At 69.5% G+C, this 54,017-nt stretch carries 46 protein-coding genes and 12 pseudogenes (1 of these 58 only partly in view); 28 read left to right on the plus strand and 30 right to left on the minus strand.

Annotated elements, in window-relative coordinates:
* On the minus strand, positions 1 to 682 hold the 5' portion of the coding sequence (locus ACFWBB_RS09845; protein WP_385268988.1) for a VOC family protein. Its footprint begins 59 nt before the window's first position; 682 of the gene's 741 nt are visible here — the first part of the coding sequence; the start codon lies at positions 680 to 682; the stop codon falls past the left edge of the window.
* 427 nt (positions 683 to 1,109) lie between these two features.
* Positions 1,110 to 1,382: a hypothetical protein gene (locus ACFWBB_RS09850; protein ID WP_385268990.1), complete on the minus strand. Its 273-nt coding sequence runs from the start codon at positions 1,380 to 1,382 to the stop codon at positions 1,110 to 1,112.
* 244 nt (positions 1,383 to 1,626) lie between these two features.
* Here ACFWBB_RS09850 and ACFWBB_RS09855 point away from each other — a divergent pair, with 244 nt between their 5' ends.
* A complete protein-coding gene (locus ACFWBB_RS09855) occupies positions 1,627 to 2,253 on the plus strand; it encodes a class I SAM-dependent methyltransferase (protein ID WP_385268992.1) in 627 nt (208 codons plus the stop codon).
* Between the two features lie 369 nt (positions 2,254 to 2,622).
* On the opposite strand, the gene ACFWBB_RS09860 is transcribed toward ACFWBB_RS09855, so the two are convergent.
* Positions 2,623 to 2,991 (minus strand): STAS domain-containing protein, encoded by a 369-nt coding sequence (locus tag ACFWBB_RS09860; RefSeq protein WP_385268994.1) that lies wholly within the window; start codon positions 2,989 to 2,991, stop codon positions 2,623 to 2,625.
* The gene (locus ACFWBB_RS09865; RefSeq protein WP_385268996.1) at positions 2,988 to 4,460 is read right to left on the minus strand and encodes a PP2C family protein-serine/threonine phosphatase; all 1,473 of its coding nucleotides are present in this window, start codon (positions 4,458 to 4,460) and stop codon (positions 2,988 to 2,990) included. Before ACFWBB_RS09865 ends, ACFWBB_RS09860 begins: the two co-directional genes overlap by 4 nt.
* 428 nt (positions 4,461 to 4,888) lie before the next feature.
* On the opposite strand from ACFWBB_RS09865, the gene ACFWBB_RS09870 reads away from it, so the two are divergent.
* Positions 4,889 to 5,737, plus strand: a complete 849-nt coding sequence (locus ACFWBB_RS09870; protein WP_385268998.1) for an RNA polymerase sigma factor SigF — start codon at positions 4,889 to 4,891, stop codon at positions 5,735 to 5,737.
* Positions 5,738 to 5,819: 82 nt separating this feature from the next.
* On the opposite strand, the pseudogene ACFWBB_RS09875 reads toward ACFWBB_RS09870, so the two are convergent.
* Both ACFWBB_RS09875 and ACFWBB_RS09880 read right to left on the minus strand, forming a co-directional pair.
* Positions 5,820 to 6,188: pseudogene (locus ACFWBB_RS09875) on the minus strand (transposase); the annotation flags it as partial.
* A gap of 235 nt (positions 6,189 to 6,423) precedes the next feature.
* Positions 6,424 to 6,987: a TetR/AcrR family transcriptional regulator gene (locus ACFWBB_RS09880; RefSeq protein WP_385269000.1), complete on the minus strand. Its 564-nt coding sequence runs from the start codon at positions 6,985 to 6,987 to the stop codon at positions 6,424 to 6,426.
* 196 nt (positions 6,988 to 7,183) lie between these two features.
* Here ACFWBB_RS09880 and ACFWBB_RS09885 point away from each other — a divergent pair.
* Positions 7,184 to 7,858 (plus strand): annotated as a pseudogene (locus tag ACFWBB_RS09885) (SDR family oxidoreductase).
* 68 nt (positions 7,859 to 7,926) lie between these two features.
* Positions 7,927 to 8,991 carry an aldo/keto reductase gene (locus tag ACFWBB_RS09890; protein ID WP_385269002.1) on the plus strand — a complete coding sequence of 355 codons (1,065 nt, stop codon included), beginning with the start codon at positions 7,927 to 7,929 and terminating at the stop codon, positions 8,989 to 8,991.
* 72 nt (positions 8,992 to 9,063) lie between these two features.
* Here the strand turns inward: ACFWBB_RS09890 and ACFWBB_RS09895 are convergent.
* Positions 9,064 to 9,446, minus strand: a pseudogene (locus ACFWBB_RS09895) (hypothetical protein).
* 359 nt (positions 9,447 to 9,805) lie between these two features.
* Between ACFWBB_RS09895 and ACFWBB_RS09900 the strand changes: the two are divergent.
* Entirely contained in the window at positions 9,806 to 10,069 is a 264-nt protein-coding gene (locus ACFWBB_RS09900) for a transposase (RefSeq protein WP_385269004.1), read from the plus strand.
* 429 nt (positions 10,070 to 10,498) lie between these two features.
* On the opposite strand, the gene ACFWBB_RS09905 is transcribed toward ACFWBB_RS09900, so the two are convergent.
* The 3 genes and pseudogenes from ACFWBB_RS09905 to ACFWBB_RS09915 all read right to left on the minus strand — a co-directional run.
* On the minus strand, positions 10,499 to 10,858 hold the full coding sequence (locus ACFWBB_RS09905) for a hypothetical protein (protein WP_385269006.1): 360 nt from the start codon (positions 10,856 to 10,858) through the stop codon (positions 10,499 to 10,501).
* Positions 10,859 to 11,221: 363 nt separating this feature from the next.
* Positions 11,222 to 11,545 (minus strand): annotated as a pseudogene (locus ACFWBB_RS09910) (transposase); the annotation flags it as partial.
* A gap of 48 nt (positions 11,546 to 11,593) precedes the next feature.
* Positions 11,594 to 11,983, minus strand: a pseudogene (locus tag ACFWBB_RS09915) (transposase); the annotation flags it as partial.
* 10 nt (positions 11,984 to 11,993) lie between these two features.
* On the opposite strand from ACFWBB_RS09915, the pseudogene ACFWBB_RS09920 reads away from it, so the two are divergent.
* Positions 11,994 to 12,278, plus strand: a pseudogene (locus ACFWBB_RS09920) (IS982 family transposase); the annotation flags it as partial.
* A gap of 19 nt (positions 12,279 to 12,297) precedes the next feature.
* Here the strand turns inward: ACFWBB_RS09920 and ACFWBB_RS09925 are convergent.
* Entirely contained in the window at positions 12,298 to 13,698 is a 1,401-nt protein-coding gene (locus tag ACFWBB_RS09925; protein ID WP_385269008.1) for an MFS transporter, read from the minus strand.
* A 95-nt stretch (positions 13,699 to 13,793) separates the two neighbouring features.
* Here ACFWBB_RS09925 and ACFWBB_RS09930 point away from each other — a divergent pair, with 95 nt between their 5' ends.
* Entirely contained in the window at positions 13,794 to 14,372 is a 579-nt protein-coding gene (locus tag ACFWBB_RS09930; protein ID WP_385269010.1) for a helix-turn-helix domain-containing protein, read from the plus strand.
* 318 nt (positions 14,373 to 14,690) lie between these two features.
* Here the strand turns inward: ACFWBB_RS09930 and ACFWBB_RS09935 are convergent.
* Positions 14,691 to 15,700, minus strand: a pseudogene (locus tag ACFWBB_RS09935) (IS701 family transposase); the annotation flags it as partial.
* 444 nt (positions 15,701 to 16,144) lie between these two features.
* Here ACFWBB_RS09935 and ACFWBB_RS09940 point away from each other — a divergent pair.
* Complete coding sequence (locus tag ACFWBB_RS09940) at positions 16,145 to 16,510, plus strand: STAS domain-containing protein (protein WP_385269012.1); 366 nt, start codon at positions 16,145 to 16,147, stop codon at positions 16,508 to 16,510.
* A 339-nt stretch (positions 16,511 to 16,849) separates the two neighbouring features.
* On the opposite strand, the gene ACFWBB_RS09945 is transcribed toward ACFWBB_RS09940, so the two are convergent.
* Entirely contained in the window at positions 16,850 to 17,320 is a 471-nt protein-coding gene (locus ACFWBB_RS09945) for an ATP-binding protein (protein ID WP_385269014.1), read from the minus strand.
* Positions 17,321 to 17,977: 657 nt separating this feature from the next.
* Here ACFWBB_RS09945 and ACFWBB_RS09950 point away from each other — a divergent pair.
* From ACFWBB_RS09950 to ACFWBB_RS09965, 4 genes are all read left to right on the plus strand, one after another.
* A complete protein-coding gene (locus ACFWBB_RS09950; RefSeq protein ID WP_385269016.1) occupies positions 17,978 to 18,307 on the plus strand; it encodes an N-acetyltransferase in 330 nt (109 codons plus the stop codon).
* A gap of 361 nt (positions 18,308 to 18,668) precedes the next feature.
* On the plus strand, positions 18,669 to 19,076 hold the full coding sequence (locus ACFWBB_RS09955) for a gas vesicle structural protein GvpA (protein WP_385269018.1): 408 nt from the start codon (positions 18,669 to 18,671) through the stop codon (positions 19,074 to 19,076).
* A 534-nt stretch (positions 19,077 to 19,610) separates the two neighbouring features.
* A complete protein-coding gene (locus ACFWBB_RS09960) occupies positions 19,611 to 20,492 on the plus strand; it encodes a metalloregulator ArsR/SmtB family transcription factor (RefSeq protein ID WP_385269020.1) in 882 nt (293 codons plus the stop codon).
* The gene (locus tag ACFWBB_RS09965; protein ID WP_385269022.1) at positions 20,489 to 21,091 is read left to right on the plus strand and encodes a dihydrofolate reductase family protein; all 603 of its coding nucleotides are present in this window, start codon (positions 20,489 to 20,491) and stop codon (positions 21,089 to 21,091) included. Before ACFWBB_RS09960 ends, ACFWBB_RS09965 begins: the two co-directional genes overlap by 4 nt.
* 323 nt (positions 21,092 to 21,414) lie before the next feature.
* Here the strand turns inward: ACFWBB_RS09965 and ACFWBB_RS09970 are convergent, their stop codons facing one another.
* A complete protein-coding gene (locus tag ACFWBB_RS09970) occupies positions 21,415 to 21,843 on the minus strand; it encodes a signal peptidase I (RefSeq protein WP_385269024.1) in 429 nt (142 codons plus the stop codon).
* A 319-nt stretch (positions 21,844 to 22,162) separates the two neighbouring features.
* Here ACFWBB_RS09970 and ACFWBB_RS09975 point away from each other — a divergent pair, with 319 nt between their 5' ends.
* Positions 22,163 to 22,477, plus strand: a complete 315-nt coding sequence (locus ACFWBB_RS09975) for a hypothetical protein (RefSeq protein ID WP_385269026.1) — start codon at positions 22,163 to 22,165, stop codon at positions 22,475 to 22,477.
* A gap of 346 nt (positions 22,478 to 22,823) precedes the next feature.
* Here the strand turns inward: ACFWBB_RS09975 and ACFWBB_RS09980 are convergent, their stop codons facing one another.
* Both ACFWBB_RS09980 and ACFWBB_RS09985 read right to left on the minus strand, forming a co-directional pair.
* On the minus strand, positions 22,824 to 23,825 hold the full coding sequence (locus ACFWBB_RS09980) for a zinc-binding dehydrogenase (protein WP_385269028.1): 1,002 nt from the start codon (positions 23,823 to 23,825) through the stop codon (positions 22,824 to 22,826).
* Between the two features lie 217 nt (positions 23,826 to 24,042).
* Positions 24,043 to 24,201 carry a hypothetical protein gene (locus ACFWBB_RS09985; protein WP_385269030.1) on the minus strand — a complete coding sequence of 53 codons (159 nt, stop codon included), beginning with the start codon at positions 24,199 to 24,201 and terminating at the stop codon, positions 24,043 to 24,045.
* 111 nt (positions 24,202 to 24,312) lie between these two features.
* Between ACFWBB_RS09985 and ACFWBB_RS09990 the strand changes: the two genes are divergently transcribed.
* Genes ACFWBB_RS09990 through ACFWBB_RS10000 form a run of 3 tightly spaced genes read left to right on the plus strand, consistent with a single transcriptional unit; the run spans position 24,313 to position 25,620 of the window.
* Positions 24,313 to 24,759, plus strand: a complete 447-nt coding sequence (locus ACFWBB_RS09990) for an SRPBCC domain-containing protein (protein WP_385269076.1) — start codon at positions 24,313 to 24,315, stop codon at positions 24,757 to 24,759.
* On the plus strand, positions 24,756 to 25,124 hold the full coding sequence (locus ACFWBB_RS09995) for an ArsR/SmtB family transcription factor (RefSeq protein ID WP_385269032.1): 369 nt from the start codon (positions 24,756 to 24,758) through the stop codon (positions 25,122 to 25,124). Before ACFWBB_RS09990 ends, ACFWBB_RS09995 begins: the two co-directional genes overlap by 4 nt.
* A 13-nt stretch (positions 25,125 to 25,137) precedes the next feature.
* Positions 25,138 to 25,620 carry a hypothetical protein gene (locus ACFWBB_RS10000; protein ID WP_385269034.1) on the plus strand — a complete coding sequence of 161 codons (483 nt, stop codon included), beginning with the start codon at positions 25,138 to 25,140 and terminating at the stop codon, positions 25,618 to 25,620.
* Between the two features lie 284 nt (positions 25,621 to 25,904).
* Here ACFWBB_RS10000 and ACFWBB_RS10005 read toward each other — a convergent pair whose 3' ends face one another.
* From ACFWBB_RS10005 to ACFWBB_RS10015, 3 genes are all read right to left on the minus strand, one after another.
* On the minus strand, positions 25,905 to 26,177 hold the full coding sequence (locus tag ACFWBB_RS10005) for a DUF3253 domain-containing protein (RefSeq protein WP_385269036.1): 273 nt from the start codon (positions 26,175 to 26,177) through the stop codon (positions 25,905 to 25,907).
* Between the two features lie 256 nt (positions 26,178 to 26,433).
* Complete coding sequence (locus tag ACFWBB_RS10010; protein ID WP_385269038.1) at positions 26,434 to 30,261, minus strand: WD40 repeat domain-containing protein; 3,828 nt, start codon at positions 30,259 to 30,261, stop codon at positions 26,434 to 26,436.
* Between the two features lie 290 nt (positions 30,262 to 30,551).
* Positions 30,552 to 30,917, minus strand: a complete 366-nt coding sequence (locus ACFWBB_RS10015) for a hypothetical protein (protein ID WP_385269040.1) — start codon at positions 30,915 to 30,917, stop codon at positions 30,552 to 30,554.
* 308 nt (positions 30,918 to 31,225) lie between these two features.
* Between ACFWBB_RS10015 and ACFWBB_RS10020 the strand changes: the two genes are divergently transcribed.
* From ACFWBB_RS10020 to ACFWBB_RS10035, 4 genes are all read left to right on the plus strand, one after another.
* The gene (locus ACFWBB_RS10020) at positions 31,226 to 31,354 is read left to right on the plus strand and encodes a hypothetical protein (protein ID WP_385269042.1); all 129 of its coding nucleotides are present in this window, start codon (positions 31,226 to 31,228) and stop codon (positions 31,352 to 31,354) included.
* 112 nt (positions 31,355 to 31,466) lie between these two features.
* A complete protein-coding gene (locus ACFWBB_RS10025) occupies positions 31,467 to 33,221 on the plus strand; it encodes a diacylglycerol kinase family protein (RefSeq protein ID WP_385269044.1) in 1,755 nt (584 codons plus the stop codon).
* A 1-nt stretch (position 33,222) separates the two neighbouring features.
* Positions 33,223 to 34,176, plus strand: coding sequence for a YihY/virulence factor BrkB family protein (locus tag ACFWBB_RS10030; protein ID WP_385269046.1), 954 nt, complete (start codon positions 33,223 to 33,225; stop codon positions 34,174 to 34,176).
* Positions 34,177 to 34,947, plus strand: a complete 771-nt coding sequence (locus tag ACFWBB_RS10035) for a phosphatase PAP2 family protein (protein WP_385269048.1) — start codon at positions 34,177 to 34,179, stop codon at positions 34,945 to 34,947.
* Positions 34,948 to 35,263: 316 nt separating this feature from the next.
* Here the strand turns inward: ACFWBB_RS10035 and ACFWBB_RS10040 are convergent, their stop codons facing one another.
* Entirely contained in the window at positions 35,264 to 36,274 is a 1,011-nt protein-coding gene (locus tag ACFWBB_RS10040; protein WP_385269050.1) for an NADP-dependent oxidoreductase, read from the minus strand.
* Between the two features lie 112 nt (positions 36,275 to 36,386).
* On the opposite strand from ACFWBB_RS10040, the gene ACFWBB_RS10045 reads away from it, so the two are divergent.
* Positions 36,387 to 36,935, plus strand: a complete 549-nt coding sequence (locus tag ACFWBB_RS10045) for a TetR/AcrR family transcriptional regulator (protein ID WP_385269078.1) — start codon at positions 36,387 to 36,389, stop codon at positions 36,933 to 36,935.
* Positions 36,936 to 37,041: 106 nt separating this feature from the next.
* Positions 37,042 to 37,662, plus strand: coding sequence for a VOC family protein (locus ACFWBB_RS10050; RefSeq protein ID WP_385269052.1), 621 nt, complete (start codon positions 37,042 to 37,044; stop codon positions 37,660 to 37,662).
* 315 nt (positions 37,663 to 37,977) lie between these two features.
* Here ACFWBB_RS10050 and ACFWBB_RS10055 read toward each other — a convergent pair whose 3' ends face one another.
* Complete coding sequence (locus ACFWBB_RS10055) at positions 37,978 to 38,829, minus strand: RNA polymerase sigma factor SigF (RefSeq protein ID WP_385269054.1); 852 nt, start codon at positions 38,827 to 38,829, stop codon at positions 37,978 to 37,980.
* A gap of 757 nt (positions 38,830 to 39,586) precedes the next feature.
* On the opposite strand from ACFWBB_RS10055, the gene ACFWBB_RS10060 reads away from it, so the two are divergent.
* Positions 39,587 to 41,296: an MOSC domain-containing protein gene (locus ACFWBB_RS10060; protein ID WP_385269056.1), complete on the plus strand. Its 1,710-nt coding sequence runs from the start codon at positions 39,587 to 39,589 to the stop codon at positions 41,294 to 41,296.
* A gap of 31 nt (positions 41,297 to 41,327) precedes the next feature.
* On the opposite strand, the pseudogene ACFWBB_RS10065 reads toward ACFWBB_RS10060, so the two are convergent.
* The 4 genes and pseudogenes from ACFWBB_RS10065 to ACFWBB_RS10080 form a co-directional block, all read right to left on the minus strand.
* Positions 41,328 to 41,909, minus strand: a pseudogene (locus tag ACFWBB_RS10065) (MFS transporter); the annotation flags it as partial.
* A gap of 293 nt (positions 41,910 to 42,202) precedes the next feature.
* Positions 42,203 to 42,377, minus strand: a pseudogene (locus ACFWBB_RS10070) (IS5/IS1182 family transposase); the annotation flags it as partial.
* Between the two features lie 57 nt (positions 42,378 to 42,434).
* A complete protein-coding gene (locus ACFWBB_RS10075; RefSeq protein WP_385269080.1) occupies positions 42,435 to 43,409 on the minus strand; it encodes a DUF1152 domain-containing protein in 975 nt (324 codons plus the stop codon).
* Positions 43,410 to 43,608: 199 nt separating this feature from the next.
* Positions 43,609 to 44,430: an SDR family NAD(P)-dependent oxidoreductase gene (locus ACFWBB_RS10080; RefSeq protein WP_385269058.1), complete on the minus strand. Its 822-nt coding sequence runs from the start codon at positions 44,428 to 44,430 to the stop codon at positions 43,609 to 43,611.
* A gap of 94 nt (positions 44,431 to 44,524) precedes the next feature.
* Between ACFWBB_RS10080 and ACFWBB_RS10085 the strand changes: the two genes are divergently transcribed.
* Positions 44,525 to 44,944, plus strand: a complete 420-nt coding sequence (locus ACFWBB_RS10085; protein ID WP_385269060.1) for a MarR family winged helix-turn-helix transcriptional regulator — start codon at positions 44,525 to 44,527, stop codon at positions 44,942 to 44,944.
* A gap of 478 nt (positions 44,945 to 45,422) precedes the next feature.
* Here the strand turns inward: ACFWBB_RS10085 and ACFWBB_RS10090 are convergent.
* The 4 genes and pseudogenes from ACFWBB_RS10090 to ACFWBB_RS10105 form a co-directional block, all read right to left on the minus strand.
* Positions 45,423 to 45,758, minus strand: a pseudogene (locus ACFWBB_RS10090) (SDR family NAD(P)-dependent oxidoreductase); the annotation flags it as partial.
* A 420-nt stretch (positions 45,759 to 46,178) separates the two neighbouring features.
* Positions 46,179 to 46,706 (minus strand): hemerythrin domain-containing protein, encoded by a 528-nt coding sequence (locus tag ACFWBB_RS10095; RefSeq protein ID WP_385269062.1) that lies wholly within the window; start codon positions 46,704 to 46,706, stop codon positions 46,179 to 46,181.
* Between the two features lie 93 nt (positions 46,707 to 46,799).
* Positions 46,800 to 47,957: pseudogene (locus ACFWBB_RS10100) on the minus strand (ISAzo13 family transposase); the annotation flags it as partial.
* Between the two features lie 133 nt (positions 47,958 to 48,090).
* The gene (locus ACFWBB_RS10105) at positions 48,091 to 49,110 is read right to left on the minus strand and encodes an Lrp/AsnC family transcriptional regulator (protein WP_385269064.1); all 1,020 of its coding nucleotides are present in this window, start codon (positions 49,108 to 49,110) and stop codon (positions 48,091 to 48,093) included.
* A 183-nt stretch (positions 49,111 to 49,293) separates the two neighbouring features.
* Between ACFWBB_RS10105 and ACFWBB_RS10110 the strand changes: the two genes are divergently transcribed.
* The 3 genes from ACFWBB_RS10110 to ACFWBB_RS10120 all read left to right on the plus strand — a co-directional run bounded on the left by ACFWBB_RS10110 (position 49,294) and on the right by ACFWBB_RS10120 (position 52,668).
* Positions 49,294 to 51,021, plus strand: a complete 1,728-nt coding sequence (locus ACFWBB_RS10110) for an MFS transporter (RefSeq protein ID WP_385269066.1) — start codon at positions 49,294 to 49,296, stop codon at positions 51,019 to 51,021.
* A gap of 106 nt (positions 51,022 to 51,127) precedes the next feature.
* Positions 51,128 to 51,889 (plus strand): alpha/beta hydrolase, encoded by a 762-nt coding sequence (locus ACFWBB_RS10115; protein WP_385269068.1) that lies wholly within the window; start codon positions 51,128 to 51,130, stop codon positions 51,887 to 51,889.
* A gap of 299 nt (positions 51,890 to 52,188) precedes the next feature.
* The gene (locus ACFWBB_RS10120; RefSeq protein WP_385269070.1) at positions 52,189 to 52,668 is read left to right on the plus strand and encodes a nuclear transport factor 2 family protein; all 480 of its coding nucleotides are present in this window, start codon (positions 52,189 to 52,191) and stop codon (positions 52,666 to 52,668) included.
* A gap of 188 nt (positions 52,669 to 52,856) precedes the next feature.
* Here the strand turns inward: ACFWBB_RS10120 and ACFWBB_RS10125 are convergent, their stop codons facing one another.
* A complete protein-coding gene (locus ACFWBB_RS10125) occupies positions 52,857 to 53,297 on the minus strand; it encodes a hypothetical protein (RefSeq protein ID WP_385269072.1) in 441 nt (146 codons plus the stop codon).
* A 268-nt stretch (positions 53,298 to 53,565) separates the two neighbouring features.
* On the opposite strand from ACFWBB_RS10125, the pseudogene ACFWBB_RS10130 reads away from it, so the two are divergent.
* Positions 53,566 to 53,937 (plus strand): annotated as a pseudogene (locus tag ACFWBB_RS10130) (transposase family protein); the annotation flags it as partial.
* Positions 53,938 to 54,017: the final 80 nt, after the last annotated feature.

Consider the following 54,017-nt stretch of genomic DNA (forward strand, 5'->3'; position numbering starts at 1 on the left):
GGACGTCGCCCTGGCCGAGGTCGAGGTCGGTGGCGCCGAGGGCCCGCAGCCGGGCCACCTCCGCTGCCTTGTCGTCACCGGGGCTCGGCAGCAGGTCAAGATGGACGCGGTCTGGCACGGTCTTCGCGTCGGGCGTGCGGAGGAACTCGAGATACGGGCCGACACCCCTGGCGGAGCGCAACGACGCATGATCGTCAGTCACTTCATGCAGGGTCCAGTCCATCGCCTCGTCCCAGAACCGGGCCATGGCGCGCGGATCCGCGCAGTCGACCACCACCGCGGCGATCGGCCCGGTGTCCCGGTAGATCTCCCGAGGCTCCAGCACGCAGAACTCGTTGCCCTCCGGGTCGGCGAGGACCGTCCACGGCACGTTGCCCTGCCCCACGTGGGCCGGCGTCGCACCGAGAGCCTTCAGGCGTGCGACCAACTCCGCCTGATGGGCCGCGGAAGTGGTGGCGAGATCGAGGTGGACACGGTTCTTCGTTGTTGTCCTGGGTTCCGGGACGGGAACGACATCGACGCAGACAGCGACCGGGTCCGGCCAAACGAGGCCGCCGACGGGTCCGACGTAGGTGGTCACGCCGGGGCTGTAAGCACTCCAGCCGAGCGCCTCCGCCCAGAACCGGCCGACCGCCGAGGCATCAAGAGCTTTTATGTTCACCTGAACAGGTCGCAGCGCCATGCCGGTGATCCTATGCGCCCGCTCCGCAACGGCATCCGCACCGCCGCCAAACAAAGATCACCAAGCCCGCCAACAACGCCGACGGCAACGGCAACGGCATTACCTACTCCAACTGCCACGACTGACACCCCGCCAGCCCGTCCTGGCGTCCAGCGACAGGACACGACCCAATCCAAGAAGCGCACGTGGCCCGTCAGCCGTCCGTGACCAGGTCAGCACCGGCCAAGCAGCCGCCGGACCGGTCACCCCTGCCTCGATGGCCATCTCCGGAAGCCCGCCGATCACCGGCAACCGCATCCGCTGGGCAAGGAAAGCCGGCTCGGCCCACAACGCGGCCTCCACGGGCACGGCCACCGCACCGCTGCTCGGCTGCCACACCTCTCCGGTCTGCGGGCGGACCGGCACCAGCACCAGCACCAGCACCAGTTCAACAGCCGGCCTGCCAACTCCGGCCCCGCCCCGCCAGGTCCAGTCGCTTCGCGCCCTCCCCGGAGGGCAGCAGCGCGGCGAGCGCCCCGCCAAGGAGCTCGGCGACCGAACGCGCCAGGTCGGCCGGATCGCCCCCGACGGCTACCACCACATGGGCGAGGGCCGCACCCGCCGATATGTCCTGGTACTCCCTCAGCCCGTGCCACAGCGCACCGTCGGCGAGCAGCTCCTCCCCGTCCATGACCGGCCGTTCCGGTCTTCGTCCGGCCACCGAAGGATTCGTTGGAGGCCAGGGCGACACTGTTCTTCTCCTCGCGACCTGGAGCAGCAGCTCCACGCTGTCTGGCCTCGGGCACCCGAACCTGGGCTACACCCCCCGGGGGGCGGGGTGGGCGAGCAGGTGTCTGCGGCGTCGACGTGGTTAGGGTTGCGCTGCTCGCCTCGGCGGAGGCGGCGAGGAAGAAGAATGCGCGATGACACCGTCCTCGTCCTGTCTACCGGAAGGCACGCAGACCATGAGCAGCCAAGGCGACCGCTGGGCGGAACTGACAGGCGGACAAGCCGGAGAGGAGTACGCCCGGCGGTTTGCGCGGCTCGCTGAATCGGGTCACGACATCCACGGCGAGGCCTCTTTCTGCGATGCGCTGCTGACACGTGCCGCCCGGGTACTCGATGCCGGCTGCGGCACCGGGCGGATCGCGATCCGGCTCGCCGAGCTGGGGCACCTCTGCACGGGCGTGGACGTCGACCGCTCCATGCTCGCCGTCGCCCGCCGCGAAGCCCCCACGCAAGAATGGCTGCACGGTGACCTGGCACAGCTGGACAGCCTCGGTCTGGAACCCGGCTTCGACCTGGCGCTCGCCGCTGGAAACGTCATCCCCTTGCTGGCACCCGGTACCGAACCAGCTGTTGTGCGGCAGCTTGCCGCCGTACTGCGCCCGGGCGGACTGCTGATCACCGGCATGGGACTGGATGCCGAACACCTGCCACTGCCGGAACCGACAGTGACACTGAAGGAGTTCGACGACTGGTGCACGGCGGCCGGACTTACGCTGCGGCAGCGCTTCGCCACCTGGGCAGGCGACCCTTACCGTCCAGGCGGAGGCTACGCCGTGAGCGTGCATTCCCGTCCCACCGCCTGAGTGCCGAACCGCCGCCCGGACCACCGCTCAGGGCGTCGTCGTGCCGGGCGGCGTCAGCGGGCATCGGCGCCGTGGCCGCCAGCAGAGCCCTCTCGACGGCACCCGCGAAGACTCACGAACTCCTCGTCATGGACTGCGTAACGACCGGACCCACGACAACGTCACCGCCAGACAGACGTGGTGTGTCGTCTTCAAGAGGTCGGACGACGCCTACCGCCCGTCGGTGAGGGGCTGTGACGGAGCGGATGAGCGCGCGTCGCGACCAGTGGTCGGTCGCGGCGCGCGCTTCGCCATGCCCCCGCGCGCCTGGCTGTACGGCTGGGCTGTGCCAGGCAAGCCCGCTGATGCCACTCCTGCGAGCGAGGGTTTTCAGGCGGTGGTGCGATCGCCCTGGCGGGCGGCGAGCGCGGCCTCGCCGCTGGGGTAGGCGGGCAGGAAGGTGTCCATCCCGGTGACGCTGAGCAGCCGGCTCAGCCGGTCGGGGATGGCCGCCAGGGTCAGGGATCCGTCGGTGTCCTTGGCACAGCGCCAGATGCCGACGAGGGCTCCCAGCCCTGAGGAGTCGCAGAACGTGACCCCCGACAGGTCGGCGACCAGGTCTGCGTGTCCGGCCGCGATGAGTTCCAGGGCGCGGGCCCGCACGGCGGGTGCGGCGGCGATGTCGAATTCACCGGACAGTGCGATCACGGCCAGGGCGCCGTCGGTGTGCGGGACGTCGATGTGGAATGCGTCGGTCATGGGCGTCGGATCTCCTGCCCGACGGAGGCGTCGGCGGGTGCGGTCGGGGCGGCGGCGCTGTGAGCGGTGGTAGTGATGCCGGCGGGAGCGGCGTCCGCGGTGGGGACGGACAGGGCCAGCAGCGCCACGTCGTCGCGTTCGGTGTCGGGGAGTGTGTCCAGGAGGGCGACGGTGTCGTCGATCAGGGCGCCGGCCCTGACCGGTGCCGGTCGCTGGGCAAGGAAGTCGGTAAGGCCGGTATCGGCGAGCATGTGGCCATCGACGGTGCGGGCCTCGGTCAGCCCGTCGGTGTACAGCAGCAGTCCCTCGCCGGGTGCCAGGTGCAGGGTGAGTGAGGCGAAGGCGGCCTCGGCGAACGCGCCGACCAGCATGCCGCCCTTGGCGCGGGCCGCCTCGACCCGTACACCGCCGCCCTCGGCAGGGCTGAGGTGGTAGGCGGGCGGGTGACCGCCGGTGGCCAGCGTGACCGTGAAACCGCCGTCCCGGGCCGGATCGAGCAGGCCGAAGACGGCGGTGCAGAAGCGGGTGCCAACCGCCGCGTCGAGCAGCAGCGCGGTGTTCAGGGCTTTGAGCGCGGCCGTGGGGTCCGCGTCGACGAGGGCTGCGGCCCGCAGCGTGTAGCGGGTCAGTGAGGTGACCGAGGCGGCTTCGGCGCCCTTGCCGCACACATCGCCCAGGAAGAACGCCCACCGGCCTCCGGCGATTGGGAAGACGTCGTAGAAGTCGCCGCCCACTTCCTGCGGGGAGGCGGTCTTGTAGTGGCAGGCCAGCTCAAGCCCGGGTACCGCGGGCAGCGCGGGAGGCACCAGGGTGCGCTGCAGGGTGGAGGCGAACGCGGCGATGGCCGCCTTGTCCCGCTCCGCACGCTGCCGGGCCTCTTCCTCCGCCTGACGCTTCTCCTGCTCGGCGCGTATCACGTGCAACGCCGACAGTCGCAGTTCCAGCTGGTCACGCACCACCGCGGCCAGGTCCCCGAGGGTGGAGGCATCGGCCTCGCTGATCTCGCGAGGGCGGGTGTCAAGGACGTTGACCGTGCCCAGGCGGTGCCCGTCGGCGGTGATGATCGGAGCGGCGGCGTAGAACCGCACCCCCATCGGGCCGGCGACCAGCGGGTTGGAGCAGGCGACCGGGTCCAGCAAAGTATCGGGGATGACGGTGGTGTCATCACTCAGCACCGCCGAGGCGCACAGGCCCGGATCCCGGCCGATCTCGCTGACACCTTCAAGGCCGTGCGCGGCCTTGAACCAGATCCGGTCCTCATCCACGATCGTCACCGTCGCCACCGGCACCTCGAACAGCCGCGCGGCCAGCGCCGCGACTCGGTCGTAGGCGCCGTCCGGCGGAGTGTCGAGAATGTCGTAACGGCGTACCGCCGCCATCCGCGCCGCCTCGACCGACACGGCCAAGGGCTCGCTCGGTGCTGTCGCAGGCAGGATCGCTTGTTCCGGCATGTCCCTCGTCTCGCTCATCCCCCCAGGAAGGCACCGACCAAACAGCCAGCACCCCGGCACCCTACCGAACGCGGCCCGGCGCACCCGATCCGACGACGAGCTTCGTAGTGCGCACCGGCATCATGGACGGCCGCCGAAGCACCGACCGCAACTGGGCGCAGTGATCGGCAAAAGAGACCTGGTCGACCTGGCCGGGGGGCAACGTCCCGCCGCTCGGACCGGCAAGACGCCGTGCGACTCGGTGTGCGCAGGGTTGAGTTCGGTTGGATGGCGCGGCTCGGTTGGATCCGCTCGCCGCAGTCGATCGAGGTCCGCTTCGGCACCTCGCGGGCGCGGGGCCGTCGATATCACGGAAGGAGTAGGCATGAAGGTGAGGGGAAGGGGTAGGCGCGGCAGTGGCGAGTCGAGGTGGGCCGGTGTCGGCAAGGCCGACAGGGGAGGGACACATGGTTACGGATACGGCAGTGACGACGGCGGATGTGAAGTGCGTTGAACTGCCGGAGGTGACCGACCCGTCGAAGGTGGCTCCGAAGGACGCGCGTGAGCTCACCCGCCTGTTCTTCCAGCAACTCACGGTGCTGGAAGAGGGCACGCCGGAGCACCAGTACGCGCGCAACACGCTGATCGAGATGAACATCTCCCTGGTCCGCTACGCGGCCTCCCGTTTCCGCAGCCGGAACCCGGAGGAGATGGAGGACATCGTCCAGGTCGGCGTGATCGGTCTGATCAAGGCCATCGACCGTTTCGAGCTCTCCCGCGAGGTGGAGTTCACCTCCTTCTCGATCCCCTACATCGTGGGAGAGATCAAGCGGTTCTTCCGCGACACCACCTGGGCCGTGCACGTTCCGCGCCGCCTGCAGGAAGCCCGCGTCCAACTCGCGCGCGCCACCGAGGAACTGCACAGCCGCCTGGGCCGCACCCCGACCGTGGCGGAGCTGGCCCAGCTGATGAACCTGGAGGAAAGGGAAGTCATCGAGGCGCGGCTGGCCTCCAACGGCTATCGCTCCTCCTCCCTGGACGCCGCCATCAACAACAGCGAGGACGGCGAGTCGTCCCTGTCCGACTTCATCGGCAACGACGACGGCGCGCTGGAACTGGTGGAGGACTTCCACGCACTCGCCCCGATGATCGCCGACCTCGACGAGCGCGCGCGCAGGATCCTGCACTGGAGGTTCGTGGAGGAACTCACCCAGGCCCAGATCGGCGAACGGCTCGGCGTCTCCCAGATGCACGTCTCCCGGCTGCTGTCACGCACCCTGGCCCAGCTCCGCGAGGGCATGCTCACCACCCACTGACACCGCCACCTCGCAAAAGGCACCTCGGGACCGTGGTGAACCCGTACACCACGCCGTTTACGGCCCACGATCTTCTTGCCGGCGTCTTGACGCTCTGCGCGTCGATGACGCAAGCCGTGGGCTCGGCAGCGCGTCCTTCCTGCTCACGGACCATTCGGTGCAGGCGGACGCCGAGTTTCTCGATGGTGCCGTCGGCGGTCCGGGCGCTGAAGTAGCTGAACACGGTGGTGTGTGGCGGGAAGTCGTGCGGAAGGTAGCGCCACGGGGCCCCGGTCCGGTTGAGGAAGAGGATCGCGTCCATGACTTCCCGCAGGTCAGTGACCTTGCCGCCGAGGTTGAGCGAGGTCTTCTGCCGCTCGGCCCGCCAGGCCGTCAAGGTCGGCTCCATCAACGCCCAGCGGGCATCGGACAGGTCGCTCAGGTAGGGCTTGCGTTGCTTCGAAGAGGCCATGAGGATACTGGCGCACGAGGTGTCCAACCGGGCATATCGCTCGATCGGGCGAGGCAAAAGCGGCGTTCAATCCCATATTCGAACCGGACAGGAGCTCATGGTGGGAATCTACGCAAACCGCAAGGCCATGTCCGTCTCGACTAGCGCGACATACTGCTTGTTCTGCCTTTATACAACTAATCCCGGCGGGTGTTGAACCCTCCCAAACAGCCACAAAAATAATGCGGACGTCCTCTCAGCGGGGCCTGAGTCCGTCAACGACCACGTCCAGCATGCGGTTTAGTTGGGGGCGCTGCTCGGGTGCGCCGGCTACGGAAAGCAGACCGGCGAGGATGCCGCCTACGTCGATCGGGTCGATGTCGCTGCGCAGTTCTCCTGCTGTGGCGCCGGCCTTGAGCACCATCGCCAGGACCTGCTGGACCTCGTCACAGACCGGTCCGGTGCCGAAGCGGCCGGAAGCGCTCATGGCGACCAGGGCCTCGCAGATGCCGCGTCGTTCGCCGGCCCAGTCGGCGAATCGGAGCATCCACGCGTGGAGGGCCTGTGCGGGCGGCTCGGTAGCCAGCAGGGTGCGCGCGTCTTCGCGCAAGGGGCGGATCTGGTCCCGGTAGACCTCTTCGACCAGATCCTCCCGGGTGGGGAAGTGCCGGTACAGGGTGGCGTTCCCTACTCCCGCGCGCTTGGCGATCGCATCCAGCGAGATCGCGCGTCCGGATGCGAAGGCTTCGGCGGCCGCGGCGATCAGCTGCCAGCGGTTGCGCTGCGCGTCGGCGCGCAGGGTGCTGCGTGGAGGTGTCATGACGTTCGCGATCGTGAGTGTCGGATGAGGCTCGGGAGCGAATTGGGGATGTCCCCGGTTCAGTGTACGGTGAGACAAGCGGGGAGGTCCCCGTTTAAGGGTAGTCTCTTGCCCACTGCTTCAGCGACGAAAGGTCTGCCATGCCCACAGCGCTCATCACCGGGGGGACGACCGGGATCGGCAGCGACGGCCGGGCTTGCTGCACGCCCGCGGCTACCAGGTCGCGGTCACCGGACAGAATCCTGATCACCTCGCACGGGCACGGTCCGAGCTCCCCGACGACGTACTCGTCGTCCGATCCGATGCGCGCGTGCTCGCCGACACCGACGCTCTGATGTCAGCGGTGTCGGCGCGGTTCAGGTCATTGGACCTGCTCTTCCTCAACGCCGGAATATTCCGTCCGGCACCGGTAGCCGATGTGACGGAGGAATCGTTCGACGAGCACGCCGACCTCAATTTCAAGGGCCAGTACTTCACCCTCCAAAAGGCCCTTCCCCTCATGAACAACGGCAGCTCGATGGTCCTGACCGTGGGCATCGGATCCCGTCGCGGCAGCCCTGGCGCCACGGTGGGGGCGGCGACACGCGGCGCGCTGCTGGCGATGCTGCCCTCACTCGCGCTCGAACTGGCTCCGCGCAGAATTCGCGTCAACGCCTTGAGCCCCGGGGTCACCGACACCCCACTGTTCGACAAGCCTTGAGTGCCCCAGAGGGGCCGGGACGCCATGCGCGCGAAGATCCCCTTCGAGCGCTTCGGATCCAGCCAGGAGGTCGCGGAAGCAGTCGTCTTCCTCGCCTCGGACGCCGCCGGCGGCTATATCACCGGCCAGGTCGTCACCGTGGCCGGCGGCTACGGGCTCGGAGCCGGATGAGCATCCACGGGCCCATGACCGGCCCGCACGCAACACACGCCAGGAACCACACTTCACAGGAGAATACGATGGCGCTCACGCTCGACACCTACCGGCAGCTGGGACGTTCCGGCCTGCGGGTCTCACCACTCGCGCTCGGCGCGGCCACCTTCGGCAACGACTGGGGCTGGGGCGCGGAGCAGGACGAGGCGCGGAGACTCTTCGACCTCTACGTCGAGCGGGGTGGGAACTTCATCGACACCGCGGTCACCTATACCAACGGCACCTCCGAGCGCATGCTCGGCGAGTTCGCCCGTAACCGGCGCGACAGTCTGGTCCTGGCGACCAAGTACACGACGCTGCGCCGGCCCGATGACCCCAACTCCGGTGGCGCCAGCCGAAAGAGTCTGTTCGGCGCGGTCGAAACCAGCCTGCGGCAGCTGAACACCGACTACATCGACCTGCTCTACCTGCACGTATGGGACTCCACCACTCCCGTGGAGGAGATCCTGCGCGGCCTGGACGACCTGGTGCGCCAGGGCAAGATCCTCTACGTCGCCATCTCCAACACCCCGGCCTGGCAGATCGCACGCATGCAGACGATCGCCGACCTGCGCGGCTGGTCGCCACTGACGGCGCTACAGCTGGAGTACAACCTGGTGGAACGCACCGGGGAGCGTGACCTTCTGCCGATGGCCCAGGAGCTGGGACTGGGAACCGTGCTGTGGTCCCCCTTGGCGGGTGGGGTCCTCACCGGCAAGTACAGCCGCCAGGACTTGACCGCACCGGCGTCCGACCAGAGTGAGAGCGCCCGCAAGAGCTTCAACCTGGCCCTGGGCGCAGTGACCGAGCGCAACCTCGCCATCGTGGATGTCGTCAAGGAGGTCGCGGCGGAACTGGGCCGGACCCCTGCACAGGTCGGACTGGCCTGGACCTTGCACAACCCAGGGGTGACCGCGCCCATCATCGGGGCGCGAACTGTCGAACAGCTGCAGGAGAACCTGGGAGCCCTCGAGGTCGACCTAACCCGGTCCCAGATGGCGTGCCTGGACGAGGTCAGCGCGATCGACCTCGGCTTCCCCCACGCCATGCTCGCCAGTGACCACATCCGCGTACAGACCCGCGGCGACCTGAAGATCCAGGCCCGCCATTGACGGACGCGCACGGGGCGGCATCTCGCCGCCCTCGTGCGCGCGGGCGGGGCCCGCAGACGTCTGCTGCTGTGATCAGGGGGTGAGGTCCAGTACGCGGACCGGTTCACCTGCCCACCGGTGCGGGGCAGTGGTCGCGATGATCGCGCCGTCCGGACGGTCCGGGGTCGGCTGCGCTGCGTACTGACTGTGTGCCGCACAGCCCAGGTCTCCAGCCGTGCGACGGCCAGGGCTGTAGCCAGGTCCAGATCGAGGACGGTGACGCCGGGAAGGGAAGCCAGGTGCTCGGCCGTGCCAGGCCGGGCGCGATCGGCTTCCACTAACGCGCACGCCGGGGCGTACAGGAACCAGCCTGATTCGGCATGGGCGCGGTGGATCAGACGGGAGGCGAGGACGTTGCCCTGGCCGGCTGCGGCCATCGCGGTGTCGTCCAGGACGATGTGCACAGCGTCGCTCACCGGCTGGTCACCTGGGCCAGGCGCCGGTCCAGCTCGCTCCCTGCCCGGCATCCACACCCGCCTGCGCGTCGAGGCCTGCTGCCCGCCGAGCACCTGGTCGACGGCGGCTACACCTCCCTGGTCCACCTGGAACGAGCCCAGCGCGAACACCAGGTCACCGTCAGCGGCCCCCTGCCGGGCAACCCCACCCCCCAGCGACGCAAGAACGAGGGCTTCGACCGGGAGGACTTCCACATCGACTTCGACCGCCGCCAGGTCACCTGCCCCCAGGGCCAAGCCAGCCGGGGCTGGCACGGCCCCTACCCGACCTCCTCGCCCACCTCCGCCCCGCTGATCGTGGCCCGGTTCACCAAGAGCCGGTGCCGCCCCTGCCGGCCCGCGCCCGCTGCACCACCACCGCCGACAGCACCCGGACCGTGGGCTTTCCCCCACGAGAACTCCGCGGCCTGCAACTCCGTGCCCGCGCCGAGCAGCAGACCCCCGAGTGGAAGGCCCGCTACGCGGTCCGCTCCGGAGTGGAGGGCACCATCAACGAGTTCGCTCACGGACACGGCAGCGCCACTGCCGCTACCGAGGCCAGCCGAAAACCCACCTGCAACACGTACTCACGGCCATCGCCGTAGACATCGAACGACTCAGCAGCCAGTCAGCGACCGAGGAACCCTCTTCACCGAGACCGCCGACCGCCTTCCAGACCTTTCTGGACCAGAACGCGATTCCCCGGTCAAAGTCCTGGCGAACCCTCGGCAGCTGAGCCCGACCATCCAAGATCCCTGACAGAGTCAAGTTAGTCAGCCACCCCCGCGCAGCGGGGGAACCTCAGGCTCGTTCCACAAGGGACACCTGCTTCGGCTTGGCCGCCCGCTTCCTTCGGCTTCGTCTCCCAGCGGGCCGCCGTACCGGCCCGCGCCTTCTTCTCGCACTCGGGATGTACCGGCTTGCCCCGGCTCGCTGCTGCGGTGTCGGCCTTGCCGTCCCAGCACCAGACTCTGACCTGGCCAACGTGGTCGATGTACAGGCAATGACGGCATGGCTACCGACGGGCCGGACCGTCACCGGTGCGCTTCGTCGGGCGCTGGGCGGTCCGGTTCGTTTAGAAGCTCACTGAGCCACTGCAGCCAGGCGCCGGCGATCAGCCCGAGCGGCGCGGCGGCGAGGGCCGTCCGCCGTACCAGCGCCTTACGATCGTCCTCGCCTGTCGCACGTGCCGCCAGGTCGCGATAGCGCGCCCTTTCCGCGCATGCCCAGTCCGCCGCCGCAGCCTGATAGTCGTCCGGTCCATTCAAAAACTCGGGTACAGGGACGACGGGTGGCGGAGCGCCCTCGGGGTTCACCGCCTTCAGGTACAAAATTCGCAGATCCAAGGTGGCGCTCTGCGGATTTCTTTTCGCAATCGTGCCCAACTCGGTCAACTGATTGACTCCCACTCTGTGACGGACATCCCCAATGTCGTCCCTGCGGATTTCGCCACGATGCGCGAAAGCAGGCCGGCCAGACGCCCGCAGCTGCAATTTACATATTCCCTTCGGACCGGACTCCCGGTTTCTCCGCTGCCTATGGCAAGTTATGGGTTGCCGGCATCGCGCGGCTGTCATCCGGCTACCACGGCGTTAACCTCGAAGTTTCGTGACGGTCCGCCGACGGAGTCGGTGGACCGTTTTCGTGCCGTGTCCTGAGGCTGTGCAGGCCGAAGACTCGAATGTCGCCTCGGGATGGCGCCGGATTCCACTGCTCCGGGTGTCGAGGTGCTGTCGAAGGGACGGGGAATCTGCTGGTCAGCCAGGGTCGGGCAGTTGGGTGAGCCGGTCGAGGGCTACGGTGATGTGACCGGTCCAGGGCCAGTGCCGGGCCAGGCGGAGGATCCGCCGACGGCCGGTGGTCACGAGCTGTCCGGCCGCGGTGAACAGGCGGAGCCGTAGTCGGCGGGGCTCCCAGAGCCGGGCCGGGCCGGTCAGGGCGAGCCTCGGCATCCAGGCCAGCAGGTCGAGAGCGATCTGCACGATCTCCAGCCAGATCCGGTTCTGGGCCGTGCGGTGCAGGGGGCAGGCTGTCTGCGTCTCGCGCCCGATCCGAGCGATCCGGTCCGGGCTCAATGCCCGCTCTTTCATGGGCACTTGGGCACTCAATCGCTCACCTTAGACAGTGTCCTATGTGGTGAGGCGGAGGAGGCGCTTGTAGCAGTACAGGGCGGCGGCGAGACCGAAAAAGGTCAGGTAGTTGCGGGGATTTCGTTCGTAGCGGGGACTGAGCCGGCGGTAGCCGGACAGCCAGGAGATGGTCCGCTCGATGACCCACCGGCGGCGGCCCAATCGTTCGCTGGACTCGAAGCCTTTGCGGGCGATGCGCACGCCGATACGCTTGCCGCGTAACCATTTCCGCAGCTGAGGCACGTCGTATGCCTTGTCTGCATGGAGCCGTTGGGGCTTGAAGTGACGGCCGCGGTGGGGGTCGTGTCTCGTTTGGTGACCGGCCACCATCGGCTTCAGCCCTTCGCTGTCGTGGACGTTCGCGGCGGAGACGCCGACGACCAGGGGCAGTCACCGCGTCTTCGAACGGCAGCTCGCCGGACTCGGCGTCCGGTTGCTGAGGCCGGCCCGCAAGGGCGAACCCGAGCGGGCCGGAGCCGAGCTGTTCAAGCCCCTGCGGCAGCTGATCGAGTCGGTCAACCAGACCCTCAAAGCCCAGCTGGACCTCGAACGCCACGACGGCCGCACCCCCGGCGGAGTGGCCGTCCGCGTCCTGCAACGCCTCCTGGCCCTGACCACGGCGATCTGGCACAACCGCCACACCGGTGGCCCGGTCATCCGCTCCCTGACCGCCTACGACCACTGACCTTGGAATCAATCATCTACTAGGGGGTGTCGGCGGCCGCCGGCTGCGAGGCGCGGGCCACGACGAAGAGGAAGAGTCCGCAGGCCGATACGAGCAGCCATCCCGGATGCGACGCCGCCGCGAAGCCGGCGGGGCCGGTGCCGGCGACCAGTCCCCCGGCGACAGCGATACCGACCGCCGCACCGATCTGACGGGCGGTGGAGGTGATCGCCCCCGCCACACCGGCCCGGGTGGCCGGCAGACCGCTGACGGCGGTGTTGGTGAGAGGGGCGTTGGCGAAGCCGAATCCGATGCCGATCAGCAGGTGGGCGAACAGGATCAGCGGCACGCTCGTGTCCTGGTCCAGACGCGTCAGGCACAGACCTCCGGCCACGGTGAACGCACCCGCGAGAACCAGCGGACGCCTCGGTCCGAGGCGTCCCACCAGGTTGCCGGACCAGGGCGCGCACAGAGTGGCCCCCAGCGCCATGGGCAGGGTGGTGGCGCCGGTCGCGAGCGGAGTCCAGCCCCGCGTGTGCTGAAAGTAGAGGGTGTTGAGGAGGAGACTCACGTTCAGGGCGACGAACACCGCCATGGCCCCGAGCACCGCCGTGGCGAAGGGTGGCCGGCGGAACAGGCCCAGGTCCATCAGGGGTTCCTCACGGCGCAGTTCGACCATGACGAACGCGGTCGCCGCGGCCATGGCCAGGGCGTAGCCGATGAGGGCCGTCGGCGAGGCCCAGTCGATACGGGGTCCTTCGATGAGGATGCCGACGACGAGGCAGAGCACCACGGTGAGGAGCGTCTGTCCGGGCCAGTCCAGACGCCTGGCGCGCGCAGCGCGGGACTCCGGCACGAACACGGCGACCAGGACGAGGGCGGCCACGATGACCGGCGTGTTGATCCAGAACACCGAACGCCAGCCGAACGCGGCGATGAGTGCCCCGCCGATGACCGGACCCGCCGCCATGCTGAGCCCGAAGACCGACGCCCACACGCCGATCGCCCGAGCCCGCTCCCGCCGGTCGGGCATCGCGTTCACCACGATCGCCAGGGCCACGGGACTCAGCATCGACGCCCCGGCCCCCTGAACGGCCCGCGCGGCGACGAGCACACCGAGCGAGGGGGCGAGCGCACACGCGAGGGAGGCCAGGCCGAAGACGACCAGCCCGTACCGGAAGACCCGGCGGCGCCCCCATCGGTCCGCGAGCGCCCCGGAGACGACGAGGAGACTGGCCAGGACCACGGTGTAGGCGTCGACGACCCATTCCAGATCATGGGTGCCCACACCGAGACCATGCCCGATCTCCGGCAGGCCCACGTTGACGATGGTGGTGTCGACACCGACCAGGAACATGCTGAACGCGCAGACGGCCAGCACCGTCCAGCGTCGGCGCGCACTCAGCGGTGCGGGCGGAGCGGCCAGGGATTTCGTGAGCACGGGGGGGCACCTTTCGTACGGGATCGGGCGCTCTCAGACTCGGGCCGGGAGCGGGGCAGGGCCCAGAAATTTTGCGAAGACCGCAAAATGACCGTATGGACCCCGAACTCGCAGAACTCATCCACAGCATCGGGCCACGGCTGCGCGCCCTGCGGCACGACCGGGGTCTCACCCTCGACGTACTCGCGCGCGACACCGGGATCTCCGTGAGCACGCTGTCACGCGTCGAATCGGGTCTGCGGCGCCCGACACTCGACCTCCTCATCCCGCTCGCCCGGGCCCATCGCGTGGCGCTGGACCAGCTGGTGGCTGCCCCGGCCACCGGCGATCCCCGGGTCCACCTCAGGCCCAGGAGCCGGGAACGCGGAAACATCGTCGTCCCGCTGACGCGGTACCCGGGTCGCGTCCAGGTCTTCAAGCAGGTTCTCGCTCATCGCGAACCGAAGCTGGTGACCCACTCCGGCTACGAATGGCTCTACGTACTCGCCGGTGAACTTCGCCTCATCCTCGGACAGCGCGACACCACCCTCCGGCCCGGCGAGGTCGCCGAGTTCGATACCAGCACCCCGCACTGGTTCGGCCCCGCCGGCGCCGAAGCGGTGGAGATCCTGCACCTGTTCGGGCCCCACGGTGATCAGGCCGTCATCCGCACCGACCCGACGGCGGACAGCTGAGCCCCCGGCGGCAGACGTCGCCCCGCACGGGGTGCCGTTCCGTGCGCGTACCCGGAGGCCGTCGAGACGGCGCACGCCGACTTCGCCGCCCTCCAGCAGTGCGACCACGCCAAGTAGTTACAGTGCTACACGCCATCTGGAGGTAGCTATACGAGAACAGGGTCTTGATCCCCGTGGGTCAAGGAAACCCAAGGTCCTTCAGTTTGAACCCACGGGGCCACCGGTCTGCTTCAGGTCGGTAGACCCGTGGGTTCGGTTGGAACACGAGGATGCTGTGCAAGCCGAAGAGCTTCGGCCGTGACATCGGCGTCGATCTGCGAAGTCGGTGGGTGCTTCGGCGTCCTGGGGCCATTCGCCCAGCAGCGCCACGTCGAGCAGGACGCCGTCCCAGTGGCCGCGCCGGGCAGTGGCGGCGGCCTGGGCCAGACGGCGGGCCCGGACCCCGGCCGGCCGCACCCGCAGTGCCAGAAAGCGCGAGCGCATCGGCCCGCGTGAGCCTTCACGCCAGGTCACTTCGCTGAACGCCTGCCGCCCGTGGCCGGCCGCCAGCGCGGCCACCGGGGACGGCTTGTCGCGGTAGCGGGGCTGCGGCCTGCGGCCGGTGCCGGACCACACGGGGGCGGTGGGCTGCACGTCGTACGGGTGGACCGTCACGTCCGAACGGACCGCCACGACATAGCCGATACCCCGCTCACTCAGGCCGTCGTGGAAGTCGGCGTTCTGGCCGTAGCCGGCGTCGGCCACCACCACAGGCGGCACCAGACCCCACCCGGCCAGCTCGTCGAGAATGTCCAGGGCCAGGCGCCACTTCTCCCGGTGCCCGACCTCCTGCGGTATCCGGTCTTCTGCCGCCGCACGGCATCGTCCGCCCACTCCTGCGGCACGAACAACCGCCACTGCAGCGGACAGGACGCGGTGTCGGAGACCGCGTGCACGCTCACCGCGACCTGGCAGTTGGCCTGCTTGCCCAGCGCCCCGCAGTACTGGTGCGCGACCGCCACCGACATCCGGCCGTCCTTGGGGAACGACACGTCATCGACCGCCCAGGCATCCGGGCCGATCTGCGGCACCATCCGCTCCGCAATCCGCCGCCGCACCGGCACCGGATCCCAGGTCGACTGGTTCACGAACTGCTGCAGGTTCTGCTCGTTGCCGTCCGGCAGCCGTTCCGCCATCGGCTGGATCGACTTCCGCCGTCCGTCCAGCATCAGTCCCCGCAGATAGCAGTCGCCCTTCGCCCGCTGATCCTTGCGCGGAACCGACGAGAACACGTCAGCCACGAATAACGCCAACGTCACCCGAGCACGGTTCACTTCATGGGCGTCCACACCCCCACCATGCCCTCAAACAGGACCGCAAGACAGACCTAACGGAGTCCTACCAGCCCGTGTACCGGGGGCGACTTCAGCTGGTCGGGCAAGGCGGCAGTCACCGTCCGAGCCGCCATATGCGACGGCACCAGTTCCACCAGTGGCTTCACCGAGGTACTGCTCACCGACTTCACTGCTCGGTACTGCGGGTACTGCGGACTTCACTTACGGGTACTGCCACTGCGGTAGCACTGCCCGGCAGTTCGCGTCTGCCGGGCCCTGCCATCTCTCTGGCTAGGGGAGAAACCATAGCCACGACACCACCCAATGTCTACTCTCGCCAACATAGATTTTCGGATCTGGATCGGTGAGGTACGGTGTTGTGCGGCGAAGGAGGGCGACACCTCGGGACCGAATCCCCCCGCTCGCCTCAGGCACGCCCCAGGAGCAGTCGAGGAGACGGTGACCGACATCCAGAAGGAAGACCGGCCAGGCCGGTTCTCCGTCCAGCCCGAGGTGGTCGACGGCGTCCTGGTCGTGACCGTGCACGGCGAGATCGACCACGACGTCAAGGACGTCCTCAGCCAGGCGCTGACCTCGGAGGAGGGCACGACGCCGCCTCGGATCGTGGCCGATCTCAGCGGTGTGACCTTCATGGACTCCAGTGGGATCAACGTCTTCATCGCCGCCCACCAGCGAGTGAGCCAGACTCAGGGATGGCTGCGCATCGCCGGCGCCCAGGAGTCCGTCGTGCGTCTGCTGCAGATGGTCGGCGTCGACACCTTCATCCCATGCCATCCCACAGTCGAGCGGGCTCTCAACGCCTGACGGCACAGGCCGTGAGGACGGTGGTGGCTGTGACGACGGTGGTGGCTGTGATCGGGGGCCGCCTTCACGGCCTACGCCGTCAATCCGGTCCCGCTGAGCCGGTTGGGCCGGTTGGGCCGCCCGGAGTGGTCGCCGAATCTGTGCTCTTCCTCGCTTCAGCGCAGATCAGCTGCGCCGCCGGCACCTGACTCGTCATCGACGGCGGCCTCAACCAGGTTCTGCGCCGGGACACGGCCTGGAAACGGCGAACGACCGGGACCACTGCAGTGATCCCGGTCCTTCAGCAGCCAGAGGCCGAGCGAGGTGACGCACGACGACCTGACCACCTGGATACTCGGCTCAGCGGCGGGCGGTGTCGCTGCTGGATGTGTCGGACAGGGCGATACGGGCGGTGACGCGTTTGCCGACCGGCTGCTGCTCGATGAACAACTCCTCGGTTACAGCCTTGACGATCTCCAGACCGTGCTGGCCGATCCGGCCGGGATCAGCAGCCCGGGCAACGGGAACGGTGGGGTCGCTGTCCCACACGACGACGTCCACGACGTGGGCGGTAATGCGCAGTTCCATCAGGACGGGCCCGGGTGCGTACTTGCGGGCGTTGGTGACCAGCTCGCTGACCACCAGCTGGGTGAGGTCTCGCGCGCGGCCGGACACGGCCAGGTCATGGTCAACGTGGGCCCGGTCAAGGAAGGCGACGGCGTGGTGACGGGCCTCAGCGATGCAGCCACCGTCTCCGCCCAGCGCATAGCCCGCTTGCATCAGGTACTCGTCCGGTGCCTTACGGCCGTCATCGTCGGCATGCGATTCCACGTGTTCGCCCTCACTCCCCCCCACTCCACGCGCGCCACTACCCGCGATCACGCCACACATGCCATACATGCGGCCGTGATCGCCTGACCCGCCTCGCACCCCTCGCACTTCCTGCGTCTGCTGGACGATGCCCGCCTGGACGACGGGCGCGCGGCCCGGGCGCGGGCGGCGGCCCTTCGAAAGGGCGCTCGCCGCCCTGGGCCCGGCTGCAGAAGGTGGATGGCTGGGTAGATCCGGTCGATCGGGACGTGGTGCCGCGAGCGGCCCACCATCCGTGCGGGGCAGCGACACCAGAAGGCAGGCGCTCGAGCTCGGTGCTGGAGAAGCCGGCTGCCTGGCGCGGAGCGCCGCAAGTGTCGTGCGCGCGAAGTGACGCGTTCCTGGTGTCGTGACATGAGGCTCGAGGATCGGGGCAGGCGCGATGGAATGCAGGGAAACCAGATGTATGCCATGAGTGACGCACACGGCCGACCTGTACGGGAAGGCGCCTCACAGCGGCGGGCCGAGGGAAGGCATCGGCGCCCTGGACGACGAGCGGGCCGGTGGCATCGCAGGCTTCTGGCCTACCGCGGCGTCGAGCTGCTCCCCTCGTCCGCTCTGGAGGGCGCGGGTGAGAAGTGTCTGCTACTGGTACACATCCGCAAGGTGATCGGGCGAGTGACCTATCGAGCCTGCGACGAGTGCGCCGAGGGTCTGATCACCGAGGTCGTCCTCGACGAACCGTTCCGCGACTGTGGGCTGGGCACCAGGGCGCTGTCGCACCTGCGCTCCCAGCATCCCGGCGTCACCTGGCACACCACGCTCGAGACTCGCCTCACCCGCGATCTGCTGCGCCGGATGCGCATCCCCAAGGGGGCCGTGGGAGCGAACTGCACCCACATTCGACCTGCCGTCGCCACCCCTGCCACCCCTGCCACCCCTGCTGCCTCTGCTGCCTCTGCTGCCTCTGCTGCCTCTGCTGCCTCTGCTGCCTCTGCTGCCAATTGAGCAGTACCCCAGCGGAACGGTCTTGCGCTGGGGGCTTGACGGTCGGAACGTGGTGCCTGCGGCAAAGAAGGCTGTGTGGCTGAACGGTGCGGCTCCCCATCGGGCCGGCCGCGACGATCACCACCGTGAACAGACGATCATCCAGCGTGCGCATGAAGGCGCACCACCGCACAGGTGGACGGTGGATGTCGGCGTCGGCGTCGGCGTCGGCGTCGGCGTCGGCCGCAGGGTCACGACGCCTGGGACCGGCACATGCGTTTGCTGGCAGGTGGCGGGGCTACTCGCACCCACGAGCCTGCGTCGCAGCGAGGGACAGCGTCGACGGGACCATGCAGAGACAGATGGCAAGGGGTTGGTCGTGATGACCGTGGCGACACAGCAGGGTGGCGGGGGAGGTTCCAGTGGCCTCTACGACGTGCTGGAACTCATTCTCGACCGAGGGCTGGTGATCGACGCGTTCGTGCGGGTCTCCCTTGTCGGTATCGAGATACTCAAGATCGACATACGGATCGTCGTCGCCAGCGTCGACACCTACCTGCGCTTCGCCGAGGCGTGCAACCGCCTCGACCTGGAGGCGGGGCCGCGCAGGCCGGCAGGGCTTACCGAGCTCACGGGGCAAGCCACTGAGTCCGGCGCCCGCGGCAAGACCAAGGGAGCCCTGTCCGGCGCCGCCGAGACGGTCTCCGACGCCTTCCAGCAGGGCCGTGACGAGGGCCGGGAACGTCAGGGCGCACGGCCGGCCGCGCGCAGGAGGGAGACAGAGCGATGAGCACCCACGGATACGGAATCAGCCGCGCCTGACACTCCTCACTCGCTTCAGGTCAATGCCAGATGTTCGGATCATGCCGGTTCACCCCTCCGTCGGCTCGGACCATCCGCCGCAGCCTTGACGGCAGGAACCCCCACGCAGGGGCTTCGACACCCCGACACTCAGAACAGTCCCGGCCGCGCCCACACTTCGCGGTGAGCGATCTCCACTCAGCCGTCGGTACAAACCGAACAGGCGGATTGCTGCGGATTGCTGCGGCGCGCCGCCGCCTTGCACAAGCGCCGCACGATGACTCGGTCCCGCCACAGGGCCCTGCTCAGCGCCCCCTCCCCTGGCGAGCTGGAGCAGTAGTGTCACCGGACGAACGAACCGACCCGAGCAGCAACGGGTCCGCCATCCGTTGAGCGCCCTGCGCCGTCTGGCCTGCGGGCGGAGGTGTCTTCGGTCTCCATTACTCCAGCACTCCAGCACTCCAGCAGCCTCGGCTGAAGTATTCCTTGACACGAATATTCTCTGCCAGGAATACTCGTCGTCATGGACGCACGGGACGCACTCCTCGCCGCACTGGCCGACCCGACCCGCTGGCGGCTCGTGAGCCTGCTGGCCGAGCGGCCCCGCCCGGTCGGCGTTCTCGCTCAGCTCGCCGATGCACGCCAGCCGCAGACGACCAAACACCTGCAGACCCTTGAGCGCGCCGGCGTCGTGACCTCCCAGCGCACCGGTCAGCGCCGGATCTATGCACTCGAGCCCGGTCCCCTGCGGGACCTGGCAGCCGCGCTGACTCGTCTCGCCGACACCGCAGACCAGGTCGACGGCCCGCACGCGACGTATGACCGCTACGGGCTCAGTCTCCGCGCGGAGCGACTCACAGCGGAGGGGGCGGGGTGGGCGGACGGCCGCTCGTTCAGGTTCCACCGGTCGCTCACGGCGGACCCCGAGCTGGTCTGGCACCACCTGACCGAGGCCGTCCTGCTCGCGCGCTGGTGGACCCCCGAGAACCTGCGCGTCTCCGAACTCGTCTTCGAGGCGCGACCGGGCGGGCTGATCGTCCAGGAGTACCGCGACGCCGAGGACGCCGACGACTCCAGCCCGGTCGCCGGGCGCGCGGAGGGGGTCGTCGACGACGTACGCCCCGGCGAGCGTCTCGCCTACCGCCTCTCCCCGCTGCTTCCCGACGGCAGCGTCGCATTCACGGCCCACGTCGACACGGCCCTGCGGCCCGCCGACGCGGGCACGGACCTCGACGTCCACTGGCGAATCACCGACAGCACGGTCGACTCCGCGGACTTCGTCGCAGGCATCGAGATCGGCTTCGGCCAGAGCCTCGACAGACTCGCGGCGACCTTCACAGCGGACCCGCACGACACCGACAGCACCGACAGCACCGACAGCACCGACACAAGGGGTACGCAATGACAGAGCAGAGCACCGGCCGCCGACTCGTCACCAACATGGCCCTCTCCCTGGACGGCCACTACGCGGCGCCCGACAACCCCCTGGACATGAGCTGGGTGATGCCGTACGCCATGACCGACGTCGCCCGCGACCACCTGACCAGCCTCTGGGAGCCGGCGACGACGGCCCTGCTCGGGCGGGTCAACGCCGAGGGGTTCCTCGGTTTCTGGCCCAGCGTCATCGGTATGGAGGGTGCCGACCCGCGCGACGAGGGCTTCGCGAAGTGGCTCGTCGAGACCGACAAGACGGTTCTCTCCTCCGCCCTCGACAAGGCGCCGTGGGAGCGGACGACGATCGTCAACAAGCCGACCGTCGAGGCGGTCGCGGATCTCAAGGCCACCGAAGGGGGCGACATCCTCGTGCTCTCCAGCGCGAGCGTCATCAAGGCATTGCTTGCGGCAGACGAGGTCGACCGGCTGGCGCTCACGATTTTTCCGGTCTTCCTCGGCGGCGGGCCGCGCCTCTTCGACGACGGCCTGCCCACGAAGCGGTGGACGCTCGTCAGCCAGACCGCGGGCGAGCACGGCACGTTGGCCCTCGTCTACGACCGGGTCCGCTGATCCAGCCGAACAGCTCAGCGGCACGGCCGACTGCCACCGCCCACCAGAACACGGGACTGGCGGTGTCGGATCCGAGTTCGGCCAGGGCTCGCTCACATACGCGGCACAGGTGTCGCGGTCGTCGGAGCCGGCTGCGACACCGCTCCCCGCCTGTACCGCCTACGCGGGTGCGGACCGTCGTCGTACGTCGCGACGGGTGGTCAGCGGCAGCGTCCTTCGAGAACCGCACCTTGCCACTTACCGAGCAGTACTCGGACAACACAGAAGATCGTTCGCACCCGCCGCCGCGCGTTGGTCGCCCACTATGACAAGTTGGCAGTCCTCTACGAGGTCACCGTGTTGGTCGCGGTCCTGAACGGATGGCTTTGACCAGCAGCGGAACCGTCCTCGTCGATCACCGTGTAGCCGGGGACAGAGGGCCAGCGGACTGTCAGCACCACGGACTCTTCTTCCGCGGACCAGGAGTGGTCAACGCTTCGGCCCCACACGACGTAGTCCCCCTGCTGAGCCAGGAGAACGCTGCGGCCGGGCAGTTCCACCCGGAAACGCCCGCTGATGAGAACCAGCAGAGCGGTGCGTTCTTCGCCGGTGACCCACTGAGCCCGCTCAGCACCCTGCGGGTGGATGCCCCATTTGATCTCCACGGCCTCGCTGTGGCGCAGATCGGAGGCGTCCTTGAAATGCCCTAGCAACCACCCTCGGTCCAGTGCCGCGTCCCTGCCCGCATTGCCCACATACACGCTGTCGCTCATGGCTCCGCAAGGTAGCAGCCGGCCGCATCAGCACTCACGAGAGCGACTATCGCCAAGCATTTCGCGACCCGGGTCAGCAGCGGGTCACTCTGACTGGGCTGAGCGAAGCGGCCGCTCAGGAAATACGCGAACGGCCGATTCGGGTCCCGCCACCGCCTCAGCGTGAGCTCGGAACGCCCAGCAACCCGGCGTCAGCAGGAGTAACGAAGTGACTGCTCAACGGCCGTGATACCCCGTCAGTAGTCGTCCGGCGCCTTCGGCATCTCAGCCACATGTTCGTTCGGCAGCCGTCGGTAGACCTGGATAGGCTCCCCTGCCCATGAACGCCGTACAGCTGTGGAAGCGGGTGCGCCGGGCGGACAAGCCGACCGCTGTCATCGTAGGGATGGGGAACCTGCTGCTGTGTGGCATGCTCCTCCTGATGCTGATCGGCGGAACGCTGATCTTCGAGGCCACCACCCGGGAACAGGAAACCGCCGCTCAGCGTCTCGCCGGCCAGATCTTCGGCTACTGGCTCGTAGGCGGACTGATGTTGTTCTCCGTGCTGGGTATGACGCGGGCCTTGTTCAGCCACCTGGCCACAATGTTCCTTCCGCCCGTCGTACTGATCCTGATCTTGGCGTTCTTGATGTGAGGCGCGGCACGGGATCAATCAGACGCCGAGTATCCGAAGTGCTGCCGGCGCTGGACCACGGGCCGCCTCTGAGCGCCGGAACGGCCAACCGAACAGCTCGGACGCCGACGGCCGTTGCGCTCCACATGTCTACGGAGGGGCGCGCGACCTGTGGCCGGTGGTGCCGCGCAGGGCGCCCAAGTGCGTCAAGAGGTCCCGTTTGCCCGGACGCGGCAGGACCAGGGAGAAGCCGAGCCGAGATATCGGCGGCAACATCGCCTCCAACCGCTCCCACCGGCTGGGCCGCCAGACGTCCACCAGCCACGGCGAGGTCGCCCCCGGCCTTGATCAACACTTCACACCAGCGCTAATGCCGGACGCGCACGACGAGTTTGCCAATGGCGCGGTCGTGCTCCATGTCGTCGTGGGCCTGCGACACCTGTTCCAGGCCGTCGTAGACGCGGTGCACGGGGAAGGCCAGCCGACCGGCCGCGACCGCGTCGAGGATCTCCTGGAAGACTTCCCGAGGCAGGTCGGCGGCATCGCCGAAGTAGCCCGCCAGGCGCACCCCCTTCGGCAGGTACTCGTTCGGGGAGAAGTCCCGCACCGTCCACTGGTTGGAGAGGCTGCCGCCGAAACAGGCCGTGCCGTGCACGCGCACCGCGCGCAAGGTGTCGGGCAGGGTGGGCGTGCCGACGAGATCAAGGGCGGCGTCGACGCCGTCCGGGCACAGCTCTCGTACGGCGGGCGCGATCTCGCCGGTGTCGAGCAGAGGGTGGTCGACTCCGTGCTCCTTCAGCGAAGCGAGACGGCCGGCCCGCCGGGTGGTGGACAGCACCGTGGCGCCACGCCATGCGGCCAGGGCGGCGGCGGCCAGGCCCACCGAAGAGGTGCCGCCGCGGATCAGCACGGACTGACCGGGCTTCAGGTCCAGCCCGATGGTGAGCGAGCCGTAGGCGGTCTGCACCATCTCCGGCAGGGCGCCCAGCACTTCCCAGGGCAGGTCGGTGTCGACGGGGATGACCTGGGACAACGGCACGGACGTGTATTCGGCATAGCCGCCGTCGAAGGTGCGCCCCATGTCCCCCATCATGGCGACGACCTTCTGCCCATGAGCCAGCCCGCTGCCGGCCGGGGCGGCGTCGACGGTGCCGGCGGCCTCGATACCCGGCACCCGGGGAAAGGTGACGCCCACGCTCACACCCAGCCGAAGCTTCAGCTCCGAGCGGTTGAGGCCGAACGCCTCGACGCGGATGCGTACCCAGCCGTCCCTGCCGGACGGGAGCGGGAGGGTGGTCAGCCGCAGGTTGTCCGCGGGGCCGGGGGCCGCGAGCCGGACGGCGCGCATGGTGGTCGGCGGGGACGTCATGGGCCTGCCTTCTTCCCGGGTAGGAGAGTCGGTCAGCGGTGCTCAACACGCAGTCGCTGCCGCTTCATTCCCGACTCGCCCGGTACTCGCCCCGGTTCTCTGCCTGTTGAGACCGCAGGGCGCTACGGACTTCGGCGTCGTCCAGAACCTGCCGGGGGAAGCCGCAGCGCACGGTTGCGGCGGCGCCTCGGCCCCCGCCTCGGTCGGTCCTGGGGTTCTACTGCTGGCTGCCCAGGTCGTCGGGCGCTGCCTTCTGCTCCCGGTCGGGGATGGCGCGGCGGTGGGCGTCGGCTTTCCGGGTGAGGGCGGGAGGCGGTCGCGCTTCTCCGACGTGCCGCGTGCCCAGCCATATCGCGGGACCGGTCGCCCGATCCACCGAGATGCAACCTTCGGGTTGCACCTCGGGACCCCATGTGCAACTCTGAGGTTGCACCCGATGCACCCGATCGTCACGATGCACCCGATGGTCACGATGAAGGAGCCCCTGATGAGCGAGGACCGGATCGAACGCGAAACCCTGATCGCGGCACCCCTGGAGCGGGTCTGGTCGCTGGTGGCCCAACCCGGGTTCTGGGTGGCCGACAAAACGAGCCTGCCCGGCACCGTGGCCAAGGAGGGCGAGTCGATGGTGGCGAAGAACGCCGAGCACGGCGACTTCCCGGTGCGCGTCGAGAAGGTCGAGCCACCGACGTACCTGTCATACCGGTGGACCAGCGCGTTCCCCGGAGAGGAACTGCGCGAGAACAACAGCACCCTCGTGGAGTTCACGTTGACCCAGGAAGGCGACAAGACCCGGCTCCGCGTCGTCGAGAGCGGGTTCGCGGCGCTGGCCGGGTCCGAGGAGCTGCGCAGTCAGAACCTCAAGGACCACAGCCAAGGCTGGCCCCTGGAGCTCGGCGCGCTCAAGACCCGTGCCGAACAGCCCTCCACGTGACGGAAGAACGTCCCGGCGCCGCCGAGGTCATCGACAGCGTCCTCGGTGCGCTGGCCGACCCGACGCGGCGTCAGCTGCTGGAGCTGCTCGCCGCACAGGGTGAGGCCACTGCCACGACGCTCGCCGAGCGACTTCCCGTCTCGCGGCAGGCAGTGGTCAAGCACCTCGGCGTCCTGGACGCCGCCGGGTTGGTTTCCGGCGGCCGGGTCGGACGCGAGGTCCGCTACACGGTGCGGCCCGCGGCGCTGGACGCGACGGCACAGTGGATGGCCTCACTCGCGGCCGACTGGGACCGGCGATTGGCACACATCAAACGCGTCGCTGAGGCTGCGGAGCGGCATTCGGATCCGACACGCCCCGACTGAAGGAAAGCACGCCATGGACGCGACATCACTTCGCAGCGCCTACGAGAGGCTGCTCGACGCGGCGGCCCTTCCCGACCTCGGCAACGCGGACGACGGAGGGTGGAACGCCGACCAGATACTGGCTCACCTTCTCAGCGTCGACGCCTCGATCGCAGCAGTTGCTCTGGGCGTCGTCGCCGGCTCTCGGCCCACTTTCGACAACCGGATCTGCCTCGACACCTGGAATCTTGAACGAATCGTCGCCGAGCACTCAGGCCGAGCGGACCTGGCTGATCATGTCCGGAGCCAGGCCGGCGTCCTGTGCGACATCGCCGACCGGCTCAACGAGGAAGCCGCCTCGGTTCTGGTGCCGTCGCTCCTCCTGTCCGATGACGCACTCGTGCTGGACCGGCCGGTTCCGCTCGCAGGCCTCATCGATGGCCTCGCCGAAGACCACGTACCCGTGCATACGCAACAACTCCTCGATCTTCGCGTCGCCGTCCCCGGACACGCCTGAAAGGCTGCGAAGGACGCCGGCCGTGAGCAAGAACCCTCCAGTCGCTGGTCACGAGAACTACGTGAGCGCGCGGGGCCCGGACGGCCGGGTGGGAGGAAGCGCGGCCACCATGCCCACGACCCGGCGAGAACCCAGGTTCAGGCTTGAAGGGCAGATCTCCAGACCGCGGGCTCCCGGCCGGTGGCGTACAGCCTGTCGCCGCCGCGTCGGTACCACCCCAGGACAGCCCGGGACACCTCAGGACGGAACCGGTCGGCGGCCCGGGAAAGCCCACGCGGAGGGTGTCAGCGGATGCGGCGGATGCGGATCGGACCGCGGGCCTCTGCCGGCTCGACCGGACGGCCGGCCTGCGTGATCTCCACCTCGCCGGCCGTGACCAGCCGCCGGGCCGCGCGGCGAGCCGGTTCCATGAACGCGCGCCAGCCGTCGTCGTCCCCTTCGTACACCGCCCGCGCTGCATCGGAGGGGCAGATCGTCGCCGTCGGCCCGCGTCGCTCGAGCAGCTCCAGGATGGCCCGCTCCAGGCGCCGGTCCGTCTGCCGTTCGGTGTCCGTCACTCCCCCAGTGTCCCGCCACTGACGCGAACCGGGACATCGGCCGCCGCGCCGGTCCCCCGGACCGCGCCACCCGGACAACCTCGGTCTGTCAGCGGTTGGGCGTGGTCCGGCCTCGGCCCGGCCGTGCGGCGTCACGTCGAGCAGCCGCGTCCCCGATGAAGAGGCCACGGGAAACTTGTGGGAAACCCCTTCCCAGCAGGACCTTCTCAGATCGCGCCGGAGGTGGCCGGGGGCGCGTCGGGTGCTGTGGTCGCGGTCAGACGGGCGAGCACGCCGAGGCACTCTCCGCGGACAGCCGCAGCCGGCAGATCGCGGCGAACCGTGTCGGCACGTCCAGGTTCCACAGCCGTACGGTCCCGTCGTTGCTGCTGCTGGCGACCGTCCGCCCGTCCGGGGCGAACACAGTGCCCCACACCGCGTTCGTGTGCCCGGTCAGTGTGGCCCAGGGCCGCCGCTCGGCCACGTCCCACAGCCGCACCGTGCGGTCGCTGCCGCTGCTGGCCACCAGGCGGCCGTCGGGGGAGAACGCGATGCCGCGCACCGAGCCGGTGTGGCCTCTCAGCACCGCCACCGGACGTCGCCGGCGGACATCCCACAGGCGTACGGTCCCGTCGTTGCCGCTGCTCGCCAGCGACCGCCCGTCCGGGCCGAACGCCACTCCCCGTACCGCGCCCGTGTGCCCGGTGAGCGTGGCCAGCGGCCTGCGGCTCGCGACGTCCCACAGCCGTACGGTCAGATCGTCACCCGCGCTCGCGAGGGTGCGCCCGTCGGGGCTGAAGGTGACGTCGTTGACGAAGTCCGAGTGGCCGGTGAGCGTGGTCAGGGGGCGGCGGGTGGCCACGTCCCACAGCCGCACCGTACGGTCGGCACCCGCCGAGGCCAGCAGAGCGCCGTCCGGGGAGAAAGCCACCGCGAAGACGTTCCCGTGATGCCCGGCGAGCGTGTCGAGGAGGCGGTGGGTGGCGACGTCCCACAGCCGGACCGTACCGTCGGAAGCCGAGGCCAGCGTCCGCCCGTCGGGGGCGAACGCCACCGAGAAGACGGCCGAGCGGTGCCCCCGCAGTGTCGCGACGGACCGGTGCCGCGCCACGTCCCACAACCGCACCGTGTGATCGGTGTCGGCGGTCGCCAGCAGTCTCCCGTCGGGGCTGTAGGCGGACTGCCAGATCTCGGTGTACGGACGGGCCGTCAGCACCGGCCCGCCCAGGTCCCACAGCACCACCGACTGGTCGAACCCGGCGGTGGCGAGCATGGTCCCGTCGGCGTTCACGGCGACGCCCATCGTGTAGTCGGTGTGACCGCTGAGCGTCAACGTCTGCATGCCGCTGTGCACGTCCCACAAGCGGGTCGTGCCGTCCCCTCCCCCGCTGACGACCGTGGCGCCGTCCGGGGTGTACGCGACCGCGTTGACGTCGTCACTGTGCCCGGTCAGGACCGAGGTCGCCCGGTGCCGTGCCAGGTCCCACAGCCGAACGGTCCGGTCGGCTCCCCCGCTGGCCAGGCTCCGTCCGTCCGGCGCGAACGCCACGCCGTACACCTCGTCGCTGTGCCCTTCCAGCACGCCCGCCGGCCGGTCGCGCACCGTGTCCCACAGCCGTACGGTCCGGTCGGCGCCGGCCGACGCGAGCGTCTGGCCGTCCGGCGCGTAGGCCAGCGCGTCGACCTGTCCGACATGACCGGTGAAGGACACGACGCGACGCCTGTGGTCCGTGTCCCACACCTGGACCGTGCCGTCGCCCGCCGCGACGGCCAGCATGCGGCCCCGGGGGTCGAAGGCCACCGCCCGGGCGCCCTCCGTGCTCGCGGGCAACACCACCTTCGTACGATGGTCGGCCGCGCCCCACAGTTGCACCGGCGCGTTCGTGGCGCCCGCCGCGAGCGTACGGCCGTCCGGGCTGAAGGCGACCGACCGTACCTGCCCGGACATCTTGAACGCGGCGGTCGTACGGCGGTCCGCAAGCCGTCGCAGCGTCACCGTGCCGTCCGAGCTGGCCGTAGCCAGTGTGCGCCCGTCGGGCGCGAAGGCCACCGAGTTGACCGGCCCCCGGTGCCCGCCGAGCCGGGCCGAGAAGGGCTGCGCCTGGGTGCTCAGGAGGGCGCCGCGCGCCTCGGGCGTCGCCTGGGAACGGTAGGCCTCCCCGGCGAGCCGCATCGAAGCCTCGGGCTGACCGGCGGCCAGGGAGGCCGACTGTGCGGCAAGTGCCCGGGAACGGGCGACCCGCTCCTGATGCAGCGCCTCCGAGCGCTGCTCGTATGCCAGGCCTCCGGCGACGACGGCGAGGGTCAGCAGCACGACCAGCGTCGCCAGTGTGCCCTGCCTGCGCCGGATCTGCCGCCGGGCCTGCCGCTGCCGATCGGCCTCCTCGGCCCGGCTCGCGCGCAGGAACGCCTCCTCGTGCGCGCTGAGCCTGCTCCGGCCGTCCAGTTCCTCGGCCCACACCCGGACCGTGTCCAGCCGGGTGCCGCGGTAGAGGGCGGACGGATCGCCACCCTCGCGCTGCCATTCCTCGGCGGCGTGCGCTAGTTGCTGGTGGATCAGCAGCCCGTCCCGGTCGGCGTCGATCCAGCCGCGCAGCCGGGGCCAGGCGTGCAGCAGGGCCTCGTGGGCGATCTCGACCGTGTCGCGGTCGGTGGTGATCAGGCGGGCCCGCACAAAGGCGTCCAGGGCGGCCGTGGCGGCGTCCGTGTCGGCCGGCCGGTCCATCAGCGCGGACCTGCTCATCCGGCACCGGGCCGGTCCGGTGCCGTCGGCGACGTGGACCAGGCGCACCAGAATCCTGCGGATCGTCTGCTGCTCGCTCGGGTACAGGCCCGCGAACACGTCCTCGGCGGTCCGTGCGACCGCCCCCCGGATCCCGCCGGTGCGTTCGTACCCTGCGACGGTCAGCGTGGCACCCTCGCGCCGCTGCCAGGTGGTCAGCAGCGCGTGGGAGATCAGCGGCAGCGCACCGGAGGGGGTCACGTCCGGCAGGGCGCGCCCGAAGTCCGTTCCATCGCCGCGCAGTTCTCCCGGTTCGTCGCGCAGACCGGCGTCGCGCAGCAGCAGGGGGACGAGACCCGGCTCCAGGGTGAGTCCGGCGAGGTCGGCGGGGCGTGTGATCGCCTCCCGCAGCCCGGCGACGGACATCGGGGGCAGTACGAACAACCCGTCGGTGAACACCGGGGCCAGCTCGGGGAGTTCGATACACCTGCCGGACAGGTCGGCCCGTACGCCCAGGACCACCACAGCCGGATCGCGGCCGGAGCCGTCCGCCGGATCCGACGGGCGGCGAGATGTCGACAGGGCGCACAGCACCCGTACGAAAGCACGACGCTCGTCCTCGTCGGAGCAGAGCGTGAACAGCTCCTCGAACTGGTCGACGAGGAGCACCGGACGCACCGGCGGTGGCCGCCTGTCCCCGTCGGCACAGGCGCTGTCGTCCACCGTGTGCCGCACTGCTTCCAACAGGACCTCGGGCCGGTCCCGCAACTGCCGCACGGTGACGCCGAGATCGCCGTCCAGCGCCTTCGCGACGCCGCTCAGCAGCTCCTCCAGCGGATGTGCGGTGGGTGTGAACGCCACCACCGGCCACCGCTCGGCGCCCGGCATGGGGAAGCCGCCGGGGTTTCGGAAGGCCGGTACGAGACCGGCGTGGAACAGGGAGGACTTGCCGGCACCCGAAGGCGCGACGACCATCAGGGGCCCGCCGCCGATCCGTTCGAAGACCCTCTCGACCAGGGCGGCGGTGGCCCGCTCGCGGCCGAAGAACCATCCCTCGTCCTGCGCGGTGAACGCCGACAGGCCCCGATAGGGACAGACACCTTCGAACTCCATCCGCCCGGGCACGGCACCGTCGTCCCGCCCAGCCCGCGTGTCCTCCGTGTCCTCGGTGTCCTCCGGTTTCGCCGCTTTCCCGATTTTCCCGGTCTTCTCCCTGCCGTCGGCTTCTTCGACGCTTCCCGGGTCCTTCGTCAGCAGTCGCAGCAGCCCGCCCTCGGCCTGCAGGATCTGGTCGCAACGCCGCGCGACATCGACGGTGGCCCGCTTCGCACCCGTCTCGATCTTGCTGAGGTAGCCCTTGCTGTAGTGCGTCTGCCGGGCCATGTCTGCCAGTGAGAGGCCTCGCTGCCGGCGGAGTCGTCTCAGCTGGGCGGGGAAGTCCGGAACAGTTCCGTCGAGCGGTGGCGGTTCACATCGGTCGCCGGTGTGCTGCTGCTCCCCCACCACATCCCCCGGGTGTCGCGCGCATGAGCCGTGAAACGGCCGACATTCAGGGTACTGCGGGAATATGACGGCTCATCAAGCCTTTCACCGGCGTGGCGCGAAGGAATGGCGGAAACACGGACGTCCGGAACCGCTGACGCGATTCCGGACGTTCCCCCGTCAGAATGGCCTTACGGCCGGTTCAGCTTGATCGAGTTGACCGGTGTCAGATCGGCCCACACCCCGTTCCGGGCCCCGATGGTGTAGTTGCAGTTCGTGCCGCCGTAGTTCAGGCACAGTTCCGCCGAGGCGCCACCGGTCTGGTTGTTGAGGACCCAGTGCCAGCCCACCTGGTTGCTCAGGTTGTGGGGCCCGTAGCTCCAGTAGACGCTGCTCGGGCTCTGGGCGGGGTCCTGGTTCTGCGGGTAGATACAGACAGCGCCGGACGGGCACCCGGCCCAGTCGGCGGCCGGCTTGGCTTCGGCCGTGCCGGTCAGCGCCACCATCGCCGTGGCGGCGGTGGCCAGTGCAACGGCTCCAGCGAACAACTTGCGCATGTTTCCCCCTTGCGGTCGTCCTGCCTGGTCGCAGGTCATGCTCGGTGTCTCGGCATCAGACTGGCCGCCGGGTTCCCGAGAGGTCGACGGGTTTCCTGTTTCCCGTCCCCACGGCAAGCCGGGAAACCGGCCGCGAACAGCACGGTCAGCGAAGAGAGGGCAACCCCTCAAGGCGCACCATCAGCCCATCGCGCCTGGAACCACTGAACGACGGGTCGATGGGCCGCGGGGTAAAAGGCGCATGTGCGGGAGAAGGGTCATCGGCATCCTTCTCGGCAGCGTCCGAAATACGTCAAATAGAGGCGCACATGGGCGGAATGCGGATGCCGGCGGTCACCGAAGCGCCGACGGTCACCGAGAGCGGCCTGACCGACCGGATCGTGCGACTGGGGATCGAGGCCGACCGCTGCGAGGACGCTGTCGCCACAGCGACTTGAGTGATCCATCCAGTGGCAGGTCTGCGCGGTGACATCGGGGGCAGACGGCGGTGCATCGGCCCCTACACCTCGGGCCGACACCGCCGTACCGCGCCGACCCGTGGGAGAACCGATGCCGACCACCGCACCGGAAAGACCGGCCGAGCGTCCTGGCCAGAGAGCAGGAGCCGCCCGGACCAGCCGCTCGTTCGCGCTGCCCCGAGGCACCGGCCGAACCGCCGCGCGTATCGCGGCGCTGACGGTCTGCCAGGGCGCGTTGATGGTGGGACTCGGGCTGCTGATCACCGGGCCCGCCCGCGGGCTGTGGCCGATGACGGTCGAGGACGACGTCAACGAGGGCTTCGAACACGCCCGGACCGGCACCCTCACCACCCTGTCGTTCCTCGGTTCGGAGGCCGGTGACACCCTCACGGTGATCGCCGTCACCGTCCTGGCGTGCGCGGGCCTGATCCTGATCCCCCGTCTGCCGATGTGGCGCCAGGCGGCTTTCCTCGCCGTCGCCGTGTCGCTCCAGTCACTGGTGTTCCTGGTCATCACCGAGTCGGTGGACCGTCACCGCCCCGAGGTGCACCGCCTCGACGCCTCCCCGCCCACCTCCAGCTACACGTCCGGCCACACCGGGGCGGCCACCGCGATCTACGGCGGACTGGCGGTGCTCGCGCTGTCCCGGCTCCGCGGGCCGTGGCGGCGGATCGTGGGCGGTCTGCTGCTTCTCGTGCCGGTGCTGGTGGCCGTCGCCCGCCTCTACCGGGGCATGCACCACCCGACGGACGTCGTGGGCGGGCTGGCCAACGGCAGCCTGTCCCTGCTGATCGTCGGCCGTGCCCTGTTCATCGACGGGACCGTGACTGCTCCGGCCGGGGCGAGCCCCGCGCCGTCCGTCGCGAGCGCGGAGGCGAGCCCGGGGGCACCGGGCCCGGGCCGGACCGCGGTGATCTTCAACCCCACGGTGACCGGCGAAGCCGACTGCGAGGCGCTGCGAGGGGTCCTGGAACGGCACGGGCACCGCGCACCGGTGTTCATCGAGACCACGGCGGAGGACCCGGGTACCGGTCAGGCGGCCGGCGCGCTCCGGGGCGGTGCACGGCTGGTCGTGGTCTGCGGCGGTGACGGCACCCTGCGGGCGGCCGCGGACGCTCTGGCCGGCAGCGGCGTACCGCTGGCCGTCGTGCCCTGCGGCACAGGCAATCTGCTGGCCCGCAACCTCGGCCTGCCGCTGTCCCCCACCGACGCGCTCGACGCCGCCCTGCGGGGCACCCCGCACCGCATCGACCTCGGCCGCGTCGAAGGCGACGGCCTCACCGCCACCCACTTCGCCGCCATGTCCGGGGCCGGTCTCGACGCCGCGATCATGGAGCACACCGACGACCGCGCCAAGTCCGTCCTGGGCTGGCCCGCCTATGTGCTGGCCGGCGTCGGCACCCTGCGTACACCGCGGATGCGTCTGACCGTCCGGCTCGACGACGCGCCCGCCCTGCACCGCACGGCCCGGATGGTGCTCATCGGCAATGTCGGGACCGTCCAGGGCGGGACGACGCTCCTGCCGGCCGCCCGCCCCGACGACGGCCTGCTCGATCTGCTGATCCTCGACCCGCGCGGCGTCGGCGGCTGGCTGCGTGCGCTGGCGACGCTGCTGCGCGGAGGTGCGAAGGCACCCCGCCCGTCAGCCGTGGACACCGTCACGGCGGAGGACGGCGACAGGAGCGGCGTACCGGTGGAGTTCTTCACGTTCCGCCGAGCCGAACTGACCTTCGACTCCACGCAGTCCCGAGAGCTCGACGGCGATCCGGTGACACCGGGCCGCCGGCTCACCGCCGAGGTCAGGCCGGGTGCGCTGACCGTGCTGCTGCCCGCTGGAGGTGCGTGACATGGGTACCGCGACCAAGGTTCCCGAGACCCGTGACATGACCGGCGACGAACTGTCCGCCGACGAGGCGCTGGTGTCGCTGCGCCGCTACGGCCGCTGGGCCCTGGTGCGCGACTCCTTCGTCCGTTTCCGGTACGCCGACGGCTTCACCCATTCCCGCGCGCTCGCCCTTCAGACGGTCCTGTCGGTGATCCCGCTGGCCATCGCGTTCGTCGGACTCTCCACCACGCTGCACACCGAGAACATCGGCCGGATCGCCGAACTGACGATCCACCGGCTCGCCGAGGGTCCCAGCGCCGATGTCGTCGACGACGCGCTCAACCGCAGCCGCCGCACGGCGGGCGACGGCGCGCAGGTCGCGCTCTGGTTCGGTCTGCTCTTCTCACTGGTCAACACCACCACCGCGATGTGCCAGGTGGAGCGCGGCGCCAACCGGATCTACGGCAACGAGCGCGACCGCCCCTTCCGTCAGAAGTACCTTCGCGGTCTGGTGATGTCCGTCAGCGCCGGGCTGCCGCTCGGGCTCGGGTTCGTCGTCATGGTGGCCGGCGGCGACCTGGCCTCCGCGGCGGTGACCGTCTACCGGCTCGACGGCGGCGCCCGGACCGCCTGGGAGATACTGCGCTGGCCCTTCGGGCTGCTCCTCGCGCTCATCTCGGCCAGCGTGATCTTCCGCCGGTCGCCCCGCCGCAGACAACCCGGATACACCTGGCTGGCCTTCGGCGCCGCCGTGTACCTGGTGCTGTGGACGGCGCTCACCTGGTTGCTGAGCCTGTACCTCGGGATCAGCGGCTCCTTCGACACGGTCTACGGCCCGCTCAGCGCCTTCATGTCGCTGCTGCTCTGGGCCTATCTGACCTCCATAGCCCTCTTCCTCGGGCTGGCGTTCGCCGCGCAGCTGGAGGCCGCGCGGGCCCTGCGGTCCGATCCGATCGAACCCGATCCGGGAGTCTGAATGGTTGTGCGAGCCGCGGTCCGACACCTTCGCGACCATCGCCGCCGGGCAGCCGACCGCAGATTCGGCGCCCGGCTGTTCGGAGCGGCTGTCGTCGCCGCCGTCGCCGCCGTGCCCTTCGCGCTGCTGCTCGTCCTCGTCGAGGGCCAGTGGCGGCCGCTGCGCCGCCTGGACGCGGGCGCCGCTGAGCGACTGCACCACACGGCCGTGACACATCCGGGTTGGACCAGCGTTCTGCGCTTCCTGTCCGACTGGGTCTGGGACCCGGCCGTCCTGCGGACGGCCGTCGCGCTGCTGACCGTCTGGCTGGTGTACCGCAGGGCCTGGCGGCTGGCCGCCTGGTCCGCCGTGACGGCCGTGGCCGGCGGGCTGATCGGACTACTGGTCAAGACGGTCGTCGAGCGGGCCAGGCCGTCCCTGGAGGATCCGGTGGCACACGCTCCGGGGTTCTCCTTCCCGTCGGGGCACGCGATGACGGCCACCACCTCGTTCGCCGTGCTGTTGCTGGTCCTGCTGCCCCTGGTGCCGCGCGCCTGGCGGCCCCTGTGCTGGTGTGCCGCGGTGGTGTCGGTGCTCGGGGTCGGCTTCACCCGGGTCGCGCTCGGGGTGCACTGGTTCAGCGACGTGGTGGGCGGCTGGCTGCTCGGCCTGGCCGTCGTCGCCCTCACCGCCTGGGCCTTCGAGGCCTGGCGCGCCGAGGCCGGTCGGGGGCACGCCGAGGTGAGTGACGGGCTGGAACCCGAACTCGTCGACGCCCGCCCCGAACCGTGACCGGCGGGAGGACCGCTCGGCCGGCGATGTACGCGGCTGCGCCGGCATCAGACGATCGTCCCGGCGATCTCCCGCGGCGAACCGAGCCGACCGCACGGGTCCGCTCGGTTCGCCGCGGCGAGCATCACGGCCGCCCGGTCGCCAGACGCGCCCCTCGCTCCCCCATCGGCGTTTCGATCAATGGCCGCCGGTGTCCCGTGGACGGGCGCCGGACGTCGGACGCCGGGCGCGGGGACGTCGGACGCGGGGACGTCGGACGCGGGGACGTCGGACGCCGGGCGTCGACGCCGGACGCGTCGGTGACTACGGCTCGTTCCTAAGCGACCGTGAGCACGATCTTGCCCTGGATGTGCCCCCGGGCGGCGCGTTCGTGCGCCGCTCGGGCATCCGCGAGCGCGAACGTGCTGTCGATCGCGACGCGGACCGTGCCCGCGTCGAGCAGGCGCCCCAGTTCAGCGAGCTGCGCGCCGTTCGAGCGGACCTGGGCGCTCGATACCCTGACGCCCAGCTTCGCGGTCTCTTCCTCGTCGAAGTCCCCGGGGAGTACGGGGAACTGGGCGCCGCCACGCCTGAGCGTACGCAGGAAGCGTTTGCTGTCGGGGCCGCCGACGGCGTCGAGAACGAGGTCGACGTCGTGCACGAGTTCCTCGGGACGACTCCTGGTGTAGTCGATGAACTCGTCGGCCCCGAGCTCGCCCAGGAACGATTCATGCGCGCCCGACGCCACCGCGATGACACGTGCGCCCTTCCACTTCGCCAGCTGTAGCGCGAAGTGCCCCACACCGCCCGCGGCTCCGTTGACGAGCACCGTCGTGTGAGCGTCGAGTGCCGTCGGATGATGCGGTGCCCCTTGGAAGGGCGAGGGGTGATCGTGTCCTGACTCGATCAGGAACTGCCACGCAGTCAGCCCGGCCATGGGCGCCCCGGCGGCGTGCACGTGGTCGATGCCGGCCGGCTTGCGCGCGAGGTGCGACGCGGGCGCGGCCACGTACTCGGCGTATGCGCTGCCGTCGAAGCTGGGAAAACGCAGAAGACCGAAGACTTCGTCACCTACGGCGAGACCGTCCACGTCCGCGGCGACGGCCTCGACGACGCCCGACACGTCCGTCCCCGGAATCACCGGCAGGCCGACCGTCGATTCCGTCTCCCCCGGCATGGTGGTGTAGCCGCCGCGCAGGTACCAGTCCGGAGGATTGACGCCGACCGCGTGAACGCGAACCAGCACCTCGCCCGGCCCCGTCTCGGGAATCGGCACCTCGTCGTAACGCAGGACTTCAGGGCCCCCGTGCTCATGGAGCCGGACCGCCCTCATCGTGTGTATCGGCATCGTTATTCTCCTGCCCGCGCTGCGGGATAAGCTTATTCGGATCAGTGCTCCACAAAAGCGGACCACTGATCCGAATATATGGACCACTGATCCGGATAGTCAAGAGGGGCAGATGCGGGCCGACGCCAGGAAGAACCGCGACCACGTGCTCGCCGTAGCGGGCGCCGCCATCACCGAGCAAGGCGTCGACGTGTCACTGCGCGACATCGCGCGCAGGGCCGATGTCGGGCTGGCGACGCTGCTACGGCACTTCCCGACACGCGAGGCACTGCTCGAGGCCTTGCTCCACACGAGCTTCGACGACCTGACAGCAAGGGCGGGCGCGCTCGAGACGTCGAACTCGCCCGAAGACGCTCTCGTTTCGTGGCTACGCGACTGCGTCGCGTGGACCACCGAGTATCGGGGCGTGACAGTGCTGATGGCGGCCGCCATCGACGACTCCGACTCCGCACTCCACGCTTCGTGCGTCACCCTGCGCGCGGCCGGTGCGCGGCTCCTTGCCCGTGCCCAGGACGCGGGCGCAGCGCGGACCGACATTGACGGCACCGATCTGTTCGCGCTGATAGCGGCGCTCGCCTGGCTCGGCGATCAACCCGCGCTCGCCCCACGCGCCGATCGCCTCTTCGACGTTGTCGCGAGCGCGATCCTGACGAGCGCGTAGACGGCACACGGCCGCGCCTCTCCCGGTTCGGCCGAGTGCCGGGAGCGCAGGACGTGGTCGGGGCGACAATGAGCGGGTGGCGGGTTCGACGGCTTGGGGGAACGGGATGCTGACCGGGATCGTGATCGACGCGCTGGATGTCGCCCGCATGGACCGCTTCTGGCTGGACGCGACACGGGACCGGACAGACGGCCTGCAACTGCGATTCGTGCCGACCGCGAAGCCGAAGGCGGGGCAGAAGAACCGACTCCACCTCGACCTTGCCGGGGGACCGGACTGGGAGGCCGAGGTGGCGCGCCTGCTCACACTCGGTGCGACGCGGGCCGACATCGGCCAAGGGGACGTCCCGTGGGACGTGCTGGCCGATCCGGAGGGCAATGAGTTCTGCGTGCTGCGTCCCGGACACCCGGGCGTGCTCGCCGACTCCGGTCTCGTCGCGATCTGCCTCGATGTCGCCGAGGAGGACCGCTACGCGCAGTGGGCCTTCTGGGAGTCCCAGGCCGACTGGCACTCGGCCGAGTCCCACAACTGGGGCGTCCGACTGAGGCAGAAACCCACCAGCTCGGTCTCACTGGTGATGGGGCCGCCTGCGGCGCCGAAGGCGGAGCGGAACAGGCTGCGCCTGGAGGTCGCCCATCGCGACCGGGAACCCGGTGAGTTCCTCGACGCCGGCGGAAACGAGTTCCATGTCATGCCCGCACTCTCGAGGCACACCACCACATCGTGATCGCTGCAGTAAGAGCCCGGCCACGGACGGCAGCCGACTACAAGCCACACCATGCAGCCCTGGGGGCCCAACCATACGAAGGGCTCGGCCGTCCCGTCCCTGGAACGTGAGGCCACCTATCGCTGTGAGTCGCACCGCTACCCCTCCGACAGCCGTGGTCAGGGCCCAGCACGGTGCGGGCGCCCGACAACCGTGGCCGGGGCTGCGCACGGTGCAGGCGACGGCCTCGTTCGACTGATCCCCAACACCTCAGGAAGCAACCCAGCCCACCAGCAGGCGGTTGCGTGCCCGGCCCGCCATGCTCGATGCGTCCTGTCAGTGATGGGTGAGCAGGCCTTCCCGCAACCGGGCCAGCGTGCGCGACAGCAGCCGGGAGACGTGCATCTGCGAGACGCCCAGACGTTCACCGATCTGCGCCTGGGTGAGTTCCTCCACAAACCGCATGTGGATGATGTGCCGGTCCCGCTCGTCGAGTTCGGCGATCAGTGGGGCCAAGGCGTGGAAGTCCTCCACCAGGTCCAGCGCGGTGTCCTCGATACCGATGAAGTCCTGCAGTGCCGCTTCGCCGTCCTCGCTGCCGCTGAGCGTGGCGTCCAGGGAGGAGGAGTTGTAGCCGTTCGCGGCGAGGCGGGCCTCACGCACCTCTTCCTCAGGGAGGCTCATCAGCTCCGACAGTTCCTTGACCGTCGGGGTACGGCCGAGCCGGCTGCGCAGCTCATCCGTGGCGCGCGCAAGTTGGACGCGGGCTTCCTGCAGGCGGCGCGGGACGTGCACGGCCCAGGTGGTGTCGCGGAAGAACCGCTTGATCTCACCCACGATGTAGGGGATCGCGAAGGAGGTGAACTCCGCCTCCCGGGACAGGTCGAACCGGTCGATCGCCTTGATCAGGCCGATCACGCCGACCTGGACGATGTCCTCCATCTCTTCCGGCCCGCGACTGCGGAACCGGCCGGCCGCGAAGCGGACCAGGGATATGTTCATCTCGATGAGCGTGTTGCGCGCGTAGCTGTACTCCGGCGTGCCCTCCTCCAGCACCGCCAGCTGGTCGAAGAACAGCCTCGACAGCGCGCGGGCATCCTTCGGCGCCACCTGAGTGGGATCAGCGATGTCGGGCAACTCACCCACCCGTACCCGCGTGTCCGTTGCCGTCGCGCTCACGAGCGTCATGACGTTCCCTCCCACATCGAAGCCGACCTCTGCTGCCAGCCGCATGTGACCGGCACAGCCGCGCGATTACCCCCTCATCTCGCGACTATGCCGACACTCGTCCGTGTCGATGCACCGTGTGCGCCGCGCCGCACGGCGAAGAAGCGCTCCGTCCCCGCGGTGTCACCTGAGTTTGAGGCAACGGCTGTTCATCCCCCGCACCCGCCGCCACACCCTCCTGAGCACCAGGAAGCCCACCGGTCGCCCCAGCGCCACACCGTTGACCCGTTGGACCGGCGCAACGGGGGCCGTCGCCTCGCGGACACTGATCCTTCGGTCCGCACCGACCCGCTCTGCGCAACCGGCCCGCACGTGCAGGGGCCAGTACAGGACGAACATCGCAGATCGCGACGGGCAAGACCTCCGTGAAACGACGCGAGAACCGAGGAGCCCGGTCCTTCATGGGCCACAGCGCGCAACAGCACGCCCTTTCCCTCGGCGCGGGCCAAGATCATGCGTTGCGGTCGCGCAGCCCAACGCGCCGCGAGCCGGTATTTTCGTAGGGACCGCTGCGGTGAGCGGCGGGTGGTGCAACCGAACCGGGCAGGGAAGTTTCCGACCGCTCGCGCGGATACCGGTGACTGCGTCGAGAGTTTCGTGATCACGAAGTCACCGTGGTGATCACGAAGTCACCGCAGCGCCGGAACCACGATCGGTTGCGGTGTCCAGGTGACATCGCCATGAGGGGCTGTCCCGGCCGGCCCACAGGAGGTCCGCAATGGCGACGCTGTTGTCCGTCAATGTAGGCGTGCCCAAGGACGTGCCCTGGCAGGGAAGGACTGTCCGCACCGGGGCCTGGAAGGCTCCCGTCCAGGGCTCCCGCTTCGTCCGTCGGCTGAATGTCGAGGGTGACGGCCAAGGAGATCTGGTCGGGCACGGCGGTGAAATCCGAGCCGTTCTCGTCTACCAGTTGCAGTCGTACCAGTACTGGCAGAAGCAGCTCGGCCGTGACGACCTGGCCTTCGGGACTTTCGGGGAGAACTTCACCGTCGACGGCCTGCCCGACGACGAAGTATGCATCGGCGATCGATACCGCATCGGCGAAGCCGAATTCGAAGTCACTCAGCCCCGCGTCACCTGCTACCGGGTCGGCATGCGCTTGGGTGAGCCCACCATGGCCTCCCTCCTGGTCGCCCACCATCGCCCCGGCTTCTACCTGCGTGTCATCACCGAGGGCCGCGTCCAGGCCGGTGACGAGATCGTCCTCACCCGCAAAGGACCGGAAGCACTCAGCGTCGCCGACACCGACGCGCTGCTCTACCTCGCCGACCGGGACCCAGCGAAGCTACGCAAAGCACTGAAGATCCCCGCCCTCAGCCCCGGCTGGCAGCAGTCCTTCCACGAACTCGCCGGCCAGATGCCCGCACAGGAACCGGGATGGCCGGGCTTCAGAACCATGCGCGTCGTCCGCATCGCCCCCGAGACCCTCACCGTCTCGTCCATCTACCTCGACACCACCGACGGCACGCCCCTGCCCGCGGGCCGCCCGGGCCAGTTCCTCTCCGTCCGCATCGCCGTCGACGATGCCGGCCCCGCCGTGCGCAGCTACTCCCTGTCCGCCATTCCCGCCACGGGCACTTACCGCATCAGCGTCAAGCACGAGCCCCACGGAAAGGTCAGCGGTTACATTCATGCCAGGTTGCACCCCGGGGACCTCGTGGACATCGCCTCCCCGCGCGGAACGTTCGTGCTCGAGGAAGGCACCCGCCCGATCGTCCTCCTCTCCGCCGGAATCGGCGCCACTCCCGTGCTGGCCATGCTCCACCGACTCGCCGCGGACCGAGATCCACGCCGTGTCTGGTGGATCCACACCGCCCACGACCGTGCCCATCACGCTTTCGCGGACGAGACCCGCGCCCTGCTCGCTCGGCTGCCCCATGCCTACGAGCGCATCTACTACACGAGCGAGATCCCGAGCCCCGACGAGCCCCACATCATCCCGGGCCGTCCGACCGCGCGATCACTCACGGCAATGGGCATCCCCACCGACGCCCACGCCTACCTCTGCGGACCACCCGGCTTCATGAGGGAACTCGGCGGCCTCCTGCGCGATCACGGTCTGCGGGCAGAACAGATCCATACGGAACGGTTCAGCGCCCTCCCCGCCATCAACCCCGGCGTCACCCCCACCGCCACGATCCGGCCGCACCAACCACCCGGTCCCACGGCGACCGGCCCCCGGGTCACCTTCGCCCGCAGCGGCATCGCCACCCCCTGGTCACCTGTGCACGCATCCCTCCTCGCGCTCGCAGAGGCCTGCGACATCCCCACCCGCTGGTCCTGTCGCACCGGCGTGTGCCACACCTGTGTCACCCGCCTCGTGGCAGGCGAGATCACCTACACCACACCGCCTCTCGAACTCCCCGGGCCCGGGACCGTCCTCGTCTGCTGCAGCAACCCGACCACGGAGGTCGTCCTCGACCTCTGATCCGGATATCGATACGTCAGCGGGCAGCCGTTCAGCGACCGGCTGCCTCAGTGGCGCCGTCGTGCGCGGGCGCGGTGCCGGCCTTGCGGGACCCGGGGTCGACGGCCGGGGCCAGGAACGCGGCACAGGCGACGCAGGCCAGGACGACGAACATGGCAGGGCGCAGTCCGATGTGGTCGCCCAGGAAGCCGAGGCCCGGGGGTCCGACGAAGAAGGCGACGTAGCCGATGGTGGCGACCAGAGCGACCCGGGCCGACTCGTCGGGTCCGGACTCCCCGGCCGCCGAGAGTGTGAGGGGGAAGCCGAGCGAGGCGCCCAGTCCCCACAGCAGCACGGCGACACGGGCCAGGACGGCACTGTCCGAGACGATCACGACGATCACGACGAGCAGGCCTACGGCGCTGGCGCGCACCACAGCGGTACGACCGAAGCGGTCGAGGAAGAACGTCCCGCTGAAACGGCCCAACGTCATGGCAGCGGCGAATCCGGCGTAGACGAGGGAGCCCGATGTGGCGTCCATGCCATGTCCGTCGACCATCAGCAGGGGCAACCAGTCGTTGGCCGAGCCTTCGGCCAACGACATGGCGAGCACGATCGCGCCGATGATCGCGAGGCCAAGTTCAGTGGCGTCGGCTGCGCGGCAGCGATCCCAGCGCCAGGTCGGCGCCGAGACCTATCAGCGCACCACCCGATGTCCGCAGCGCGGGCGAGGCACCCGAAACGGGCACGGCAGGCGGACGGGAGGCGATGGGCGACCGGCCCGGTGGTCCGGAAGTGACAGCACGCGCGTGCCCCTCCCCCACGACGGCCAGGAAGCGACGACCGGCACGGATTTCGAACGTCCTGGCGATCCACGACTGTGAGCCCTGCTCCAGCAATGACGGTGCCGGAGACCGCGTCGGAGCGTCGTGCCCAGAGGACGGTGGCCGCGAGGTGGAGTGCAGCCTGGTGGGCGATGGCCACTTCGCTGCCCCGTCCTGGCCAGGCCGTGCCACTGCTCGATGCGGTTGATACAGCGTTCGACGGTGTTGCGCTGCTTGTACGCCTCGGTGTCGTAGCCGGTCGGACGGTCGGGTGCCCGCCTTTGCGGCCCCGCCATGGGCGGTGCCTGATCTCCACCCGACCCAAGAGACACACCTCAGTGCGGGAAGCGACGAGGAGGACGGGTGACGGTGGTTTCGCGGAACTCGGCTATGCGGGAGTGGACTTGACGCATCAAATGGGTGTCTTCGATCCGGTCCAGGTAGAGGCAACGGGCTGCCAGGCCCGGAAGGTCGAAGGCGAAGTAGAGGGACATCAGCGGATTCACGAACAGTTCGCTGCCCTGAGTACGGTCGGTGAACTGGACGTCGCCGAACGAGCCGCGCACGGCTGCGGCGATGGAGCCGTTCACGATGCTGGGGTGCTCGGGGGTGTGGTGTTGGGCGTGCGCCACCGCGTCGAGGTAGAGCGCGCCTTCCCGGGTGGCACGCGGTATCGAAAACGCGCCGAGGTACGCGCCGTCGCGTTCCAGCGCGGCGATGTTCTCCAGGACCTGCACATGGTTCACGCCGTGGTAGGCGTCCACGCCGAAGCCGACCGACACCACGAACCGGTTCGACAGGCCCTGCAACCCGGCCAGCGCCGCCACACTGGCCAGATCCTCCTCCGGCGTACCGAGACCGGCTTCGTCACCGCGCAACAGGATGTCCGTGCCACCGTCGACCAGCACTACCGCATCGAGACCGTGGAGTTCGACCAGCGCTTGGTAGGCGCTGCGCAGCGGTTGTACGCCGGTCTGGGGGAAGGCGTACACGGTGGCCGGGTAGCCGTGCAGGCGCAGCCACTGGGCCAGGGTCCGTTCCGGGAAGTAGCTCTGGTGCGGAGCGGAGTCGGGAGTGACGACAGCGAGGTCGGGAGCAGCCCAGTCGTCGAGGGGAAGCCCGGCGAGTGCGCTGAAGGAGAGGTTGGCGAGATACACCTCCTTGCCCTGATGCAGGAGCGAAAGAGCCAGCGGCAGACCGGAGTAGATGTCGAACCCGCCGCCCGCGCCCGCGACGAGGATCCGTTCGGCATCGGCGAGCCGAGAGAAGAGCGGATTGGTGTGAAGGTGAAGGGGCGTCATGACGATCATTGTCCGAGAGGCCACCGTCGAGCACTCCCGAATTCGCGTCTCTCCGACGGAAGCCGTGAGGCCGGCCGCACCCGAGGCGAGGTCGTCTTCCTCGATGCCCGGACCGCCTACCCCCGAACGTTGCCCACGAGCGCGGGATGTATCGGTGAGTGCCGGAGATTCCGCCGGGCCTGGCGTCGGGTGCGTGAAGCCCGCGAAGTCAGGCGATCCACGCGCTGGTCAGGGCCTGCACGGTCGAGCCGTCACCGTCCGTGAGCTTCGCGGCGGTGAACGCTCGCGCGGCGTCCGAGGTCTGTACCCGGAAGACGGGCTGCTCGGCCTCCAGCAGCTCGACGATCGATGCCGCCGCGCCCTGCGGCGTCTGCGCGGCGGCGAAGGCGTCGCGGGTACGGGCCAGGTAGGCGGCCAACGCGGGCGCATACGGGCCGGCCTGCTCCAGCACGGTGTCGCGTCCGCCCACGTTGCTGACGAACTCGCTGGCCACCGCACCCGGCTCGACCACACTGACGGCCACGCCGACCGTCGCCGCTACCGGGGCGAGAGACTCCATGAAGCCCTCGACCGCGAATTTGGCCGCACAGTAGGCCTCGTTGAACGGCTGGCCGACCACGCCGCCGACGCTGGTCACGGTCACCACGCGGCCCTTGCTCTCCCGCAGCATCGGCAGGGCCGCCTTGGTGACGTGCAGGACGCCGAAGAAGTTGACCTCCATGACGGCCCGCACGTCCTCGACACTCTCCTGCTCGAGCGTGCCGAGGTGTCCGGCGCCGGCGTTGTTGACCACGGCGTCCAGACGGTCGAGGCCGGCCAGGCAGGCCGTGACCGAGGCCGGGTCGGTCACGTCCAGCGCGCGGATCTCGACGCTGACCCCGGCCGTCTCCGCCGCCTCCAGCAGCGCGCCCGCCCTGGTGGTGTCACGCATGGTGGCGACGACGTGCCAGCCGCTTTGCGCAGTGGCTACGGCGGCGGCGAGGCCGATACCCGAGGACGTACCGGTGATCAGGACGGTCTTGATGCTCATCTCTCCACGCCTTACTTATGGATCATAACTACTATTTCCCATAACTATGGACCGCGATATTTCACGTTGTCAAGCACATTGGTAGACTCATCTCATGCCCAAGCCATCGGATGAGCTGACCAGGGAGATCGTCGGTCTCTTCGCGGCCGTCAACCGCCGCTACGCGCAGGAGTCCGAGGCTGCGGCCACCGCCCACGAACTGACCCCGCTCCAGGCGAAGGCGCTGCTCGCCACCGAGGACCCGGTCCCGATGCGCCACATCGCCGACCACCTGCACGCGGAGCCCTCCAACGTCACCGCGATCATCGACCGCCTGGAGGGCCGTGGCCTGGTGGAGCGCCGACCCGACCCGGGCGACCGCCGCGTCAAACTCGTCGCCGCCACCACGGCCGGTCGCGCTGCCATCGCCGACCTCCGCGCGCGCATGCCCTTCGCAGGCACCCCGCTGGGTCGGCTCAGCACGGAGCAGTGCGAGTCCTTGCGCGAGCTGCTGCAGCTCATGCTGGAAGCCTGACGGCGGCCCGGACGTCGCCACGATCCCCGACTGACGAGCCCCGTCGGCGGCGACAGCGGGCTGGACCGGACCCCGTCGACAGCCCGGACCGGTCCCCTCTCGCGGCGATGAGCGCCGACGGTACGGAAGCCGGCCGGCCGCGGCGACCGGCCGGCCCACGGCCACAGGCGCCGTACGTCACCAGAGGTGACCTTATTGGCCCACCGGGTCCGGACGCCCAGGGCGCGGCGGGCGGAGCCGATCGCGGCCGCGCAGAACAGCACATCCCGGTCCCCGACGGTTGGGACGGCCGTCCTTGCTCCTACCTGCTGTTCGGCCCTCCGTACGACGACCTTGCAGCCAGGGCACGCGAAAGCGGCCGGCATGTGGCCTACCTGCCCGGCGCGCACCTGCATCAGTCCTTGATCCTGCCGGCACGGCCCGCCACCCCGTCGAACTCGCTACTACGACCTGATCCACTTCCGATACACGCCCTGGGTCACCAGGGGATGACTCCGTCGTCCTCGAAGAACGAACCGGTCGGTCCGCCGTCGGGCAGCGTGGCGAGCCGGATCGCCGTGGCTGCGCCCTGCTCACGAGTGCGGGGCCCGTGGAAGCTGGTGAAGTCGCTCGCGACCAGGCCCGGGCAGGCGGCGTTGATCAGGATGTTCGTACCGGCGAAGTGCCGCGCGTACTGCACGGTGACGGCATTGAGGAACGACTTCGACGGCGAGTAGGCCGCCATGACCGGCTCGATCACGATGTCCGGGTCCGCCTGCCGGGTCAGGGAGGCCACGGCGCTGGAGACGTTGACCGTCTCGGGCTGGGTACTCCTGGCCGACTGGTATACCGGCCTGGACGTGGAGGGCTGGGAGAGCGCCACCGTCCACTGGGTGATCCAACGCGAGGACATGGCAGCGCGGCGGTTCGACCGCGCGTTCACCGATGTCTTCTATAACCCCAGATTTGTTTTCTATAGCCCCTGATTGAATGCCTGGGCGGTTTCTTCGCAGCGGTGACCGCCCGGCGGGGCAGCCACGCCTTCTCTGTCACCCTGCGCACGCCCCGCCGCGAGGCTTGAGCCGCCCATCGCCAGCGGTACGCGCCTGTCCCGGAGGGGGCAGGCCTGCCCCCTCCGGGACAGGTCTGCCGGGGCTGCCGCGCGGCGGGCGGCACGCGGCAGGCGCCTGTGCGTCGGCGCCTCTCCCCCGTCCGCGCATCGCCGCATGCCTCAAGGCGCGCCGGCCGACAGCGGTCAGGAACCGACGATACGGCGCACGTTGTCCACCGCGCCGCACCCTGCCTTCAGCTGACGCTCCCGCTCGGCCAGGAACTCCCCGCCCAGCTCCTCGCGACGCTCCATGGCCACGTTCTCGCGCGCACCATTGAGAATGGTGCGCTCCTCCTCGTCGGCGTGGTGGGTGACGGCCTCCACGAGCTCTTCCAGCTTCGTGTCCCACTCCTCGGAACCGACCTCGTCGACCTCCAGAAGGTCAAGGAGTGCCTTGTTGCCCTCTTCGTGCTCCTCCTCGCCGTGCTCCACCTCCTCGTCCTCGATCTTCTTGTAGCGCTTGAGGGCCGGATACACCTTCGCCTCCTCCGCCAGCGCGTGCGCGATCAGCAGATCGGCGAACTCCCGCAGGGCGGCCGCCCGATCGGCTTCGACGCTGCGCATCAGTCGAAAGAGATCCTCCATTCTCCGGTGGTCCTGGAGAATGAGCTCAACAACATCTCGGGTCTCGGACTTGGTCTCGGTCTCGGTCTCGTTCTCAGTCTTGGCCATGGGAATCGGGCATCACTTCCGTGCGGGAAACCTTGCCGAAACCGTCTACCCCCGCCCGCCGCGTTCAGTGATCCCGTTTCCTCGGCCCTGCCGCAGGGCTACCGCCGACCGGGGCCGGGCAGATTCCTGGATGCCGGTGGGATACGGGTTGGTGTCGAGTTCGGCGTGCACGGTCAGGCCGGTTTTGGTGGTGGTCGCGGCGATGCTCTCGACGATGACTTCGTGGCTGGTCAGGGGCCTTCCACGCCAGTTTATGGTGATGTGGGAGAACAGCCGGTGCTCGATCCGGTTCCACTTCGAAGTGCCGGGAGGCAGGTGGCAGACGGTGACCGTCAGGCCGGCCTCGGCGGCGAACCGGGCGAGTTCGGTCTTCCAGGTGCGGGTGCGATATCCGTTGGAGCCGCCCGCGTCGGCGGTGATCAGCAGTCGGCCGGCCGTCGGGTAGGTGGCCCGTCCGGCGCCGTTCCACCAGCGGCGGATCGATTCGACGGCGAACGCGGCGGTGTCGTGGTCGGTGCCCACGTTGACCCAGCCGGTGTTCGCGGCGACGTCGTAGATGCCGTAGGGCACCGCTCTGCCCAGCTCGCGGTCGGGGAAGTCGTGGGTGTCGACTCGCACCGGCTCGCCTCTCGGCTCCCATTCACGGCCGTTGTTCTTGAACGGGCCGACCAGTTCCTTCTTCTTCGTGTCCACGCTGATCACCGGAGCCCCGCCATCCTGGTGGTCGCGGGCCTGTTCGTTGAGGTAGTGGAACTGTGTGTCCCGGTCGGGGAGCTGCTTGCCTTCCAGGGTCTTGGCGTTGCTCTGCAGGCTGAAGCCCTCCTCCCGCAGGAGGTCGCCCACCGTATCCGCGCAGATCGTGCAGCCCTGCCGGGTCAGCTGCTCGGCGAGCTTGCGAGTGGATTTGGTGGTCCAGCGCAGTGGCGACATCGGGTCCCCGCGGACGTCGGGCTCGAACAGCATGAGGAGTGCCTTCCGAACGGCTGGGTTCCGGTCGACGACGCGTTTGCGGCCGGCGCCGGGACGTCGAATGCGTCCCAACGGGGCCTCTCCGGAGTCGAGTTCCCGCACTCCGGCAGACACAGTGGCCTCACGGACACCGGCGGCACGGGCGACTGCTCTGATCCCGCCGTGGCCGAGAGACTGGGCCTCCGCCCCTATCAGCAGACGACGCTGCCGCTCGTCGAGGTGCTGCAGAATCGCCTCGAACTTGGCTGCCAAAACGGCCCGTTGCCCATTCAACCCGCTCATGCCAGACCAACGAACCACCGCACGGAAAGCCACGAGTTAAAGATCTGCACGCCCTAAGGGCACCCGCCCCGCCACCCGTTCGACGCGGTGTCGTTCCGCCAGCCATGACCAGACGGCAAATGCCGGTCGTCGTTCACACCGTCGTCGGGAGGTAGGGACCGGGTCCTTTGAGGGTGCGTTGGATGGGGGCGGTCACTGTGTGACGGAGGCCGGGGAGGGTCGCGACCGACTCGGTGAGGTAGCGGTAGAAGAGCTGGGCGGTCGCCACGTCGATGCTGGCGTAGAGGTTCGCCGTGCCCGTCGTGGCGGTGGCGTAGGCGACTTCGGGGTGTGCGGCGAGTGCCGCTCCCGCCTCGGCGAGGCGGGACGGGTCGATCTCCAGCCAGAGGGCGGCCCGGAAGTCCTGCTGGAGGATGTCCGGGTGGTACTCGATGTCGAAGTACAGGGCGCCGGCCGATCTGAGTTCGGTGATGCGCCGGCGCACGGTGGAGGGGGACAGACCGGTCACGGCGGCCAGGTCCGCCGTTGCAGCCCTCCCGTCCCGGGCCAGCAGGTCGAGTAGTTGCCGGTCGCTGTCGTCCAGGGGCACCGGTGGGGTGGCGTCCGTGGCCCGGTCCGGTGTGTCAGGGGGCGTGAGCGCCGCGACCTGTGCGGCCGTCAGCGGGCCGCGCTTGTTGATCGGGCCGAGGTCGCGGCCGAAGAAGACGTGCAGTGAGCAGTGCGCGGACAGGTCCACCACTTGTGGTGTGCGCGGCAGCTTCTGCAGGAGCGGGGACTCCTCCGGCCCGGCGCTGCGGGTGCGTACCGAGCAGGAGATCTCGGTGCCGCCCGAATCCAGGTTGACCCAGGTGGTGTCCGTGCGCCGTGCCATCGCCTTCCCGAGGGAGGACGCGGCATCCGGCGTGCACCGTACGCGCACGAGCCAGACAGAGTCCCCCAGCCGTAGGGGATCGGTCAGGCCGAGGACCCGGAGCTTCCCGGCGGACCGCAGCCGTGCCCAGCGGCGCGCAGCGGTCTGGTCGGAGATTCCGAGGACGTCGGCGATCTCCCGGAACGAGGCCCGCCCGTTGATCTGCAGCGCGTGCACGAGCTCCATGTCTTCTTCCGACAGACTGCGGTACTCATGGCTCGGGGTGTCGAGATAGGTCGCCATCTGGCCCATTCTGTCGGATCCGCGCACGACAAGCATTCTGGCTCACGATATCGCCTGTGAGGGCTCGAAGCTGTTTCGCGTGATCACCCGCCGGCCGGCTCGGCCCGCCGCAGTTCGCCCGGGCTCGATCACGGTCGGGACTCGGTCCCGGAACACCTGCTCAATCCGAACGGAGAATTCGACATGCGCAAATGGTGGCCCCTGACGGCGGTCTGCTTGGGCGCCTTCATCCTGCTGGTGGACGTGACGATCGTGAACGTCGCACTGCCCAGCATGGCTGCCGACCTCGGCGCTTCCTTCACCTCTCTGCAATGGGTGATCGACGGCTATGCCCTGGCGCTCGCCGCCCTGCTGCTGGCCTCGGGTTCCCTCGCGGACCGCTTCGGCCAACGGCGTTCCTACGTCTGCGGTCTGGGCGTCTTCGGCCTGGCCTCTCTGGCGTGCGGCCTCGCCCCCGACGCGGAGGTCCTGATCGCAGCCCGCGTGGTGCAGGGCGTCGGCGGCGCCGCGATGTTCGCCACCGCTCCCGCCCTGCTGCTCACTTCCTACCAGGGCAGGGACCGGGGTACGGCCTTCGGCGTGTGGGGCGCGGCCAACGGAGCCGCCGCAGCCGCGGGGCCTCTGCTCGGCGGGCTGCTCACCGAGCACTTCAGCTGGCCGACCATCTTCTGGGTCAACCTTCCGATCGCCGCTGTCGCCATCGCCACGACGCTGCGGGTGGTGCGTGCCGACCGACCCGCCTACCAGCTCGTCGGGACCTCCGGCCACGGTGTGCGGCTCGGCGGGACCCGGGCCCGTGTCGACATCCCCGGTGCGACGGCCTTCACCATTGCCGCGGCCACACTCACCTGTGGGCTCATCCGTGGCGGGGAGGTGGGCTGGGCCTCGGTCGAGACCCTGACGACCTTCGCGGTCACCGCCTCGGCTCTCATCGCGTTCGTGGTGATCGAGCACCGTACGGCGCGACGCGGGGGCGTCCCGATGATGGACCTCGCGCTGCTGCGCCGCCCCTCGTTCGCCGCCTTGATGAGCGGTGCGCTGCTGCTGCAGGGCGGCGCCTTCGGCTGCCTGGTGCTGGTCTCCCTGTGGCTGCAGTCCATACTGGGCCTCAGCCCGGTCGGGGCGGGCCTCGCCCTGACCCCGCTGGCCGGTGCTTCGTTCCTCGTGGCCGCCGTGGCCGGCCGTCACCTCCAGCGGCTAGCACCGCATCTGCCGATCGGCGTCGGACTCCTGTCCGTCGCGGTAGGCATGCTGGTCCTGCGTGCGGGTATGACGCCCGACGCGGGGCAGACCGCACTCATGGGAGGGCTCGCGGTCACCGGGATCGGCGTCGGCCTGGCCACGCCGGTGCTGGTCTCGGCTGCCACCTCCTCCGTGCCGCCGCAGCAGGCGGGGATGGCCGGCGGGGCTGTCAACACGTTCCGTCAACTGGGCATGACCCTGGCCATCGCCGTGTGCGGCACGGTCTTCACGAGCCGGGCGGCCGCTGTGCTCGCCCGGACCGGCACGGTGCCGGATCCGCAGAAGGGTGCCTCGGCACTGGCCGCCGGGCAGGCCCGACGCCTGGTGGACGCGGCGCCCGCCGCCGACCGGGGCGCGGTTCACCAGTTGGTGCACACGGCGTTCGCCACCGGCCTCGATCGGGTGTTCTTGACCTCGGCACTGGCGGCAGCGATCGGCGGACTGATCGTCCTGTTCTTCCTATGGCCGTCGCACAGGACCGCCGCGGGGCACGCCACCGCCCGCGAGCAGGGCACGCCGAAAGACGATGCCGGTCAGAGCGCGAAAGATGGTTGGCAAGGCACGGATGACGCCGAGGGCGTGGAAACCGGCCGACGCGCGGCGGCTGGCGACGGCAGGGAGCACGGCGGCGGTCCCCGGCTGGAGGCGGGCACGGCGCAGCAAAGCTAGAGCCCGTCTCCGCGAGCCGCCCACGCGGCCGAACCGCCGACGGCTGCACCGCACATCCGGCCCCCCTGCCGGCATGCGTTTCACCGAACACTTCAGGAGTCTCATCATGTCCACCGATGCAACGGCCACTGCCGACGCCTTCCCCACCACCGCACCGCGCCCCTCGTTCCTCCTGGTCCACGGGGCCTGGCACCGGTCAGAGTGCTGGGACCTCCTGCGGAAGGCCCTTGCGGCCGACGGCTGGACGGCTCGGACGGTGGACCTGCCCAGTGCCGGACCGCAGCGCACACCCGCCGCCGGGATGTACGACGACGCCGATGCGATAGCCGGTCATCTGCGGCAGGCAGACGGTCCGGTGATCGTCGTCGGCCATTCCTACGGCGGCCTCCCGGTTACCCAGGCCGCCGCCGGCCTTCCTGCCGCCGCTCACCTCGTCTACCTGGCGGCGTATCTGCCCATGGAGGGAGAGTCCCTGCTCAGCGTGCACGGTCACGGCGGCGACGCGGCCGAGGATCTGCGCGGCACAGCCCCCGTCGTCTTCGACGACCCCCGCACCGCGCTGTTCGGGGACCTGCCCGACGGGCAGGCCGAGGACGCCGTCAGCCGGCTCGTCACGCAGAGCCTGCGCTCCTTCCAGCAACGGGTGACCCGGGCGGCCTGGCGGACGGTGCCCTCCACCTATGTGCTCTGCGAGGACGACAGGGCACTCCCGCCCGCATTGCAGGAGCGGATGGCCACCCGCGCCACACAGGTTGAGCGCCTGAACACCGGCCACTCCCCATTCCTGTCCGCGCCCACCGAACTGGCCGCGCTCCTGGGCCGGATCGGCTCCAAGGCGGTCACCTCCATGTCGTCCCGCAAGGGCTGAACGGCGCCACAACCCCGAGGCAGCGCTCGGGCACAGCGGCACGCCGCTGTGCCAGTGGTGCGCGGCACCCGTCCTTACCCAGTGGTGCCCGCACGTGCGTCACCTCAGCACCCGCCCCTGACCTGCGTCTGGTTGCCGGCCGGTGATGAGGCTTCGCGAAAATCCCCACGGCCGATCTTCGCCTCAGTTCGTCCGCTGGTAAATCGAGTGGGGAGGGTGGGGAGCGAAGAGCGCGCCCTGCCGGTGCTGGTGCGGAAAAGCCGTTGCCCTGGGACCTGTTGGGGCTGATAGACAGGGGTATGGACGACAAGGTCATGCCCTCGGTCGAGCGGATGCTCGCGGAACGCGCCTGCGAGCGCATCATTGCGGACTTCATCCACCGCCTTGACCTCGGCGACCCGAGTTCGGTGGCCGAGCTGTTCACGCCCGATGGTGTCTGGCACTGGCCTTTCGGGAACCGGCGCATCGAGGGGCGCGAGGCTCTGCGCGCCTATTTCGCCTCTCGCCCGGCGGACAGGCTGTCGCGTCGTCTGATGACGAACATCCTGGTCACGGTGGAGTCCGAGGCGACAGCGCGGGCCGTCTCGTATCTGACGACATACCGGGTCGATGGCTACTCAGGTGGAATGGTCGAGCCCAGGCTCCCGGCGAACGTCGGTCACTACGAGGACATCTTCCGGAAGATCGACGGCACCTGGTTCCTCGCCAGCCGCACTGTCTTCCTCCCCTTCGGCGGCGGAACGGAACGGCTCCCCGTTGCGGATGCATCATCCGCTTGACGACACCGTTTTGCGGCCCGGCGACCGTCAGGTCGCCGGGCCCTGGTGATCGGTGAGGGTCGGCCGAAGCGGGCGCGAAGGACGTGGTCGACCTCGGGGACCAGGCCGCTGATGGTGATGTTGCTCATCGGCCCGCGGGGCAGGCGGCGTAGCCGGCCCGTAGGTCGGCCACGCCGGCAGCCGTCAGGTCAGGGGCACAGGCCACGGTCGGAGTTGTAGTTGATGTCGATCGAACCGCTCCAGGTCATGCACAGGCCGGGCTTCGGCAGGTCCTTGTACACCGGGCCAGCGAAGGTCGTGTAGGAGCCGGCATCCCTCTCAGGGGTGCTGCTGGTCGGCCAGGTGTCCAGGGTGACCTCCATGAACACGCGGGCACCGGGCTTGCTGCGCACGGTGACGGCGCACCACTGCCCGTCCGCAGAACTGTAGGCCACGTACGTGGTGGCGGCCACGGTGGTCTGCGAGGACTTGATCGGAGTCGAGGTGAAGACCTCGTATCCTTTGCCGCACGCCCCGTTGTAGGCGCCAGCCGTGGCGGCCGAGGCCGGCGTGGTCGCGGCGAGCGTGCCGCCCAGGGCCGGGACGGCAAGGGCGCCAGCGGTGGCTGCCTTGTGGCGGATCGACTTCATGGTGTTCCCCCTGTTGATGTCATGGCGGGACGGCCGGTCGTCGCCGTCCACGCAGAGTGAGACCGGACAGGCCCACTGACAGTTGTGGGCTTTCTTGTCGCGGTCCAGTCACCGCTGTCACAAGGGCCGTTGCGACCACCCGAACCCACGGCACTGACGGAACTTGGACCACCACAACCGCGACAAGCCACACTGGCTGCCGCTGCCACTCACCCACCTGGACAGCCGAGGACACCAAGGGACGGAATTGCACGCCTCCCGTCTTGCTGTGTCTGGTGTGATCACGGCGTCGGAGCCCTCCTGGATAGCCCCGTTCACCGGGCTGAGCCCGCGACAGTTCGGCAAGCTGATCACCGCGCTCCGGCGCGAAGGTGCGGATCCGGTGCGCAAGGGCCGGCCGTGGAGCCTGCCGCTGGAGGACCGCGTGCTGCTGGTCGCCGCCTACTAGCGCACCAACCTGACCCTGCGCCAACTGGCGCCGCTGTTCGGGGTGTCGAAGTCCGCCGCCGACCGCATCATCGACCACCTCGGACCCGCGCTCGCCCTCCAGCAACGCAAGCGGTTCCGCAAGGACACCGTGCTGATCGTCGACGGAACCCTGGTCCCCACCCGCGACCACACCGTCGCCGAGCAGTCGAAGACATCTCATGTCGCTGGCGGGTCAAGTAGGCGCTCAGGCAGCAAGATCTACCGGTGGTGCGAAGGCACGGTCGGGGTCGA

This window comes from Streptomyces sp. NPDC060000 (assembly GCF_042737375.1).
Lineage (GTDB): Bacteria > Actinomycetota > Actinomycetes > Streptomycetales > Streptomycetaceae > Streptomyces.

What these genes read in the sequence shown, in the direction of transcription:
- ACFWBB_RS10010 (WP_385269038.1), bottom strand. Translation starts at nt 30,261, where the DNA reads ATGGCCCGGCAGACGCACTACAGCAAGGGCTACCTCAGCAAGATCGAG.
- ACFWBB_RS10025 (WP_385269044.1), top strand. Translation starts at nt 31,467, where the DNA reads ATGCCGACCACCGCACCGGAAAGACCGGCCGAGCGTCCTGGCCAGAGA.
- ACFWBB_RS10035 (WP_385269048.1), top strand. Translation starts at nt 34,177, where the DNA reads ATGGTTGTGCGAGCCGCGGTCCGACACCTTCGCGACCATCGCCGCCGG.
- ACFWBB_RS10085 (WP_385269060.1), top strand. Translation starts at nt 44,525, where the DNA reads ATGCCCAAGCCATCGGATGAGCTGACCAGGGAGATCGTCGGTCTCTTC.
- ACFWBB_RS09880 (WP_385269000.1), bottom strand. Translation starts at nt 6,987, where the DNA reads ATGACACCTCCACGCAGCACCCTGCGCGCCGACGCGCAGCGCAACCGC.
- ACFWBB_RS10040 (WP_385269050.1), bottom strand. Translation starts at nt 36,274, where the DNA reads ATGCCGATACACACGATGAGGGCGGTCCGGCTCCATGAGCACGGGGGC.
- ACFWBB_RS10095 (WP_385269062.1), bottom strand. Translation starts at nt 46,706, where the DNA reads ATGGCCAAGACTGAGAACGAGACCGAGACCGAGACCAAGTCCGAGACC.
- ACFWBB_RS10020 (WP_385269042.1), top strand. Translation starts at nt 31,226, where the DNA reads ATGGGCGGAATGCGGATGCCGGCGGTCACCGAAGCGCCGACGGTCACC.
- ACFWBB_RS10125 (WP_385269072.1), bottom strand. Translation starts at nt 53,297, where the DNA reads ATGAAGTCGATCCGCCACAAGGCAGCCACCGCTGGCGCCCTTGCCGTC.
- ACFWBB_RS09980 (WP_385269028.1), bottom strand. Translation starts at nt 23,825, where the DNA reads ATGACGTCCCCGCCGACCACCATGCGCGCCGTCCGGCTCGCGGCCCCC.
- ACFWBB_RS09855 (WP_385268992.1), top strand. Translation starts at nt 1,627, where the DNA reads ATGAGCAGCCAAGGCGACCGCTGGGCGGAACTGACAGGCGGACAAGCC.
- ACFWBB_RS09890 (WP_385269002.1), top strand. Translation starts at nt 7,927, where the DNA reads ATGGCGCTCACGCTCGACACCTACCGGCAGCTGGGACGTTCCGGCCTG.
- ACFWBB_RS10045 (WP_385269078.1), top strand. Translation starts at nt 36,387, where the DNA reads ATGCGGGCCGACGCCAGGAAGAACCGCGACCACGTGCTCGCCGTAGCG.
- ACFWBB_RS09870 (WP_385268998.1), top strand. Translation starts at nt 4,889, where the DNA reads ATGGTTACGGATACGGCAGTGACGACGGCGGATGTGAAGTGCGTTGAA.
- ACFWBB_RS10080 (WP_385269058.1), bottom strand. Translation starts at nt 44,430, where the DNA reads ATGAGCATCAAGACCGTCCTGATCACCGGTACGTCCTCGGGTATCGGC.
- ACFWBB_RS09990 (WP_385269076.1), top strand. Translation starts at nt 24,313, where the DNA reads ATGAGCGAGGACCGGATCGAACGCGAAACCCTGATCGCGGCACCCCTG.
- ACFWBB_RS10060 (WP_385269056.1), top strand. Translation starts at nt 39,587, where the DNA reads ATGGCGACGCTGTTGTCCGTCAATGTAGGCGTGCCCAAGGACGTGCCC.
- ACFWBB_RS10110 (WP_385269066.1), top strand. Translation starts at nt 49,294, where the DNA reads ATGCGCAAATGGTGGCCCCTGACGGCGGTCTGCTTGGGCGCCTTCATC.
- ACFWBB_RS10000 (WP_385269034.1), top strand. Translation starts at nt 25,138, where the DNA reads ATGGACGCGACATCACTTCGCAGCGCCTACGAGAGGCTGCTCGACGCG.
- ACFWBB_RS09955 (WP_385269018.1), top strand. Translation starts at nt 18,669, where the DNA reads ATGACCGTGGCGACACAGCAGGGTGGCGGGGGAGGTTCCAGTGGCCTC.
- ACFWBB_RS09975 (WP_385269026.1), top strand. Translation starts at nt 22,163, where the DNA reads ATGAACGCCGTACAGCTGTGGAAGCGGGTGCGCCGGGCGGACAAGCCG.
- ACFWBB_RS09960 (WP_385269020.1), top strand. Translation starts at nt 19,611, where the DNA reads ATGGACGCACGGGACGCACTCCTCGCCGCACTGGCCGACCCGACCCGC.
- ACFWBB_RS10075 (WP_385269080.1), bottom strand. Translation starts at nt 43,409, where the DNA reads ATGATCGTCATGACGCCCCTTCACCTTCACACCAATCCGCTCTTCTCT.
- ACFWBB_RS10055 (WP_385269054.1), bottom strand. Translation starts at nt 38,829, where the DNA reads ATGACGCTCGTGAGCGCGACGGCAACGGACACGCGGGTACGGGTGGGT.
- ACFWBB_RS10030 (WP_385269046.1), top strand. Translation starts at nt 33,223, where the DNA reads ATGGGTACCGCGACCAAGGTTCCCGAGACCCGTGACATGACCGGCGAC.
- ACFWBB_RS09865 (WP_385268996.1), bottom strand. Translation starts at nt 4,460, where the DNA reads ATGAGCGAGACGAGGGACATGCCGGAACAAGCGATCCTGCCTGCGACA.
- ACFWBB_RS10105 (WP_385269064.1), bottom strand. Translation starts at nt 49,110, where the DNA reads ATGGCGACCTATCTCGACACCCCGAGCCATGAGTACCGCAGTCTGTCG.
- ACFWBB_RS09965 (WP_385269022.1), top strand. Translation starts at nt 20,489, where the DNA reads ATGACAGAGCAGAGCACCGGCCGCCGACTCGTCACCAACATGGCCCTC.
- ACFWBB_RS10115 (WP_385269068.1), top strand. Translation starts at nt 51,128, where the DNA reads ATGTCCACCGATGCAACGGCCACTGCCGACGCCTTCCCCACCACCGCA.
- ACFWBB_RS09860 (WP_385268994.1), bottom strand. Translation starts at nt 2,991, where the DNA reads ATGACCGACGCATTCCACATCGACGTCCCGCACACCGACGGCGCCCTG.
- ACFWBB_RS09930 (WP_385269010.1), top strand. Translation starts at nt 13,794, where the DNA reads ATGGACCCCGAACTCGCAGAACTCATCCACAGCATCGGGCCACGGCTG.
- ACFWBB_RS10015 (WP_385269040.1), bottom strand. Translation starts at nt 30,917, where the DNA reads ATGCGCAAGTTGTTCGCTGGAGCCGTTGCACTGGCCACCGCCGCCACG.
- ACFWBB_RS10120 (WP_385269070.1), top strand. Translation starts at nt 52,189, where the DNA reads ATGGACGACAAGGTCATGCCCTCGGTCGAGCGGATGCTCGCGGAACGC.
- ACFWBB_RS10050 (WP_385269052.1), top strand. Translation starts at nt 37,042, where the DNA reads ATGCTGACCGGGATCGTGATCGACGCGCTGGATGTCGCCCGCATGGAC.
- ACFWBB_RS09970 (WP_385269024.1), bottom strand. Translation starts at nt 21,843, where the DNA reads ATGAGCGACAGCGTGTATGTGGGCAATGCGGGCAGGGACGCGGCACTG.